At 73.3% G+C, this 53889-nt stretch carries 38 protein-coding genes and 1 pseudogene; 14 read left to right on the top strand and 25 right to left on the bottom strand.

Annotated features, from left to right (window positions below):
- Positions 1–307: 307 nt before the first annotated feature.
- Entirely contained in the window at positions 308–757 is a 450-nt protein-coding gene (locus CCN35_RS15970; protein ID WP_067398126.1) for a PTS sugar transporter subunit IIA, read from the top strand.
- Positions 758–835: 78 nt separating this feature from the next.
- Complete coding sequence (ptsP, locus tag CCN35_RS15965) at positions 836–2506, top strand: phosphoenolpyruvate--protein phosphotransferase (RefSeq protein ID WP_086793224.1); 1671 nt, start codon at positions 836–838, stop codon at positions 2504–2506.
- A 106-nt stretch (positions 2507–2612) separates the two neighbouring features.
- Here the strand turns inward: ptsP and CCN35_RS15960 are convergent, their stop codons facing one another.
- Together CCN35_RS15960 and CCN35_RS15955 are read right to left on the bottom strand one after the other, a co-directional pair.
- Positions 2613–3506, bottom strand: coding sequence for a hypothetical protein (locus CCN35_RS15960; protein WP_067398124.1), 894 nt, complete (start codon positions 3504–3506; stop codon positions 2613–2615).
- 133 nt (positions 3507–3639) lie between these two features.
- On the bottom strand, positions 3640–5607 hold the full coding sequence (locus CCN35_RS15955; RefSeq protein WP_086793223.1) for an acetoacetate--CoA ligase: 1968 nt from the start codon (positions 5605–5607) through the stop codon (positions 3640–3642).
- A 179-nt stretch (positions 5608–5786) separates the two neighbouring features.
- On the opposite strand from CCN35_RS15955, the pseudogene CCN35_RS29490 reads away from it, so the two are divergent.
- Positions 5787–6196, top strand: a pseudogene (locus CCN35_RS29490) (glycosyl hydrolase); the annotation flags it as partial.
- A gap of 85 nt (positions 6197–6281) precedes the next feature.
- Here the strand turns inward: CCN35_RS29490 and CCN35_RS15945 are convergent.
- The gene (locus CCN35_RS15945) at positions 6282–6830 is read right to left on the bottom strand and encodes an NUDIX domain-containing protein (protein WP_067398122.1); all 549 of its coding nucleotides are present in this window, start codon (positions 6828–6830) and stop codon (positions 6282–6284) included.
- A 506-nt stretch (positions 6831–7336) separates the two neighbouring features.
- On the opposite strand from CCN35_RS15945, the gene glpK reads away from it, so the two are divergent.
- Entirely contained in the window at positions 7337–8875 is a 1539-nt protein-coding gene (gene glpK, locus CCN35_RS15940; protein WP_067398120.1) for a glycerol kinase GlpK, read from the top strand.
- Positions 8876–9027: 152 nt separating this feature from the next.
- Here glpK and CCN35_RS15935 read toward each other — a convergent pair whose 3' ends face one another.
- The 5 genes from CCN35_RS15935 to CCN35_RS15915 are packed head-to-tail and all read right to left on the bottom strand — an operon-like array spanning position 9028 to position 16954.
- Positions 9028–9633: a GTP-binding protein gene (locus tag CCN35_RS15935; protein WP_067398118.1), complete on the bottom strand. Its 606-nt coding sequence runs from the start codon at positions 9631–9633 to the stop codon at positions 9028–9030.
- A complete protein-coding gene (locus tag CCN35_RS15930; protein ID WP_086793221.1) occupies positions 9614–13243 on the bottom strand; it encodes a hydantoinase B/oxoprolinase family protein in 3630 nt (1209 codons plus the stop codon). The genes CCN35_RS15935 and CCN35_RS15930 overlap by 20 nt, the downstream gene beginning before the upstream one ends.
- A 34-nt stretch (positions 13244–13277) precedes the next feature.
- A complete protein-coding gene (locus tag CCN35_RS15925; RefSeq protein ID WP_067398113.1) occupies positions 13278–13673 on the bottom strand; it encodes a DUF742 domain-containing protein in 396 nt (131 codons plus the stop codon).
- 9 nt (positions 13674–13682) lie between these two features.
- Positions 13683–14117, bottom strand: coding sequence for a roadblock/LC7 domain-containing protein (locus tag CCN35_RS15920; protein ID WP_067398111.1), 435 nt, complete (start codon positions 14115–14117; stop codon positions 13683–13685).
- A complete protein-coding gene (locus CCN35_RS15915; protein WP_086793234.1) occupies positions 14114–16954 on the bottom strand; it encodes a sensor histidine kinase in 2841 nt (946 codons plus the stop codon). Before CCN35_RS15915 ends, CCN35_RS15920 begins: the two co-directional genes overlap by 4 nt.
- A gap of 418 nt (positions 16955–17372) precedes the next feature.
- Between CCN35_RS15915 and CCN35_RS15910 the strand changes: the two genes are divergently transcribed.
- Positions 17373–17924: a hypothetical protein gene (locus CCN35_RS15910; RefSeq protein ID WP_086793219.1), complete on the top strand. Its 552-nt coding sequence runs from the start codon at positions 17373–17375 to the stop codon at positions 17922–17924.
- Positions 17925–18124: 200 nt separating this feature from the next.
- Here the strand turns inward: CCN35_RS15910 and CCN35_RS15905 are convergent, their stop codons facing one another.
- From CCN35_RS15905 to CCN35_RS15885, 5 genes are all read right to left on the bottom strand, one after another.
- Positions 18125–22774, bottom strand: coding sequence for a hypothetical protein (locus CCN35_RS15905; RefSeq protein ID WP_086793217.1), 4650 nt, complete (start codon positions 22772–22774; stop codon positions 18125–18127).
- Between the two features lie 54 nt (positions 22775–22828).
- The gene (locus CCN35_RS15900) at positions 22829–23707 is read right to left on the bottom strand and encodes a hypothetical protein (RefSeq protein ID WP_086793215.1); all 879 of its coding nucleotides are present in this window, start codon (positions 23705–23707) and stop codon (positions 22829–22831) included.
- 73 nt (positions 23708–23780) lie between these two features.
- The gene (locus CCN35_RS15895; protein WP_067398103.1) at positions 23781–25307 is read right to left on the bottom strand and encodes a hypothetical protein; all 1527 of its coding nucleotides are present in this window, start codon (positions 25305–25307) and stop codon (positions 23781–23783) included.
- Between the two features lie 622 nt (positions 25308–25929).
- On the bottom strand, positions 25930–27348 hold the full coding sequence (locus CCN35_RS15890; protein WP_086793232.1) for a HEAT repeat domain-containing protein: 1419 nt from the start codon (positions 27346–27348) through the stop codon (positions 25930–25932).
- A gap of 368 nt (positions 27349–27716) precedes the next feature.
- Positions 27717–28109 carry an ankyrin repeat domain-containing protein gene (locus CCN35_RS15885; protein WP_067398099.1) on the bottom strand — a complete coding sequence of 131 codons (393 nt, stop codon included), beginning with the start codon at positions 28107–28109 and terminating at the stop codon, positions 27717–27719.
- Positions 28110–28422: 313 nt separating this feature from the next.
- Between CCN35_RS15885 and CCN35_RS15880 the strand changes: the two genes are divergently transcribed.
- A complete protein-coding gene (locus CCN35_RS15880) occupies positions 28423–28617 on the top strand; it encodes a hypothetical protein (RefSeq protein WP_067398097.1) in 195 nt (64 codons plus the stop codon).
- Positions 28618–28654: 37 nt separating this feature from the next.
- The gene (locus CCN35_RS15875) at positions 28655–30235 is read left to right on the top strand and encodes a hypothetical protein (RefSeq protein WP_067398095.1); all 1581 of its coding nucleotides are present in this window, start codon (positions 28655–28657) and stop codon (positions 30233–30235) included.
- A 144-nt stretch (positions 30236–30379) separates the two neighbouring features.
- Here the strand turns inward: CCN35_RS15875 and CCN35_RS15870 are convergent, their stop codons facing one another.
- Positions 30380–31879 carry an SCO1417 family PLP biosynthesis transcription factor gene (locus CCN35_RS15870; RefSeq protein WP_086793213.1) on the bottom strand — a complete coding sequence of 500 codons (1500 nt, stop codon included), beginning with the start codon at positions 31877–31879 and terminating at the stop codon, positions 30380–30382.
- A 97-nt stretch (positions 31880–31976) separates the two neighbouring features.
- Between CCN35_RS15870 and yczE the strand changes: the two genes are divergently transcribed.
- The 4 genes from yczE to CCN35_RS15850 all read left to right on the top strand — a co-directional run bounded on the left by yczE (position 31977) and on the right by CCN35_RS15850 (position 35512).
- Positions 31977–32669, top strand: coding sequence for a membrane protein YczE (yczE, locus tag CCN35_RS15865; protein ID WP_067398091.1), 693 nt, complete (start codon positions 31977–31979; stop codon positions 32667–32669).
- Positions 32666–33433, top strand: coding sequence for a glycerophosphodiester phosphodiesterase family protein (locus CCN35_RS15860; RefSeq protein WP_067398089.1), 768 nt, complete (start codon positions 32666–32668; stop codon positions 33431–33433). The genes yczE and CCN35_RS15860 overlap by 4 nt, the downstream gene beginning before the upstream one ends.
- 71 nt (positions 33434–33504) lie before the next feature.
- A complete protein-coding gene (locus CCN35_RS15855; protein WP_067398087.1) occupies positions 33505–34860 on the top strand; it encodes an MFS transporter in 1356 nt (451 codons plus the stop codon).
- 277 nt (positions 34861–35137) lie between these two features.
- Positions 35138–35512 (top strand): RNA polymerase-binding protein RbpA, encoded by a 375-nt coding sequence (locus CCN35_RS15850; protein ID WP_067398085.1) that lies wholly within the window; start codon positions 35138–35140, stop codon positions 35510–35512.
- Between the two features lie 274 nt (positions 35513–35786).
- Here the strand turns inward: CCN35_RS15850 and fxsA are convergent, their stop codons facing one another.
- The 4 genes from fxsA to CCN35_RS15830 form a co-directional block, all read right to left on the bottom strand.
- Positions 35787–36335, bottom strand: coding sequence for an FxsA family membrane protein (fxsA, locus tag CCN35_RS15845; RefSeq protein ID WP_067398083.1), 549 nt, complete (start codon positions 36333–36335; stop codon positions 35787–35789).
- 41 nt (positions 36336–36376) lie between these two features.
- On the bottom strand, positions 36377–37183 hold the full coding sequence (locus CCN35_RS15840) for a polyprenol monophosphomannose synthase (RefSeq protein WP_086793211.1): 807 nt from the start codon (positions 37181–37183) through the stop codon (positions 36377–36379).
- Positions 37184–37738: 555 nt separating this feature from the next.
- A complete protein-coding gene (locus CCN35_RS15835; RefSeq protein WP_067398079.1) occupies positions 37739–39343 on the bottom strand; it encodes an amidohydrolase in 1605 nt (534 codons plus the stop codon).
- A gap of 151 nt (positions 39344–39494) precedes the next feature.
- Positions 39495–39935 carry an Lrp/AsnC family transcriptional regulator gene (locus tag CCN35_RS15830; protein ID WP_067398077.1) on the bottom strand — a complete coding sequence of 147 codons (441 nt, stop codon included), beginning with the start codon at positions 39933–39935 and terminating at the stop codon, positions 39495–39497.
- A 239-nt stretch (positions 39936–40174) separates the two neighbouring features.
- Here CCN35_RS15830 and CCN35_RS15825 point away from each other — a divergent pair, with 239 nt between their 5' ends.
- Complete coding sequence (locus CCN35_RS15825; RefSeq protein WP_067398074.1) at positions 40175–40621, top strand: hypothetical protein; 447 nt, start codon at positions 40175–40177, stop codon at positions 40619–40621.
- 449 nt (positions 40622–41070) lie between these two features.
- Here the strand turns inward: CCN35_RS15825 and CCN35_RS15815 are convergent, their stop codons facing one another.
- On the bottom strand, positions 41071–42243 hold the full coding sequence (locus CCN35_RS15815) for an acyl-CoA dehydrogenase family protein (RefSeq protein WP_067398072.1): 1173 nt from the start codon (positions 42241–42243) through the stop codon (positions 41071–41073).
- Between the two features lie 593 nt (positions 42244–42836).
- On the bottom strand, positions 42837–44360 hold the full coding sequence (locus CCN35_RS15810; protein ID WP_067398070.1) for an MFS transporter: 1524 nt from the start codon (positions 44358–44360) through the stop codon (positions 42837–42839).
- Positions 44361–44464: 104 nt separating this feature from the next.
- Here CCN35_RS15810 and CCN35_RS15805 point away from each other — a divergent pair, with 104 nt between their 5' ends.
- Complete coding sequence (locus tag CCN35_RS15805; protein WP_067398068.1) at positions 44465–45361, top strand: helix-turn-helix transcriptional regulator; 897 nt, start codon at positions 44465–44467, stop codon at positions 45359–45361.
- 43 nt (positions 45362–45404) lie between these two features.
- Here the strand turns inward: CCN35_RS15805 and CCN35_RS15800 are convergent, their stop codons facing one another.
- From CCN35_RS15800 to car, 3 genes are all read right to left on the bottom strand, one after another.
- Entirely contained in the window at positions 45405–46070 is a 666-nt protein-coding gene (locus CCN35_RS15800) for a ScbR family autoregulator-binding transcription factor (RefSeq protein ID WP_067398065.1), read from the bottom strand.
- Between the two features lie 166 nt (positions 46071–46236).
- Positions 46237–47001 (bottom strand): SDR family NAD(P)-dependent oxidoreductase, encoded by a 765-nt coding sequence (locus tag CCN35_RS15795; protein WP_067398063.1) that lies wholly within the window; start codon positions 46999–47001, stop codon positions 46237–46239.
- Positions 46991–50509 (bottom strand): carboxylic acid reductase, encoded by a 3519-nt coding sequence (gene car / locus CCN35_RS15790; RefSeq protein WP_281254802.1) that lies wholly within the window; start codon positions 50507–50509, stop codon positions 46991–46993. The genes CCN35_RS15795 and car overlap by 11 nt, the downstream gene beginning before the upstream one ends.
- Before the next feature lie 501 nt (positions 50510–51010).
- On the opposite strand from car, the gene CCN35_RS15785 reads away from it, so the two are divergent.
- The gene (locus CCN35_RS15785; RefSeq protein WP_079129938.1) at positions 51011–51862 is read left to right on the top strand and encodes a ScbR family autoregulator-binding transcription factor; all 852 of its coding nucleotides are present in this window, start codon (positions 51011–51013) and stop codon (positions 51860–51862) included.
- On the opposite strand, the gene CCN35_RS15780 is transcribed toward CCN35_RS15785, so the two are convergent.
- Complete coding sequence (locus CCN35_RS15780) at positions 51746–52540, bottom strand: aminotransferase class IV family protein (protein ID WP_067398059.1); 795 nt, start codon at positions 52538–52540, stop codon at positions 51746–51748. The two genes, CCN35_RS15785 and CCN35_RS15780, sit on opposite strands and share 117 nt — an antisense overlap.
- Before the next feature lie 212 nt (positions 52541–52752).
- Positions 52753–53685: a ScbA/BarX family gamma-butyrolactone biosynthesis protein gene (locus CCN35_RS15775; RefSeq protein ID WP_143631562.1), complete on the bottom strand. Its 933-nt coding sequence runs from the start codon at positions 53683–53685 to the stop codon at positions 52753–52755.
- Between the last annotated feature and the right edge of the window lie 204 nt (positions 53686–53889).

The raw sequence follows: 53889 nt of genomic DNA, 5'->3' as shown, positions 1-53889 counted from the left end.
CGGGCGCTTCCCTTCGGTGTTTCCGACTCTATCAGGGTTTTCCGGTCTCTCCGACCACCGCCCTGCGGGCAGGACGAAGAAGATCCAGAGAGAGGGAATCCGATGAGTTGGATGCCGTCGGGTGGGCACACGCCAAGGCGTCGCTCACCCCCAGACGGGCATACGACTGTACATGGGCTCCAGGAGCGGGTGCAAATCAATTGGTTTGGTGGTCTAGACCACAGTGGCATACTCTGCTGCTACCGCGCCGTCCGGGACAGGCAGTGCCGTGACGGCACACATGAATCTCCACCCTGGGAGGCTTCCCATGACCACCGTGACGTCCCCGCTCGCAGGGCGCGCCATCGGGCTGGCGGCAGTGCCGGACCCCGTCTTCTCCGCGGCCATGGTCGGCCCGGGCACGGCGATCGATCCCGTACGCGAGCCCACCGACGCCGTGGCACCCGTGGACGGAGTCGTCGTCTCTCTGCATCCGCACGCCTTCGTCGTCGTCGACGAGCAGGGACACGGGGTACTCACCCATCTCGGCATCGACACCGTGCAGCTCAACGGCGAAGGCTTCGAGCTGCTGGTGAACAAGGGCGACACGGTGGCACGCGGCCAGGCCGTGGTGCGCTGGGACCCCGCCGCGGTCGAAGCCGCCGGCAAGTCCCCCGTGTGCCCGGTCGTGGCCCTGGAGGCCACCGCGAACGCCCTCTCCGGCCTTCGCGACGAGGGCGACGTCAAGGTCGGCGACCGTCTCTTCGTCTGGGAGTGACACCACCGCCCTCCATGACGGGCCGCATACAGGACAACCATCGCGGCGGGACCCGCCGCACTATCGGAGACGGGTGAGATGGAGACAACGCTGCGAGGCGTCGGTGTGAGCCACGGAGTGGCGATCGGCGAGGTTCGGCACATGGGGACGGCGGTGCTGGAACCGCCCGTGAAGCAGATCCCGGCGGACGAGGTGGAGCGTGAGCAGGAGCGTGCCCGTCAGGCCGTTCAGGCCGTGGCGTCCGACCTCGTGGCGCGCGGCAGTCTGGCGGGGGGCGAGGCCCAGGCGGTGCTCGAGGCGCAGGCCCTGATGGCGCAGGATCCGGAGCTGATCGCCGATGTCGAGCGGCGTGTGGCCGCCGGCAGCACGGCCGAGCGCGCGGTGTACGACGCGTTCGCCGCCTACCGGGAGATGCTGGCCGGCGCGGGCGAGTACTTCGCGGGCCGTGTGGCCGACCTGGACGATGTGCGGAACCGTATCGTCGCCCGTCTGCTCGGTGTGCCGATGCCGGGTGTGCCGGACAGCGACGAGCCGTACGTCCTGGTCGCGCGCGACCTGGCGCCGGCGGACACGGCGCTGCTGGACCCGTCTCTCGTTCTCGGTTTCGTCACCGAGGAGGGCGGGCCGACCAGCCACAGTGCGATTCTGGCGCGGGCGCTGGGCGTACCGGCCGTGGTGGCGCTGCCCGGTGCCGTCGGGCTGGCCGAGGGCACGGTGATCGCCGTGGACGGAAGCACCGGCGAGATCTTCGTGAATCCCAGTGACGAGAGGAAGGCGCAGCTGGAGGCCGTGGCCGCCGAGCGCAGGGCCGCGCTGGCCGCCTCGGCCGGTCCGGGTGCCACCTCGGACGGTCACCGGGTGCCGCTGCTGGCGAACATCGGTGGTCCCGCGGACGTGGCGGCGGCCGTGGAGGCCGGTGCCGAGGGCGTCGGGCTGTTCCGGACCGAGTTCCTGTTCCTGGACGACCACAGGAACGCGCCGTCCGAGGAGAAGCAGGTCGAGGCCTACCGGCAGGTTCTGGAGGCCTTTCCGGAGAGCCGGGTGGTCGTGCGCGTGCTGGACGCGGGTGCGGACAAGCCGCTGGAGTTCCTGACGCCGGCCGACGAGCCGAACCCCGCTCTCGGTGTGCGGGGCCTGCGGACGCTGCTCGACCACCCGGAGGTGCTGCGCACCCAGCTGTCCGCGCTCGCCAAGGCGGCCGAGGGTCTGCCGGTCCAGCTCGAGGTGATGGCCCCGATGGTGGCGGACCGGGCGGATGCCAAGGCGTTCGCGGACGCGTGCCGTGCGGCGGGGCTGCGGGCGAAGGTCGGTGCGATGGTGGAGATCCCGTCGGCCGCGCTGCGGGCCCGTTCGGTGCTGCAGGAGGTCGAGTTCCTGTCGCTGGGGACCAATGACCTCGCGCAGTACACCTTCGCGGCCGACCGGCAGGTGGGTGCGGTGTCCCGGCTGCAGGATCCGTGGCAGCCCGCGCTGCTGGATCTGGTCGCGATGGCCGCCGAGGCGGCGAGGGCCGAGAGCAAGGGCTGCGGGGTCTGCGGCGAGGCCGCGTCCGATCCGCTGCTGGCCTGTGTGCTGACGGGGCTGGGTGTCACCTCCCTGTCCATGGGGGCGGCGTCGCTTCCCCATGTACGGGCGGAGCTGGCGAAGCACACCTTGGCGCAGTGCGAGCGTGCGGCGGCTGCGGCACGGGCCGCGGACACCGCCGAGGAGGCGCGCGAGGCGGCGCGGGCGGTGCTGTCCGGGGAGTGACGAGGCCGCGGGTCCGGCGGCGGCCTGCCGAGGGGCGTTCCCTTCCCGTGCGGGCGGGGCGCCCCTCGGGTGCCTTGTGCGGGCGGTCGTTCAGGGGCGCGGTCGTTCAGGGGTGGTGCCGCGCGGCGGGTCCTTCCTCTCCGAGGTCGGGCGGCTCGCTGTAGTCGACACCGGATTCCGGGGCGATCGGATCGCCGGTTTCGACGTCGGTGCAGTAGGCGTCGAAGACCTCGCCCGCGGTGAGGGGGACGAGGCCGTTGGCGCGCAGGCGCCAGCCGTAGACGCGGTCGGGGGTGCCGGGGGCGGTGGTGCGCATGACGAGTCCGCCGGGGCTGCCGGTGGCGAGGCCGAGGGCGAGGACCGCGGTGAACTCGAGGGCCTCGGCCTCGTCGAGGTGTGGCGGGCCGGCGCCCTCGTCGTCGGCGTGGAGGACGGCGGTCAGGGGTTCGGGGGTGCCGGTGACGCTGCACACCAGGTGCCGGTTTCCCGGCGGGGCCGTGTCGAGGATGCGGACGAGGAGGCCGGCGGCACGGGTGAAGGCCGCGCGGCCGAGGTTCTCGCCGCAGCCGGCGCAGGGGCCGAGCCGGGCGAGAAGGGTGGAGGCGTACTCCCAGGTGGCCCGGCGGACGGCCTCCTCGACGAGGTCGGGGACGAGGTCCGCGAGGGGCCGCCCGTCGTAGGGGAGGGTGGGGCCCGTGAGGGCGAGTTCGGCGGTGTAGCGGGCGCGGCTGGACGGCGTGTCGGGGTCGAGTCCGGTCCGCGCGCAGTACTCGGCGTACTCCTCGGGGTCGAAGAGGGCGATCGTGGTGTGGCCGCCCTGTTCGGCGACGGTCCTGAGGAACGTCTCGACCTGCCGCAGGTAGGCGGTGTGGTCGTCGAAGACGAAGCTGCGGTAGCGCCGCATGGCGCGGAAGTCCTGGTCGTCGGTGAGCAGACCGATGGTGCCGGCGGTCTCCCTGCGCAGGGCGCGCTGCAGGGTCCGGTGGTCGGTGTGCGCCATGTTTCCCCCTGTGTGCACAGTCGTTCGGTGCTCACTCACCGTAATCGGGGGTACTGACAGCGGGGTGGCCTCGGGCCCCCACCGGATGCGGCGGCGGGGGCCCGAGGCCGTTCGTGCCGGGCGGCCGGTCCGCTCAGGCGCGCTTGCGGGCCAGGTCCTCGTAGAAGCGCAGCAGGTCGAGGTTGTCGACCGAGCCGGGGTTGACCGCCTTCTCCAGCGGGGTGCCCTGCAGAAGGCGCTTGACCGGGACCTCGATGCGTTTGCCGGTGAGGGTGTGCGGAATGCCGGGCACTTCGATGACCTCGTCGGGCACGTGCCGCGGGGAGAGCTGTTCGCGGATGGTGCGTTTGATGCGCTCCAGCAGCGCGTCGTCGAGGACGGCCCCGGGGGCCAGGTGCACGAAGAGGGGCATCCAGTAGCCGCCGTCGGGCTGTTCGACGCCGATGACCAGGGATTCCTTGATCTCGGGGAGGCGTTCGACGGCTTCGTAGATGTCGGCGGAGCCCATCCGCACGCCCTGGCGGTTGAGCGTGGAGTCGGAACGGCCGTGGATGATCACCGAGCCGCGGGAGGTCAGGGTGATCCAGTCGCCGTGGCGCCACACCCCGGGGTACATGGTGAAGTAGCTGTCGCGGTAGCGGCTGCCGTCGGGGTCGTTCCAGAAGTGGATCGGCATCGACGGCATGGGGTTGGTGACCACGAGTTCGCCGACCTCGTCGACCAGCGGTGCGCCGCTGGGGTCCCACGACTGCAGGTCGGTGCCGAGGCAGGGGGCCTGGAGCTCGCCGACGTGGACGGGGAGGGTCGGTACGGCTCCCGCGAAGCAGGAGCACACGTCCGTGCCTCCGCTGACGGAGGCGATCCACAGGTCGTGGCGGACCTCGTCGTGCAGCCAGCGGAATCCGTCCGGCGGCAGCGGCGATCCGGTCGTCGCCACGCACTGCACCCGGGAGAGGTCGAAGTCGCGGGAGGGGTGCACGCCCGCCTTGCGGCAGGCCATCACATAGGCGGCGGAGGTGCCGAACAGGGTGGTTCCGGTGCGTTCGGCGACCCGCCACTGGGCCGCTGTGTCGGGGTAACCGGGGCTGCCGTCGTACAGGACGATCGTCGTGCCGGTCAGCAGGCCGGAGACGAGGAAGTTCCACATCATCCAGCCGGTCGACGTGTACCAGAAGAAGCGGTCCCGGGGGCCGAGGTCGCAGTGCAGGCCGAGCTGTTTGAGGTGCTCGACCAGGATGCCGCCCTGGGACTGCACGATGGCCTTGGGCAGGCCGGTGGTGCCGGAGGAGTACAGCACCCACAGGGGGTGCTCGAAGGGCACCTGCTCGAAGACGGGGTCCGTGTCGGCGGCGGTCAGGTCGGCCCAGTTCAGAGCGCCTTCGGGGGCGTCGGTGCCCAGCAGCGGGACGTGGACGACCGCGCGCAGGCTGGGCAGTTCGCGGCGCAGTTCCGCGACGATGCCGCGGCGGTCGTGCTCCTTGCCGCCGTAGCGGTAGCCGTCGACGGCGAACAGGACGACCGGTTCCACCTGCTGGAAGCGGTCGAGGACGCCGCGGGCGCCGAAGTCGGGGGCGCAGGACGTCCAGACGGCGCCCACGGCGGCCGTGGCCAGGAGGGCGACGACGGCCTGGGGGATGTTCGGCAGGTAGCCGCTGACCCGGTCTCCCGGGCGTACGCCCAGGGCGCGCAGTTCGGCGGCCAGGGAGCCCACCTGGCGGCGCAGCTCGGACCAGGTCACCGGGCGCGGTTCGTGCGTCTCGTCGACGTGCAGCAGGGCGGGTTCGTCGGCACGGTCGGCGGCCGCGCGCAGGGCGTGCTCGGCGTAGTTCAGGGTCGCCCCCGGGAACCACTGGGCGCCGGGCATCGAGCGGTCGCCCAGCACACGTGTCCAGGGCGTGGCGAAGCGTACGTCGAACCACTCCGCCACGGCCTTCCAGAAGGTGTCCAGTTCCTCCACGGACCAGCGGTGCAGTGCCGCATAGCCGCCCTCGGCCGGGGCTCCGTGGTGCTCGGCCGCCCAGGCCTGGAACTTCGTGATCTGCGCCTGGGCGATCCGCTGCGGATCGGGTTGCCAGAGGGGCGGAGGGTTCACGGTCGACATGGGTTGCTCCCGGACTGTGCGCGTCGTGTGCGTCGGTCCGCGCACGTGCTGGGTGTGCGCGTGACGCGGCTGACAGGGACGATGCCATGTGATCGACTTCTGCACCAGGGGTCGCTCCACATAGTCCACAAGGCAAAGGTGTGGTCTCGGCATAGGTGAGCGGTGGTTGCACGAGGCGTTTGGGCACAGCCGGCGATGGCAGGCCGAGCGGCACGGGCGGTCGCGGCCTGGTGCGTCCGGTGCGGGCGATCGGTCCGGTGGGGGCGGCCCAGGGGCCGCGGAGCGTACGCGCCGCCCGGCGCGGACGGCGCGCCGGCGTCAGGGGGCTCTGCCGCCACGGGGGGAACGCGCGCGGGTGCCCGGTGCGGTACGGAAGGCGGAGCCCGGGCCCGGGGGCGGTGCCGTGCGTTCCGCCCGGTCGTGGCTGCGTGTCGTCGTCACCGTGAACGGTGCCGTCTTCCGGGGCCGCGACGGGGCCGGGCCCGAGCCGTCGTACGCGCTCGCCGGCCGCGGTCCGGGCCCGGATCGGCGCGCGGTGCTGGAGCCGGACAGGGACGGCGGCCGGGAGGTGGTGGCCGAGCGGGTCACCGGCGAACGGGAGGACGGCGTGGGCGAGCCGCCCCGCCCGCTGCGGGTACGGGGGACGGCCGCGGGCCGACGCCAGGGGGCCGGCGTCAGACGTACCGGCCCTCGAACCAGGCGCGGACGGCCAGCGTGTGCAGCGGGAAGGCGAGTTCGGCGGGCCTGCGCAGCAGGTGCCAGCCTTCCGTCTCGTCGGTGGCGCCGGAGCGCGGCAGGCCCTTGACGGGGCGTTCCGGCAGCAGTCCGAAGAGCAGCAGATGGCCGTCGGGCGAGCTCATCGCGTCGGCGAGCCGCACATCGCGGGCGGCCGCCTCGATGCCGGTCTCCTCCCTCAGCTCGCGGACGACGGCCCGCCGCCAGTCCTCGCGGTCGTCGATGTAGCCGCCCGGCAGGGCCGTGCCTCCGCGCGCGGGGGCGATGGTGCGTGTGACGACGACCAGACCGGTGCCCCTGGTGTCGTACGCGGGCTGGAGGGCCACTGCGACCGGCAGCGGGTTGCGGTAGGCCACGGTGCCGCAGGCCGGGCAGGTCCGGGGCCAGCCCAGGACGCCTTCTCCGTAGGCCGCGCCGCAGCTCGAACAGTGGGAGTGGGGCCGGGAGTGAGGTATGGAGCGGGCGGTCGGGTGTTGATTTTCGGACACGCGCGGACTGTAGCGGACGGTATCCGTTCAGCACAGGGGCTTCTTCCGTCCGTCACCCCTTGGCCGGGTTCGGTCTCTCCGTGACGGGGGCCGGCAGGGTGTCGGGCCGGGAGTCCGGCGTCCGTGCGAGGGCGGACCGGGCCGCGACGGTGGCTGGATCTCGCCGCGGTGCGGCCGTTCCCGGACGGCCGGGCCAGGGCGGTGCGCAGACGTTCTCCGGCTCCCGACGGGGCCCTTGACGCTCTTCGCGCACGGACGAACGCTTTCCGTGCCGGCCGGCGGCGCCCCGCGGCCGGCCCGGGACACCGGGTCCGGGACTGCCGCAGCGGCACGGACACGGCCGTCCGGCGACATGGCGGCGGTCGCCGCGGCCTCCTTCCACAGGAGGCCACCGGTCACTCACAGCGCGCTCTTTCATGCCAATGTGGGACAAACTGATACCAATGAGGGCCCAGGGATGACATGTCCCGGCCCTCGGCCGCTTCTCCACTCCCCAAGGGGTAGCCATGACGGACAACGCCGGGAAGGCCGGGAAGGCCGAGAAGTACGTCGCAGCGATCGACCAGGGCACCACCTCCAGCCGCTGCATCATCTTCGACCACAGCGGCTCCATCGTCGCCGTCGACCAGCGCGAGCACCGGCAGATCTTCCCCAAGCCGGGCTGGGTGGAGCACGACGCCACCGAGATCTGGTCGAGGGTGCAGGCGGTGGTCGCGGGGGCGATCGCCAAGGCCGGACTGCGTGCCGACCAGCTCAGCGCCCTCGGCATCACCAACCAGCGCGAGACGACGGTCCTGTGGGACCGCACCACCGGCAAGCCCGTGCACAACGCGATCGTCTGGCAGGACACCCGCACCGCGGCGCTGTGCAACGAGCTGGGCGGCTCCGAGGGGCAGGATCGTTTCCGTGAGCAGACCGGTCTGCCCCTCGCCAGCTACTTCTCCGGCCCCAAGGCGCTGTGGCTGCTGGAGAACGTGCCCGGTCTGCGCGACCGCGCCGAGCGCGGCGAGATCGCCTTCGGCACGATCGACTCCTGGCTCATCTGGAACCTCACCGGCGGCACCGACGGCGGCCGGCACGTCACCGACGTCACCAACGCCGGCCGCACCATGCTGATGAACCTCCGGACCCTCCAGTGGGACCGGTCCGTCCTGTCCGCCATGAACATCCCCGAGGCGATGCTGCCCGAGATCAGGTCCTCCTCCGAGGTGTACGGGACCGCCGTCGGCCAGCTCGCCGGTGTGCCGGTGGCGTCCGCCCTGGGGGACCAGCAGGCGGCCGTGTTCGGGCAGGCCTGCTACGAGGTGGGCGACGCGAAGAACACCTACGGCACCGGAAGCTTCCTGCTGCTGAACACGGGCAGCCGCCCGGTGCCGTCGAAGAGCGGTCTGCTCACCACCATGGGCTACAAGATCGGCGAGGAGGCGCCGGTCTACTGCCTGGAGGGCTCCATCGCCATCACCGGTGCGCTGGTGCAGTGGTTCCGCGACCAGCTCGGCATCATCCGTACGGCGGACGAGATCGAGCCCCTGGCGGCGAGCGTCGAGAACAACGGCGGCGCCTACATCGTGCCCGCGTTCTCCGGCCTGTTCGCACCGTACTGGCGTTCGGACGCGCGCGGGGTGATCACCGGTCTGACCCGGTACGTCACGAAGGCGCATCTCGCCCGGGCGGTGCTGGAGGCGACCAGCTGGCAGACGCGCGAGGTCGTGGACGCGATGTACCAGGACTCCGGGGTGCGGCTGACGAGCCTGAAGGTCGACGGCGGCATGACGAAGAACAACCTGCTCATGCAGCACCAGGCGGATGTGCTCGACGTGCCGGTGATCCGCCCCAGGGTCTCGGAGACCACCTGTCTGGGCGCCGCCTACGCGGCCGGGCTCGCCACCGGGGTGTGGAACGACCTCGACGAGCTGAAGTCGCACTGGCAGAAGGACGCCGAGTGGACTCCGTCCATGGAGGCGTCGGTCCGGGACCGCGAGTACCGCAACTGGCGCAAGGCCGTGGAGCGGAGCTTCGGCTGGGTGGAGGACGACACGGAGTAGCCGCGCGCGGCGCCGTGCCGCCGGCGGCCCCCGCCCGGTTCCCGGTCCGGGTCCGCACAGCGGCACCACGCGCACGTACCGCGGCCCCGCGGCCCGTGTCCCGGCCGACGGGTCCCCCGTGGCCCGGCCGGGGCACGGGCCGGCGCACGAGGTCAGGGGGCGACGGCCTGCCGGCGGCGCACGGCACGGGTCATGGCGTGCCGGACGGCCTCGGCGAGGACCTCCTTGACCGACGCGCGGTCGCGGGCGTCGCACATCAGCAGCGGGACGCCGTCGTCGAGGTCCAGGGCCCGGCGGACGGCCTCCGCGGAGTGGCGGGCGGCTCCCTCGAAGCAGTTGACGCCGACGAGGAAGGGGACGGAGCGCTGCTCGAAGTGGTCCAGGACGGCGAAGCAGTCCTCCAGGCGCCGGGTGTCGGCCAGGACGACCGCGCCGAGCGCCCCCTCGGCCAGCTCGTCCCACAGGAACCGGAACCGCTCCTGCCCGGGCACCCCGAAGAGATACAGCACCAGGTCCTCGCGGAGCGTGACGCGGCCGAAGTCCATGGCCACGGTGGTGGTGCGCTTGCCCTCCACGCCGCCGGCACCGCCGGCCGGCCGCCCGGCCCCGGTGAGCGGTTCCTCGGTGCGCAGCGGTCTGCTCTCGCCGACCGCCCCGACGAGGGTCGTCTTGCCCACGCCGAAGCCGCCGGCCACCAGGATCTTGAGCGTGACCGGCTCGGCCGGGGACCCGCCCTGCTCAGGACGGCCGGAGCTCATCGGTCTCCTCTCCCGCCCTCCGGGGCGCGGGCGGCGGCGGTCCGTACCCTCCGCCGCCCGGGGTCTCGACGACGAGCACGTCACCGGGGGCGACGTCGGCCGAGTCGCTTCCGCCGAGTTCGACGACCGTGCCGTCCGCACGCTCCACCCGGCTCGAGCCCAGCGCGCCGGGCTCGCCGCCCGCCATGCCGTAGGGCGGGACCCTGCGGTGCTGGGAGAGCGTGGAGACGGTCATGGCCTCGAGGAAGCGGATCCGGCGTACCGCGCCGTCCCCGCCGCGCCACCGGCCGGCGCCGCCGCTGCCGCGGCGGATCGCGAACTCCTCCAGCCGCACGGGCAGCCGCCACTCGAGGACCTCGGGGTCGGTGAGCCGGGAATTGGTCATGTGCGTCTGGACGGCGCTCTCGCCGGGGAAGCCGTCGCCCGCGCCGGAGCCGGAGGCGACGGTCTCGTAGTACTGGTGGCGTTCGTTGCCGAAGGTGATGTTGTTCATCGTCCCCGAGCCCTCCGCCTGGACGCCGAGCGCCGCGTACAGCGCTCCGGTGATCGCCTGGGAGGTCTCGACATTGCCCGCGACGACCGCGGCCGGCGGCTCGGGAGAGAGCATGGAGCCGGGCGGCACGACGATCTTCAACGGGCGCAGACAGCCGTCGTTGAGCGGGATGTCGTCGGCGACCAGGGTGCGGAAGACGTACAGCACGGCCGCGTTGACCACGGAGAACGGGGCGTTGAAGTTGGTCGCGAGCTGTGGGGAGGTGCCGGTGAAGTCGATCGTCGCCGACCGCTGCTCGCGGTCCACCCGGACGCGGACCCGGATGACGGCTCCCGAGTCGGTCTCGTAGGCGTACTCCCCGTCGTCCAGCGCGTCGATGACCCGGCGGACGGCCTCCTCGGCGTTGTCCTGGACGTGCCGCATGTAGGCCTGGACGACGTCGAGCCCGAACTCGTCGATCATGCGTGCGACCTCGTCCACGCCCTTCTGGTTGGCGGCGATCTGGGCGCGCAGGTCGGCGAGGTTGGTCTCGGGGTTGCGGGAGGGGTGCTTCGCGCCGGTCAGGAGGCGACGGGTCTCCTCCTCGCGCATCCGGCCGTTCTCGGCCAGCAGCCAGTTGTCGAAGAGCACGCCCTCCTCCTCGATGGTGCGGCTGTTCGCCGGCATGGAGCCCGGCGCGATCCCGCCGATCTCGGCGTGGTGGCCGCGGGAGGCGACGTAGAACAGGACGCGCTCGCCCTGTGCGTCGAAGACCGGGGTGATGACGGTGACGTCCGGCAGATGCGTGCCGCCGTGGTAGGGGTCGTTGACCGCGTAGGCGTCCCCCGGCCGCATCCGGGAGCCGCGGCGCCGGATGACCTCCTTGACGCTGGTGCTCATCGAGCCCAGGTGCACGGGGATGTGCGGGGCGTTGGCCACCAGGTTCCCGTCCGGGTCGAACAGGGCGCAGGAGAAGTCGAGGCGCTCCTTGATGTTGACCGACTGGGCCGTGGACTCCAGCCGGGCGCCCATCTGCTCGGCGATGGACATGAAGAGGTTGTTGAACACCTCCAGCATGACCGGGTCGGCCTCGGTGCCGACCTCGGCGCTCCGCGCGGCCGCCACGCGTTCCAGGAGCAGATGTCCGTGCTCGGTCACCGCGGCCTGCCAGCCGTCGTCGACGACGGTCGTCGCATTGGCCTCCGTGATGATCGCGGGGCCGGTGACGGTGTCGCCGAGGAGCAGGTCCTCGCGGCGGTGCAGAGGGACGTCGCGCCAGGCTCCGCCGGTGTGCAGACGGACGGTCTCCGGGGCGGGGGGACGGTCCGCGCGGTCGGCCCGGCGTGCGACGTGGGCGGACAGATCGGGGAGTTCCGTGATGCCGGTGGCCTCCACGGAGAGGGCCTCGACGACGATCGGGCGGTCGAGGGTGAAGGAGTACGTGGCGCGATGGCGCTCCTCGAAGGCCTGCCGCATGGCGGCGGGATCGGCCAGCCCGACGGTGAGGGGGGTGTCCGTGCCGTCGTAGCGGAGGTGGGCGCGGCGGGTGACGCGGATGTGTTCCTCGGGGACGTCCTCGGCGAGCAGTTCCGCGCGGGCGGCGGCCTCCAGGTCGTCGGCGGTCTTCAGCACGCCCGGCATGGCGGCGGGCTCCAGGGGCGCCTCCACGGACTGCTCCCGCATGGCCGTGGTGTCGGCGAGGCCGATGCCGAGCGCGGAGAGGACGCCCGCCATGGGCGGCACGAGGACGGTGCGGATGCCGAGCGAGTCGGCGACCATGCAGGCGTGCTGTCCGCCGGCGCCGCCGAAGGTGGTCAGGGCGTACCGGGTGACGTCGTGGCCCTTCTGCACGGAGATCCGCTTGACGGCGTTGGCGATGTTGGCGACGGCGATCTGCAGATAGCCCTCGGCGACCTGTTCGGGGGTGCGGTCGTCGCCCGTCCGCTCGCGGATCTCGCGGGCGAGGGCGGTGAAGCGCTCGCGGACGAGGGCGTCGTCGAGGGGCTGGTCGCCGCCGGGGCCGAAGACCTTGGGGAAGTGGGCGGGCTGGATGCGGCCGAGCATCACATTGGCGTCGGTGACGGTGAGCGGACCGCCGCCGCGGTAGCAGGCGGGCCCCGGGTCGGCGCCCGCCGAGTCCGGGCCGACCCGGTAGCGGGAGCCGTCGAAGTGCAGGATCGAGCCGCCGCCGGCGGCCACGGTGTGGATGGCCAGCATGGGGGCGCGCAGCCGCACGCCCGCGATCTGTGTGGTGAAGACGCGTTCGTACTCGCCCGCGTAGTGGGAGACGTCCGTGGAGGTGCCGCCCATGTCGAAGCCGATGACCCGGTCGAAGCCGGCGAGCCGGGACATGCGCACCATGCCGACGATGCCGCCCGCGGGCCCGGACAGGATGGCGTCCTTGCCGCGGAACTGCCCGGCACCGGCGAGTCCGCCGTTGGACTGCATGAACATCAGCCGCACGCCGTCGAGTTCGTCGCCGACGTGCTCGATGTAGCGGCGCAGCACGGGCGACAGATAGGCGTCGACGACCGCGGTGTCCCCCCGGGGGACGAGCTTCATCAGCGGACTGGCCTCGCTGGACAGCGAGATCTGCGGGAAGCCGATGCGGGCGGCCAGCTCGCCGATGGCCCGCTCGTGCGCGGGATGCAGATAACTGTGCAGGCAGACCACGGCGACGGCGCGGATTCCGTCGTCGTACGCCTGCTGGAGCGGGCCGGCCAGGGCGTCGAGGTCGGGAGCGCGCAGGACGGTGCCGTCGGCGGCGATGCGCTCGTCCACCTCGAGCACCCGCTCGTAGAGCAGCTCGGGCAGTTCGATGCGGCGGGCGAAGAGGTGCGGGCGGTTCTGGTAGGCGATGCGCAGGGCGTCGCGGAAGCCGCGGGTGATGACGAGGACGGTCCGCTCGCCGGTCCGCTCCAGCAGGGCGTTGGTGGCCACGGTGGTGCCCATGCGGACCGACTCCACGGGGGCGTCGGAACCGTCCAGGAGGGCGCGGATGCCCGCGACGGCCGCGTCGGCGTACCGCGCGGGGTCGTCGGACAGCAGTTTGTGCGTGACCAGACGGCCGTCCGGGCGGCGCGCGACGATGTCGGTGAACGTGCCGCCCCGGTCGACCCAGAACTGCCAGCCTGTCATCCCATCACTCCGCTTTCCCGCCGCTTCCCGCCGCTCACAGCGCCCGCAGACCGTTGATCACATCGCGCAGGATGCTCTCGTCCGGCAGCTGCGCCGGAGGCACGGGGCGCCTCACACGAACGTACTCCCCGTCCATGAGGTCGCCGATCAGGACCCGCACCACACCGACGGGCAGGTCGAGTCCCGCGGCGAGTTCGGCGACCGACCGCGGGGCGTCGCGGCACCGCTCGACGATGTCCACGTGCTCCGGCGACAGCGCGTGGTCCGCCTCCGGATCGCGCATGCCCGGTTCCGCGACGACCACCGCGATCAGATCCATGCGGTGCTGGGCCGCATGGCTGGTGCGGCCGCGTGTCATGGCGTAGGGCCGGACCACCGGCCCGGCCTCGTCGTCGAACCAGTGGTTTCCTTTCCGGCCGTCTCCGCTCATGCCCTTCCACTACCCGCCGGAGGGCGCATCGGTGCGCGGAGCGGTCCCCAGATGCTCGCCGACCCGCTTGACGAGAAGGGTCATCTCGTATCCCACCTGGCCGATGTCGGAGTCGGCGTCGGCCAGGACGGCCAGACAGCTGCCGTCGCCGGCGGCGGTGACGAACAGGAAGGCCTCGTCCAGTTCGATGACGGTCTGCCGGACGTCGCCCGCCTCGAAGTGCTGCCCCACGCCCTTGGCGAGGCTGTGGAAGCCCGAGGCCACGGCGGCCAGATGCTCGCTGTCCTCCCGGGTCAGGTTCTTGGACACACCGGTGGGCAGACCGTCCCGGGACAGGACGACGGCCTTGCGGACACCGGGGACCCGGTCCACGAGGTCGTCGAGGAGCCAGTTCAGCTTGGCCTTGTCGGTCGCGGTGCGACCGGTCGTCTTCGGTGCGGTCATCGACCGTCCCCCCTGATCGTTTCTTGTGCGGTCTTTTCCCGTGCGGACTTTCCCTGTGCGGTCTTTCCTCGTGCGGTCGCTTCTTGTGCGGTCGCTTCTTGTGCGGCTGTTTCCTGCACGGCTGTCTCCCGTGCGGTCGTTCCCCGTGCCGTGCCGCCGTCCGGGGCCGTGCCGTCCGTGGTGCTCTCCTCACGGCCGCGCTGCCAGCCGCGCTGGAGCGAGGTCATACGGCTGCGCATCTCCTCGGCGTCGCGTGCGACGGATGCGGGACCGTCCCCGGTGCGCCGCTCGGGGCTCCGTCCCGGCTGCGAAACCAGGCGGGTCCGTCGTACCCGCCGGGGCAGCGCGTCCGGGCCGGACGTGGGCGTGTCGGCGGGGCCGTGCCCGGTGTCGTCCGGGCCGCCGGCGGCATGTGCGGTGCGGCGGACGCGCCGCGGAAGGGCGGGAGGCCGCGCATGTTCCCCGGTCGCGGCGGCCGGTCCGGGCGGGGACTCGTCCCGGCGGTCCGGCCGCGGCTCTCCCCGGTCCTCGGGACCACGGCTCCCCCGGTCCTCGGCGTCGGGCGCCTCGCGCCGGGAGCGGTGCCCGGTGACCGGGCGTCCATGGGAGCTGACCAGCTTGGGGGTCCGGCGCCGGGGCAGCGGGGCCGGTGCCCCGCCTCCGCCCTCACCGGTGCCGTCGCCCGTGCCGTCCCTCCCCCGCCCGTCCGGCGTCCGGTGCGGGCGGAGCACCCCGCCGAGTCCGCCGTCCCTCTCGCCGGGCGCGTCCGGGAAGTCCTCGAGGACGTCCAGGTCGACGGGGGCCTCCAGCTCCACCGGTCCGTCCAGGACCGAGGCGGGCGGTTTCCCGAGCCCTGCGGATGCCCGGGAGAGGGCCGCCCCCCGGCCGCCCTCCCGTGCGGGCCGCTCCCGGTCGAGCCGGAAACCGGCCCCGTCGGTGTCCGGGACGTCGTCGGTCAGCAGGGCGTCGGGGAGGAACACGACCGCGGTGATGCCGCCGTACGGGGAGGGCTGGAGCGAGACCCGGACCTTCTGCCGCCGGGCGAGCCGGCCGACCACGAACAGTCCGAGCCGGTCGGTGTCGGAGAGTGCGAACTCCGGTGTCTCGGCGAGCTTCAGGTTGGCGTCCGCCAGGGCCTCGGCGGTCATGCCCAGGCCCCGGTCGTGGATCTCCAGGGTGAAGCCGTTGGCGACTCGTTCGCCGAGGACCTGGACCGCGGTGTGCGGCGGCGAGAACACCGTGGCGTTCTCCAGGAGTTCGGCCACGAGATGAGTGAGGTCGGCGACGGCGGAGCCAATGACGGCGACCCGCGGCAGCCGGCGGACCTCGATGCGTTCGTAGTCCTCGATCTCCGCAACGGCGGCGCGGACGACGTCCATCAGCTGCACGGGCTTGCGCCACTGCCGGGACGGGGCGGCGCCGGAGAGGATCACCAGGCCCTCGGCGTGCCGGCGCATCCGGGTGGTCAGATGGTCGAGGCGGAACAGGTCGGCCAGTTCCCCGGGGTCCTCGGTGCGGCGCTCCATGGCGTCGAGGAGGGTGAGCTGCTTGTGCAGCAGGACCTGGCTGCGCCGGGCGAGGTTGACGAAGACCTCGGAGACGCCGGCGCGCAGTTCCGCCTGTTTGGCGGCGGCCTCGACGGCGGCCCGCTGCAGGGTGTTGAGGGCCCGGCCGACCTCGCCGATCTCGCTCTTGTCGTACTCCAGACGGGGGACCTCGGTCTCCACGTCCACCTGTTCGCCCGCCGACAGACGGCGCATCACATCGGGCAGCCGGACGCCCGACGCCTCGAGGGCCTGCCGGCGGAGCTGTTTGAGGTCGCGGACGAGGCCGCGGCCGATGCGCACCGACAGCACGAGCGAGACCACCACGGCGAGCAGACCGAGCACGCCCGCGACGGCGGCCCGCAGCATGATGTCCATCGCGACCGGGCGGACCCGGTCCTGGAAGCGGTCGTAAGCCTCGTCGTCGAGGGCGCCGAGTTCGTCGAGGACGTCCTCGGCCGCGGTGTCCCAGCTCTGCGCGCTGACGCCCCGGGGTGCGCCGGGGGCCGCGGCGACGGCGGCCTGCTCGGCCGTGCGCAGCGGGGCGGAGGCGGCGTTCTGCCAGAAGCTCTCGTAGCGGTCGCGCTCGGGGGCGGGCAGCAGCGGCAGGCTGGCCTCGTACAGCATGGTGCGCTGGGCGACGAGGTCGGAGACATGGCGGCCGTCGGCGCGGGTGAGGGTGCCGACGACCAGGGAGGAGCCGAGCAGCGCGTCCTCGCGGGAGAGGAGTTCGCGGGCCCGGGCGAGGCCGACCAGGGCGCGGTACTGCTTGTCCAGCTCCGCGTCGTCGACGATGTGGAGGTTGGCGAGCAGCACGTAGCAGGGATCGATCAGGCGGTTGTAGAGGTCGAGGGCCTGTGCACGGCTGGTGGTGCGGCCCTCGACGCTGCGGCGCAGGGCGTCGATGCCGTCGAAGGCGTCCAGCACGGCGGTCAGGCGCCCCTCGCTGCCCGCGTCCAGCGTGTCCCGGACCTCGGGGTTCCTCGCGTGCGCACGGATCCTGGCGATGGCGCCGTCGGTGGCGGCCCGGCTGCGGCGCAGCGCGGCGAGGCCGTCCGAGGCGCGGGGGTCGGCGAGATGGACGAGGGTCTGGCGGCGTTCCCGCTGCAGGGCCCGGACGGTCTCCTCGGTGGGGTGGGCGATCCTCTCCACCACGGACGAGGCGCTGAACAGCCGGGCCGCCTGGCGGCCGGTGATCACCGTGGCGAACGACCAGATCGCGGTCAGGGACAGCAGCGGCACGAGGAGGAGCGCCACGATCTTCCGGCGGATGGACTTCCCGCGAAAGCGCATGACCTCCCCCAGCTCGCCCCCCATCGGTCGGGGGTGCGCATGTCCGTCAATAAACGGCGCGAGCCTACTACCGACACACAGTCAACTCGAAGAGTCGTCCGCAACTGAACTTCCCTGTTTGACAAGTGATATGACAATCCGTCAGCCATTTCGACTGCTGACGGCGAGGAATCCGGTGGTGGCGGGTGTGCCGCGACGGGACGGCCGTACCCGGCGGTTGACCGGTTTTTTTCCGTGCCGGGAATCTTCGTGCCCCTTTGCGCGTCCTATTCGACGGGACATGGGGGTGGAATCGGCCACAGGAGCCGCACCCCACGCCCGGGCAGCACAAATCAGCACAAGCCGGGCAGCCGCCGGAAAACCGGTTCTTCGGGCACCGGACGTGTGCGGTCTGCCGACGGTGGGGAGTGACACGGTGATGGGCACGGCGGAGCGGCACAGGACAGCCGCCGACAGCGGTACGGCACCGGTGCGACGGGCGTCCCGGGTGCCGGATCGCGGCATCCCGGCGGCCGGCGGCAACGGGCGGCAGTCCCACGGACCTTCGGCGGCCGTGAGCGGACCGGCCGAGCGGCCCGCCCGCCCACCGCTGTGGGTCGAGGAGCCCGCGCGGCGGCGCAGGCTGCCCGATCCGGTGCGGGAGGCGGCCGTGCGGGCGGTGCTCATCATCGCCGTGACGCTGGTCCAGGCGGTGGTGGCCTTCCTGTGCACCCTGGCCGAGTCCTGGCTGGCGTTCCCGACGGTCCTGAGCAGCGTGGTCAGCACGGTGGTGGCCACCTGGGCCGTGCTCGACGTCTGGGTGACCCGTCAGGTGTGGAACCAGCGCAACGGCGTGGTCTCGGTGCCGAGCAGCACCGCGCGGGCCCTGCGTCGCGAGCGGCGCCGGGCCCGGCGGGAGGAGCGGGCCGCCGCGCGGGCGCGGGAGCGCATGCACCGGCGGGGCGGCACGGGGCAGCTGTCGCACTCCTAGCGGCTCCCGTACTCCCGGCGGCCTCCGTGCTCCCGGCGCCTCCCGTCCTCCTGGAGGCCGCCGTGCCCGGGGCCGCCGTACTGGCGGAGGCCGCCGCACGTCCGCGAGCCGTCGTGCTCCCGGAAGTGCCCCCCCGGGTGGCCGCGAAGAAGCCGCGGCCACCCGGGGGCGACGGCCGGGCCGCGGACGGCCCGGGACGGTCATGCCGGACGTTTGAACATCCGGGTCGCCGTGATCTCTCCGTGCACGGTCTCCCCCTCCGGAGTCGGCTGCGGCAGGCCGGGGCGCAGATGCTCCTCCACCCGGATGTACTTCAGCCCGGCCCTCAGGTCGGCGTCGTTGCGCAGCCGGATGACCAGCGGGAACTCCGCCAGGGCCGTGGTGTCGAACAGACCGGTGGTGTACAGGAGCTGGACGCCGAGGGCGTCGGCCACCGCCCGCTGGAGCTCCAGCAGATAGGTGGCGTTGGCGCGCCCGATGGGGTTGTCCAGGAACAGGGTGCCGGCGTGGCGGTGCTTGTCGCGTCCGCGGTCGTTCGACCGCAGGGCGGCCATGGTGCAGTACAGGGCGATGGCCGCGGTGAGCAGCTGGCCGCCGGAGAAGACGTCGCCCATCTGCCCGACGGGGACGCGCTCCGCGCGCAGCACGGCGTCCGGTTTGAGGATCTCCACGGCGACGCCCTTGGGCTGCAGCGCCGCGGCGACTCCGCGCAGCAGCAGGGACATGCCGTCGCGCCGCAGATCGGAGTTCTTCCTCACGGCGGCCCGGGTCGCTTCGTCGATGACCTCGCCCAGGCGTTCGGTGAGCGTGGCCGGGTCGGGCTCCTCGAAGCGGATCCGCAGGAACTCCTGCCCGGACCACTCGCCGAGGCCCTCGGGCAGCCGGGAGAGGCGCTGGGCGGATCTGAGCGTGGCGAGCGCCGATTCGACGAGCCCGCGCAGCCGGTCCACGATCGAGTCCCGGTTGCGCTCCAGCTGCTCCAGCTCGTCGGTGAGCACCCGGAGCCGGGGCGCGAAGGCCTCGGCCCACCGCTGGGCGTGCTCGGGCAGGGCGGAGGCGGGCAGTTCGCGGATCTGCTGCCGGGCGGGGGTGCGCACCTGCTCGTAGCGGACGGAGTTGGCGTGCCGGACGAGGACGTCGCTCGCCTCGCGCACGGCGGCCTCGGCCGCGGACAGGTCGGCGGCGCAGCCGCGCAGCGACCGGCGGGCCTCGGCGGCCGCCCGGCGGGCCGCGTCCAGACTGCCCGGGTACGGTTCCGGCTCCTCCTGCTCCTCGTCGCCGCCGGGTTCGCGCAGCAGGTCGCGGAGCATGGCGGCGACCTCGTCGAAACCGCCCGCCGCCTCCTCGGCGGCGTGGTGGGCCCGGAGCAGCTCGGCGTGCGTCTCGCGGGCCTGGGCCAACGCCTCGGTGCGGGAGACGAGTTCGGCGTTGGCCGTGCGCAGCAGGGCCTGGGCGTGCTCGGCGTCGCGCGGGATCAGCTCCTCGGGCAGCTCGGTGTGCGCCTCGCCGTTCTCGGGGGCGTGCCGCTCGGCCTCGCCGCGCAGGCGGCCGAGCTGCTCGCTCGCGGACGACATCCGGGCCTCCAGCAGATGCACCAGCTCCTCCGCGCGGGCGGCGGCGGCCTGCCGGGACGGCCCGTCGGAGCCGTCGGGGGACTGCAGGAGCTGTTCCGCGCGGGTGCGGACCTTGTTGCTGAGGCGGTCGAGTTCGGCGCGGGCGGCGCTCTCGTCGCTCTCCGCGCGGGCCTGCTCGGCGCGCAGGTCGGCGCCGACGCCGACCTTCTCGTACACCTGGGAGGCGGCCCGGTACGCCTCGCGGAGGGCGGGCAGGGACGCCTGCGGTGCCTCCCCGTCCGTCTCGGGCAGGTCGTCGGGGGCGCCGGCGATCTCCGAGCGCTCGGCACGCAGCGCGCGGGCGGTGCGGCGGGCGTCGTCGGCGGCGCGCTGGGCGGCACGCCGGTCCTCGTCGGCGGCGCGGGCGCGCTCCAGGCAGGCCTGGGCACGGGCCTCGGCCTCGGCGGCCTCGTCGGCGAGTTCGCGCAGCCGGGCCTGCCAGCCGGCGCGCTCGCGCAGCCGGGAGGCGAGCCCGGCGAGGGCGTCGGCGGCACGCCGTGCCCGCTGGGCGGCCTCCTGGCGTTCGTCGCGCACCTGGGCGGCCTCGGCGGCGGCCTCCTCGGCCTCCGCCCGCAGGCTGCGCGCCTCGGCCAGCTCGGCCTCGGCCTCCTCGGCGAAGAGCTGCGCCTCCTCGGCGGCCCGGGCCAGTTCCGCGAGCCGTCCGGCCGGGCAGCCGGCGCGCCAGGAGGCGAGCCGTGCCGCCAGCTCCCGGTCCTTGCCGAGCCGGGCGGCGAGCCGGCGGATCTCCTCGTCCCGCTCGGTCGCCCGCGCACGCAGTGCCTGCCGCTCCTCGTCGGCGGCGTGTTCGTCGTGCATGGCCGGGTTCGGCGGGACGAGGAAGACGTCGCCCGAGGCGGCGTCGGCGTCCGGTGCGGGGGCGAGCAGGGCGGCCGCGGTGCCGACGGCCACGGCGGACCGGGGCAGCAGGGCCGCGTTCGTGAGGACCTCGCGGGCCCGCGCGTGGGTGTCGGGATCGGTGATGATCACACCGTCGACCAGTTCGGGCCGGGCGGCCAGGACGCGCGCGTGGTCGGCGGGGTCGACGGCCTGGGCCAGGTAGCGCCAGCCGGGCAGCGCGGGGATGCCGTGCTCGCCGAGGTACTCGACGGTGGCCAGCACGTCCGGGCCGGGCGGCAGCAGCCCGCCGTCGCCGAGCGCGCCGAGGATCCGGGCGTCGTCCGCGGCGGCGGTGCGCAGCTCGAACAGGTGCCGTTCGGCGGAGGAGACGGCCTCGTCGAGCAGGGTGCGCAGGTCGTCGGCGAAGCGGTCCAGCTCCTCGGGGGTGAGGGGGCCCTGGGCGCGGTCCTCGCCGCTCGTGCCGTCCGGGGCGTCCGCGCCGTCCGCCGTGTCCGGTTCCGCGGAGGACTTCGCTGCTTTGCCTCCGCCGGCCGTGCCCGGCAGGCTCAGCAGTTCCGCGAGCCGTTCCTCCGCCGCCAGGGCCTCGGCGATGCGGCGTTCGCTCTCGTGGGCGCGCCGCGCCGCCACCGCCGCATCGGCCGCGCGGGCCGCCGTGAGTTCCGCGCGGGACTCGGCCTGGGCGGCCTCACGGGCCTGCTCGGCGGCCTTCCGGGCGGCCTCGCGGGCCTCGTCCCAGGCGGCGACCGCCGTCTTCTCGGCGTCGCTGGCGGCCATTGCGGCGCGCGCCGGGTCGGCGTCGGGGGCGCTGTCGTCCAGCCAGCCCGCGCGGACCGCCTCGGCGGTCTCCCGCTCGACCTCGGCCAGGCGCTGGCGCAGATGCTCGGCCTCGCTGCGGGCCCGCTGCGCCTCGGTGGCGGCGGCCGTCTGGTCCCGGTAGGCCGACTCGCTGACCTCCTGGAGCCGCGCGGACCGCTCCTCCTCCTCGTTGGCCAGGGCCTCGGCGCGCTCCGCGGCGGCGTGCAGGGCGCGTACGAGGTCCACGGCGGCCTGGGTGCGTGCGGCGAGCGCGGGGGCCGCGTCCCGCTCGGCCTCCCGGATCGCGGCGGAGACGCGGGCCACACGGTCGGCGGCGGCGCGGTGGCGCAGCACGGCCTCGGCGGCCTGCCAGGCGGAGTACAGGGTGCGGGCGTCGGCGAGTTCCCGTTTCTGCGCCGCGGCGGCCTTCTCGGCGGCGGCGAGGGCCAAGGAGGCGTGCCGGTAGGCGAGTTCGGCGGAGATCAGCGCGCTGCGCTCCCGTGCGGCCTCGGCGTGCGTGACGGCGTGGGCCGCGGCGGTGACCTGCTGGGCGAGGTCGGCGGCGCGGGCCCGCTCCTGCACGGCCCGTGCGGACAGCCGCCGCACCAGGGTGCGGGTGCGCCGCTCGGCCGCCGCATGGACCTCCCGTGCGCGGGTGCGGGCCTCGGTGGCCTCGACAATCCGGCCGAGCAGGTCGACCGAGCCGGCGGTGAAGTCCCGTTCCGCGATCAGTTCGGCGCGCCGGCCGAGTTTGTTGCCGAAGCTGCTGACCAGGTCGGCGAGCCCGTCGGTGTCGCGGGTGTCGGTGACGGCGCGCAGCAGCAGATCGGTGAAGTCGGAGTCCTTCTTCACCGCGAACAGGCCGGCCGCCTCGCCCTCGTCGGCGTTCATCTCCCGCTGGTAGCGGAAGAGTTCGGGGTCCAGGCCGAGCTCGCCGAGATGCTCGGTCCAGCGTTCGTGGATCTCCTCCCAGTGCACCTCCAGGTGCGGGTAGGCCTTGCCCGCCTCGGTGAGCGCGTCGCGGAAGCCCTTCATGGTGCGGCGCCGTCCCCGCGCTCCCGACTGGCCCTCCGCGGGCGGGTGCACGGAGGTGGCCTCGGCGACGGGGAGGTTGTCCAGGGTGAGTCCGGGGCCGGGCCGGAAGGAGTACCAGGCCTCGGCGAACTTCCGCGGGTCGTTGGAGACCTGGCGTCCGCGCCACTCGCTGACCTTGCCGACGACCACGCACTCGCCGGTCTGCACGTGCTGCCACTCCAGGGCCACGTGCCCGCAGTCGTCGGCGAGCAGGAACTTGCGCAGCACACCGGAGCTGGCACCGCCGAGGGTGTTGCGGTGGCCGGGCAGCATCACCGAGAAGATCAGCTTGAGCAGGACGGACTTGCCGCCGCCGTTCTCCAGGAAGAGCACGCCCGCGGGGGCGGGCCGGCGCAGCGGGCCGGCCGGTTCCTCCTGGAAGAACTCCGCCTGGATGGGCGCGGGGTTGGGCACCGGCTCGCCCACTCCCCTCAGGTCAAGCACGGTGTCGGCATAGCGTGCACCGGCGGGCCCGATGGAGTAGAGGCGGACCCGGGACAGCTCGTACATGGCGGACTCTCGTCAGTTGTCTTGCAGATCGGGGAAGGTGGGGCTGCGAACGGCCTAGGAGCGGAACGGCAGCCCGTCGTCGGCCACCAGTTCCAGGTCGTCGGCGTCCTCGGCGGGCAGCAGGCTCGGGCTGCCGTCGGTCACCGGGACGATGCCCAGTTCCAGGAGTTCGGCCAGGGCGGCGCTGCCCGCCATGTCCCGCACCTGGAGCTGGTAGCGGGCCGTGGTGCGGTAGGTGCCGCCGTTCTCGTCGCCGGTGCGCTGCAGGAACCCGGAGTCGGCGAGGAAGGCCAGGGCCTTGGCCACGATGCCGGTGGTCGAGGTGGCCGGGCGGCGTGCGTCCTTGGTGGCCCCGGTCGCGCTGCGCCTGGCCCAGACCCGCCAGGCGGCCTCGAGGCCGGGCGCGTCGGTGGCCGGGTCGGTGTTCTCGCCCTGATTCTCGGCGCGTTCCTCCAGCCGGCGGCAGGCCTGGCGGACGAAGCTGTCGACGCCGTTGACCGTGACACGGCCGACGTAGCCGTCGTCGGCGAGGTCCTCGGGCCGGGGGAAGGCGAGGGCGGCCACGGCGAGATGGGCGAGCCCGTGCAGGAAGCGGTCGGTGGAGTCGCTCGCGGTGCGGCGCGCGTAGTCGCTCATGCGGACGGCGAACACCGAGCCCTCGGCGGCGGTGACCACCATGCCCGCGCGCGGGGACACCTCCAGGACGACGAGCCCCAGCCCGGCGGCCACCGCGTCGGCGAGCCGTGCGAAGGGCGGGTCCTCGCGGTAGCGGCGCAGCAGGTCGGTGTACTCCTGGTCGCGTGCGGGCTGCAGCTTGGGCTGCAGCCCGAAGGCGACGAGCCGGGCCGCGTCGGCGGCGTCGGCGGGCGTGACGGCAGCCGTAGAGGGCGTGTCCGCGGCTTCCGGCTCGCTCCGGTCGACGGGCTCGGTCACGGTTGGGGCTCCTTGTCGCGGTCTGGCTCGTACGTGTGGGTGTGGGCGAGGCCCACGCGGGTGCGGGCGGGGCTCACGCCGCCTCCGTCCGGTCGGCCGCCATGCCCGCCGCGTCCAGCAGCGCGGTGCCGACGACGAGGTCGGCGCCGCCGAACTCGGGGTCGTCCAGCTCGGTGCCGTCGTCCACGGCGAACAGCAGCTTCTCCTCGCCCTGCCGGTAGGCGGTGCCCACCGGCGGGCTGGCCGCGTGCACGGCGAGCAGGGCGACCAGATAGGGCAGGTCGGGGTCCTTGCGGCGGGCCTCGGCGAGCAGGCCCGACAGCCGCCGCGGCGCGTCGGCCGGCAGGTCCAGCAGCTCCATGGCGGCGGCGAGCTGCTCCTCGCTGAACCGGCTGTCGTCCGGGGTGGCGATCAGGTCGGGCTCGGGCATCTCGGCGCCCAGGTGCTCCCGCTCGACCGGGGGCGTCAGCAGGATGTCGACGAGGTCGCCCATCCGGACGGACACGGGTGTGCGCAGTCCCGTGCCGTGCGCGAAGAAGGCGTCCGTGACCCGGATCGCCTGCTCCAGGGGCAGGGGGAGGGTCGGTGCGAGCAGATGGCCGTAGAGGTCGGTCCCGGAGGTGGCCGAGGGGGCGGCGAAGGCCTGCCGGTCCTGCTCGGCGCGGAACAGCGGGCCGGCCTCCAGGAGGCGGGCCTGCAGCTGGGTGTGCCGGCGGATGCAGTCCTTGACGATGTCGACCAGCTCGGCGGCGCGCCGCTTGTGCTCGGGGTCCTCCGACTCGTCGCGCGCCCTGCGGATGTTGGTCAGGATCGCGTTCTCGTGCCGGTAGCGCTCGGCGACGTGGTCCAGGGCCTCGGCGATCATGTCGGGGACGGCGTTGAGCCAGTCCACCGCGCGGACGTTGCGCCGGGTGGCCTCCAGGGCCCTGCGCAGGTTCTCCGAGTACTGCACGGTCCGGTAGCGGGCCTGTTCGGCGGCGAGCTGGGCGTCGGCGAGACGGCCGCGGCTGATGAGCACGTCCAGCTTGACCTCGGCGGCGATCTGCGCGCTGGTCACATCGGTGTCGAGGGCGCCGACGAGGACGTTGACCGCCTCGTCCGTGGTGCGCAGATAGATGCTGCCGCCGGGGCCCGGGACCTCCTCGATCAGCTTGAAGTCGTAGTCCCGGCGGACGTAGGTGCCGTCCGGTGCGAAGGTGCCGTACACCGCGCGGAAGCCGCGGTCGACGCTGCCGACGTTGATCAGGTTCTCCAGGACCCAGCGGGCCACGCGCTCGTGCTCCTCGGCCGGCCGCTGCGGGGCCTGGGCGGCGACCCGCGGGACGAGCCGGGCCACGATCTGGTCGTGGTCGGCGCCGGTGTCGAAGTCCATGTTGAGGGTGATCAGGTCGATGGCGGCGAGCGCGATCTCCGCCATGCCGTACACCGAGTACTCGCCGGCGAGATTGGCCTTGCGCGCGTCGAGGTCGTGCAGCGGTGCGGTGCAGGCAAGCGCGCGCAGCCGCCGCGCCAGTCCTTCGTCGGCGGCCGGGCCCATGGCAGGGCGCGGCCCCGCGCTGAGCTGGGGCGGAGCGCTGTCCGTCGATGCAGGCGAAGTCACGGTGCACAGACTAGGTCCTCGATCCGACAAGAACCCAAACCGCGCTGACGCCTTGGCCCGGCGCACGCCCTGGCGACCGCCGGCAGCGCCGCGGCGTCTCGTCCCTCGCGTGTGCGGGGCGGCGGTCCGGCGGGGCCGCGGCGCGGGGATGCCGGACCGCCGGGCCGCCACCCGCAGGCCCGCGTGGCACGACGGCGCGCACGCCGGTGCGTGCGCTCCCCGCCCCGCGAGCCCGGTGGTGCACACCGCATGCGCGCAGGCGTGCGCCGTCCGCGGGTCGGGGGGCCGGCGGCACGCCGGGAGGTGTTCCGGGACAGCTTCCCGGGTGCGCGGCGCACCGCCGGCGGCAGGCGCTCGGTCGGGGCGGACGGCACGCACACCGGCGGGGGCTCCGGGCCGGACGCGGCCGCGTCACCGTGGAATCACACCCCTCGCTGCGGAATCACGTCACCGCGGAATCACCGCGGATCCCTGCCGGACGGGCAACGTCCCCCGGGCGCGGGGCCGCGCGGCACAGCGGGGCGCCTCCGTGGGCCGGCTTCCGTCCCCACGGCGTCCCGCGGCCCTGGCGTCCGGGGCACGGGGGGTTCGCACGGTGGCGGGTTCCGGGTCACGGGGCCGTTCACGCGGCGGGCAGGTCCGGTCCGATCCGGCTGCGTACGGCGGTCTGGACCTCGGCCTCCTCGGCCGGGTCGGCGGCGAGCCTGCGCAGTCGCTCGACGACACGGGCGTCACCGGTCTCGGCGTGCCGGGCGGCCAGTTCGCGGGTGGTCTCCTCGCAGTCCCACAGGCACTCGACGGCGAATCCGGTGGCGAAGGAGGGGTCGGTGGCGGCCAGGGCGCGGGCGGCCCGGCCGCGCAGATGGGAGGAGGCGGTCTCGCGGTAGACGTGCCGCAGGACGGGGGCGGCGCAGGTGATGCCGAGGCGTCCGGCGCCGTCGACGAGGGTCCACAGCGTGGGCGCGTCGGGGCCTTCGCCCCGGACGGCCTCCCGGAGGGCGGCGAGGACGAGGGCGCGGTCCCGGGTCCCGCCGCGGCAGGCGAGCACGCGTCCGGCGGCGGCGCCCAGCGGGCCGGGACGGCGGGCCCAGCCGCGCGCCCGGTCGACGGCGGCGGCGCCGCGCATGCGTTCGAAGGCGTCGACGGCGGCCTCCACCACGGTGGCCGAGCCGTCGGCCACGGCCGACTCGATCAGGTCGAGGGCGGCGGGGTCGTCGCTGTCGGCGAGATAGCGCAGGGCCGTGCAGCGGACCGCGTCGGTGCCCTCCCGGGCGGCGCGGAGGATCCGGGGCCGGTCCTCGGGACCGGCGACGGCGGCGAGGCACCGGGCGGCCGGGACGTGGAGGGCGGCGCCGCGTTCGGCGCCCTGCCGGGCCCACTCGAACACCGCCTGCACGCTCCATCCGGGGCGTGGCCCGGCGGAGCGCAGCTGCCGCTCCCAGCGGTCGAAGCAGCCGGCCTCGAGGGCGGCCCGCACCCGTGCGGCGATCGATGCGCGCGGGTCGTCGGCCCACAGCCGCCACGGCCGGGGTTCGAAGGCGTCGCGTACGGCCGCGGCCAGCGCGGCCTCGCCCTCGGCGTCGGCGGGGAAACGGGCGAGGACGGGGGCGGCGAGGGAGCGCAGCCCGGCGTCGTCGTCCCGGAGGGCCAGTTCGTCCAGGGCCCAGGCCCAGTTGGTGCCCGTGGCCGCGTACCTGCGCAGCAGGACGAGGGCGTCGCGCCTGCCGTAGGAGGCGAGGTGTCCGAGGACGGCGAGGGCGAGGCCGGTGCGCGCCTCGTCGGTGTCGAGGGCGTCCTCGGGGCCGAAGAGGTGGGCCTCGATCCCGTCCAGTTCGCCGTTCAGGTCGAGGAAGAGCCGGGCGTAGTACAGGGAGCGGTTCTCCACCTGCCAGTCGTGGCGGGGATCGTGCAGTACACAGTGGTTCAACGCCGCGAGCGCCTCGGCACGCGGGGCGGTGAGCGCGTGCAGCGTGCCGTCGCCGCGGCCCCGCTGCAGCAGGCCGAGCAGCGTGCCGCTGGGCGCTATGACCGGATCGAACATGGGAAACAGCCTCACATCAAGCGTCGACGCAACCGGGGACCACGCACTACCTGGCCGCGCGACAACACGTCGGGGCGCCCGCCGTCCGCTGCTTGCTGTAGACCATCTTCCTCTGCCTCTCGTCGGTGGCCCGTGCGGGCCGCATCACGGTCCGCGTGGTGCGGCAACACCTGCCCAGCCGTCGCGTCCGTGAATCACGACGTCATGATGACCCGGCGTCCGCGCCGCCGCGACCGAAATTTCCGGCGGCCCCGGACCGCCTCCCTCGTTTCCGCCCCGGTGTCCGGCCAGTCGTCCCGGCGTCCGGCCAGTCGCCCCGGCGTCCGGCCGGAGGGGACGGAGCGCCGGCCCCGGCCCGGGGGGAGAGCTCACTGCTCGCCGAACAGCTCCAGCAGCTCGGTCCTGCCGAACATCCGGGCCGTGTCGACGGCCGACGGCACACCGGCGGAGGGGTCGGCGCCGCCTTCCAGAAGGGCTCTGATCACTTCCTCCTCGCCCTTGAAGACCGCTCCGGCGAGGGGGGTCTGGCCCCGGTCGTTGATGCGGTCGGCGTCGGCGCCGCGGGCCAGCAGCGCACGGACCGTGTCGGCATGGCCGTGGTAGGCGGCGAGCATCACCAGGGAGTCGCCGCGGTCGTTGGTGAGGTTGGCCGGGACACCCGCGTCGACATACGCCGCGAGCGCCTCGGTCCGCCCCTGTCGGGCCAGATCGAAGATCTTGGTCGCCAGCTCCACGACCTCGGGGTCGGGGGCTTCGCTCATCGGCCGGACCGCCTCTCACTGCGCATGTCGGTTACTGCGGGGAGCACCCGTACGGCGGCACGCACGGCCGGGGCCGTCCGGGTGAATCGCCAGCGTACTGGCTCGCGCGGCACATGAGCCGGATGCTCCCGAGGCAAAGATCACCGCAGAGACCGCCCCGTGCAACAGTGCTGCTCGACCGGCTCATCCGCCTCCGCCGAGCGCATGAAACGGCGAAAATTCCACCCATTTGCACCTTTTGTCATATAGACACATGCTGTGATCCTGGAAGGACTCAGGGTGACTGTCCCCTCGACACCAGGAGTGACCTCACATGATCCTCTCCATCTCAGGCGTCGTTCTGTTCGGCATCATCGTCTTCGTGTTCTTCCGCAAGGACGGACTGAAGCCCTCCCACGCGTGCGTATCGGCCCTGTTCGGCTTCTACCTGGCGAGCACGGCCATCGCCCCGAGCATCAAGGCCGGCGGTGAGAGCCTGGCGAGCCTGCTCGGCGGTGTGAGGTTCTGACGCCGCTCCCGCCCGTTCGCACTTCCAGGAGGCAGCAGTGGCCCGGCGCCCCCTCCCCCGCATTCTGAGCACAGGCGGCGCGCAGCTCGCCCGGAGCCGGGAGCTGGCCCGGACGGCGGTGGACAACGCCGCCGACGTCCTCCACCCGCTGATCGTCGTCACCCGTGGTCTGCGCCGGCTGGCCGGGGCCGCACGGCGCACGTGGTCGAAGACCCCGAAGGACCGGCGTGGACCGCTGCTGTTCCTGGTGGCCTCCGTGCTCCTGGTGGTGGTGACGGTGCCGTACGGCCCGCTGCTCGCCGCCGTCGCGCTGATGGCGGTGGCGGCCTGGCAGGGCCGCGACCGCACCCCGCGGCAGCCGGAGGGACCCGACGCCTCCCGCGTCCAGCGCCTGGCGTCGCTGTACGAGGCCCTGGTCCCGTACTTCTCGGCAGCCGAGGACCCCGAGCCGCTCTACTCCCACGGCGGCGCGTGGGAGAAGGCCTTCCCCGCCCACGAGTTCGACGACTCCGGCCGCATCCGTCACCTGGTGGTCCGCTACCCCGCGTACTTCACCGACGGCGAGCCCGAGTCCCGCACGCGCATCGAGCGCCTGCTGGCCGCCAAGGCCGGGCGCGGCCGCGAGTACCTCTTCACCTGGGACGAGGAGAGCAACCAGCTGACGGTCACCGCGCTCGCACCGCTGCCCACCGGCATCGCGGCCCAGCGTTTCGTCACCGCTCCGGGCGAGACCGTGCTCGGCTTCACCGACCCCGGCGAGGTCCAGCGCACCCTCCCCCTCACCTGCGGCGAGGAGAGGCGGGACGTGCCGCCGGTCGTCTGGCGCACGGGCCCGCGCTCCACCGAGCCGCACCTGCTGGCCCTGGGACAGCCCGGCAGCGGCACGTCGACCCTGCTGCGGTCCGTCGCGCTGCAGGCCCTCCAGCACGGCGACGTGGTGATCGCCGACGGCGGCAGCACCGGCGAGTACGCCTGTCTGGTCGGCCGGGACGGGGTGCTCGCGGTCGAGTGCGGGCTGTCCGGGGTGCTGGCGAGCCTGGAGTGGGCGGCCACCGAGACCGAGCGCCGGCTGATCGCCGTGGGCCGTGCGCGGCAGGCGGGACAGCCGCCGCCGAAGGACACCAGACGGCCGCTGTGGCTGCTGCTCGACCGGCCGGCCACGTTCACGCATCTGGCCGCCGCGGAGGGGCGCACGAACCCGCAGGACCTGCTGCAGGTGCCGCTGCGGCACGGGCGTGCGGTGGGGGTGACGGTCGTCGTGGCGGAGCAGCTCGACAACGCCGAGGCGCTGAGCGACGCGGTGCGGCGGCACACCCACGCGCGCGTGGTGCTCGGGGCGGCGACGGCGCAGCAGATCGAGGCGGTGCTGGGGGCGCCGCCGCACACGACGCCGCCGGCGGCCGTGCCCGCCGGGCGGGGGTATGCGCGGCTGGGGACGAAGGCGGTGCACCGGTTGCAGGTGCCGGCGACGCCGGACCCCTACGACGACACGGTGAGCGACGCGTGGCGGCAGGCCGTGCTCGACCTCCTGCCGCCGAGGACGACACCGGCCGACGGGCAGACCGTGCCGGAGGGTGCGGCCGCGGGCACCGGGGCCTCCTTGGTCAAGCCCTCGTGACCGGCCGGGCCTCCTCGGCCCGACCGGTGACCCGGCCGGCCGGGCCTCTTCGAGTGGGCGCCTCGCCGCCTTCCGCGGCCGGAGCACCTGCGCCCGGACCGTCCCGCGGCCGGGCCGCCGCGGTCGAGTGCGACGGTGCGGCCGCTACGCCACGAACGTCCTCGGAGTCCCGTTGCCCGCCGGCATCCCCGCCTCCACCAGACGGGCCGCCTCCGCCAGGCGGGCGGCCGCCTCCTCCGCCACCGCCCCGGCGACCGTGAACGGCAGCCGGATGTAGCCCTCGAAGGCGCCGTCCACGCCGAAGCGGGGGCCGGAGGGGACCCGGACGCCGACGCGTTCACCGGCCTCGGCGATGCGGGATCCGGACAGACCGCCGGTGCGCACCCACAGGGTGAGGCCGCCGTCGGGGACCTCGAACCCCCAGCCGGGCAGCTCCCGCCGGACCGCCGCGACCAGGGCGTCGCGATTGCCGCGGGCCTGTCCGCGCCGCATCTGCACGGCCTCCTCCCAGCCGCCGGTGGTGAACAGCCAGGTCAGGGCCAGCTGCTCCAGCACCGGCGTGCCCAGGTCGGCATAGGCCCGGGCGGCGACCAGGCTGCGGATCACGTCGGGGGCGGCCCGCACCCAGCCGATGCGCAGCCCGGCCCAGAAGGCCTTGCTGGCCGAGCCGACGGTGATCACCGTGGATCCGGCGGGGTCGAATCCGCACATCCGCCGCGGCATCTCCAGGTCCGGCTCCAGGCACAGCTCGCTCATCGTCTCGTCGACGACGAGCACCGTCCCCGCCGAGCGCGCCGCCTCCACCAGCCGGCGCCGCTGGTCCTCGTCGGCGAGCGCGCCGGTCGGGTTGTGGAAGTCGGCGACCACATAGGCGATCCGGGGTGCGGCCTCGCGCAGCACCTGGCGCCAGCGGTCCAGGTCCCATCCGGCCAGCCCCTCGGCCATGGCCACGGGCACCAGCCGGGCCCCCGCCTCCCGCATCAGCTGCAGGATGTTGGCGTAGGAGGGCGACTCCACGGCGATGCGCTCGCCGCGGCCCCCGAAGAGGTGGCAGATGGCGTCGATGGCGCCCATGGCCCCCGTCGTCACCATGATCTGTTCCGGCATGGTGGGGATCCCGCGCGCGGTGTACCGCTCGGCGATCATCGACCGCAGCGCGGGCAGTCCGGCCGGGTAGTCGCCGTGCGTGTGGGCGTAGGGCGGCAGTTCCTCCAGCGCGCCCCGCACGGCCCGGGTGAGCCACGGCTCCGGGGCCGGCAGGGCTGCGGTGCCCAGGTCGATCATCGAGCCCAGCGCCTCCGGCGGCAGGGGCTCGAGCCCGCGCGCGGGCAGCGGCTTGCCGGCCGGCACCACGGTCCAGCTGCCCGCACCGCGCCGGGACTCCAGGAAGCCCTCCGTGCGCAGGGCCTCGTAGGCGGCGGCGACCGTGGTGCGGCTGACGGCGAGGGCCAGGGCCAGCTCACGCTCGGCGGGCAGCCGGGCGGCCACCGGAACCCGGCCTTCGAGCACCAGCAGCCGGATGCCGTCGGCGAGCGTCCGGTAGACGGGCGGGCGGCGGCCGCCGGGGCCCGCCGGGCGGGACTGCTGGGACTTGAGCAGCCGGGCGAGCTGTGCGGCTCCCATCACCGAGGTCCACTGCGCCATGGCGACCAGTCCACCTTTCCCGAATTGGCCATGGATGGGTTTTCTCTCCCCGCTCCAGAGTGTCATGCGGCCAGGCCACTTCCACCACCAGGGGGACATGGTGCCGAGACGGACGACACACACGACACGGACGGGACGGACGCCGCGGACCCGGCTCGGACGACGGCTGGTCCAGCTCTACGCGGGACTCACGCTGTACGGCGTGAGCTCCGCGTTTCTCGTCCGGGCGGGTCTGGGCCTGGAGCCCTGGAACGTGCTGCACCAGGGGCTGGCCGAGCGCACCGGTCTGACGATCGGCGTGGTGACGGTCGTCGTCGGCGCGGTGGTGCTGCTGCTGTGGGTCCCGCTGCGTCAGCGCCCCGGACTCGGCACGGTCTCCAACGTCGTCGTGGTGGGTCTCGCCATGGACGGCACCCTCGCCCTGCTGCCCGGCGTCCACTCCCTGGCCGTACGCGTCTCCCTGCTCGTGGCGGGCGTCGTCCTCAACGGCATGGCCACCGGTCTCTACATCGCCGCCCGCTTCGGGCCCGGTCCGCGGGACGGGCTGATGACCGGGCTGCACCGGCGCACCGGCCGTTCGATCCGTCTGATGCGCACCGTCCTGGAGGTGACGGTCGTGGTCACCGGCTTCGCCCTCGGCGGGACGATCGGCGTCGGTACGGTCCTGTACGCGCTGGCCATCGGTCCGCTGGCCCAGCTGTTCCTGCGTCTGTTCGCCGTCCCGGCGGCACCCGCCGGCACCCCGGCCGATGCCGCGACGCCACCCGAACGGGCGATACTGCATCCGTGACCACGTCCGTACGCCACCCGTACCTCGACCACCCGGGGCCCATCCCCTTCGCGCACCGCGGCGGGGCGGCCGACGGCCTGGAGAACACCGTGGCGCAGTTCCGGCGTGCGGCCGGCCTCGGCTACCGCTACATGGAGACCGACGTCCACGCCACGGCGGACGGCCGGCTCGTCGCCTTCCACGACGCGACCCTGGACCGGGTGACCGACGGCACGGGCCGGATCGCGGACCTGCCGTGGCAGGACGTCCGGCAGGCGCGCGTGGCGGGCCTGGAGCCGGTGCCGCTGTTCGAGGAGCTGCTGGAGACCTTCCCCGAGGTCCGCTGGAACGTCGACGTCAAGGCGGAGCCCGCCCTGCTCCCCCTGCTGGACCTGATCGAGCGGACGAACGCGTGGGAGCGCGTCTGTGTCGGCTCGTTCTCCGAGGCACGCGTGGCCAGGGCCCAGCGGCTGGCCGGGCCGCGCCTTGCGACGTCGTACGGCACGCGCGGGGTCCTGGGGCTGCGCCTGCGGTCCTGGGGGCTGCCGGCGGTGCTGCGCCGGTCCGCGGTGGCCGCGCAGGTGCCGGTCTCCCACTCGGGGATTCCGGTGGTCGACCCGTCGTTCGTCCGCGCCGCGCACGCACGCGGGCTGCAGGTGCACGTGTGGACCGTCAACGATCCCGCGCAGATGCACCGGCTCCTGGACCTGGGGGTCGATGGCATCATGACCGATCACATCGACACGCTGCGGAAGGTCATGGAGGACCGGGGCGTCTGGGCCTGAGGCCCCGGCCGTCCCCGGCCCGTCGTCGCGGACCGGCACCGGCGGCACCGCGGGGAAGCGAGGGACAGGGGATGGGCGGGGACACCGTGCGGGCGCGGCAGACGGCCGACGAGGCGGCGCAGCGGCGGCGCGAACAGCGCGGCTGGTACTTCTACGACTGGGCGTGCTCCGTCTACTCGACCAGCGTGCTCACCGTGTTCCTCGGCCCCTATCTCACCGCGGTCGCCGAGTCCGCGGCGGACGCGGACGGGTTCGTGCACCCGCTGGGGATCCCGGTGCGGGCCGGGTCGTTCTTCGCGTACTGCGTCTCGGTGTCCGTCGTCGTGGCGATCGTGCTGATGCCGTTCGCGGGTGCGGCGGCCGACCGCACCGGCCGCAGGAAACCCCTGCTGGCGACCGCCGCCTATGTGGGCGCCGGCGCCACCACGGGACTGTTCTTCCTGGACGGCCACCGCTATCTGCTGGGCGGTCTGCTGCTGATCGTCGCCAATGCGTCGGTGGCCGTCTCGATGGTCCTCTACAACTCCTACCTTCCGCAGATCGCCCCGCCCGAGGAGCGCGACGCGGTCTCCTCGCGCGGCTGGGCCTTCGGCTACGCGGCCGGCGCCCTGGTCCTGCTGGCGAACCTGGCGCTGTTCACCGCCCACGACTCCTTCGGGATCTCGGAGGCGATGGCCGTGCGCATCTGCCTGGCCTCGGCCGGTCTGTGGTGGGGTCTCTTCGCGCTCGTCCCGCTGAAGCGGCTGCGCGACCGCCGTACGGCGAGAACCTCCGCGGCACCGCCCGTGCACGGCTGGCGGCAGCTGGCGTCGACCGTGCGGGACATGCGGAACAAACCGCTCACCCTGGCCTTTCTGCTCGCCTACCTCGTCTACAACGACGGCATCCAGACGGTGATCTCGCAGGCCTCGGTGTACGGCTCCCGGGAGCTCGGCCTGAGCCAGTCGACGCTCATCACGGCGGTGCTCATGGTGCAGGTGCTGGCGGTCGCGGGGGCGCTCGGCATGGGACGGCTGGCCCGGCTCTGCGGGACCAGGCGCACGATCCTCGGGTCCCTGGCCGCGTGGACGGCGACGCTGGCGGCCGGGTACTTCCTGCCGGCCGGGGCGCCGCTGTGGTTCTTCGTCCTGGCCGCCGGGATCGGGCTGGTCCTCGGGGGCAGCCAGGCGCTGTCCCGGTCGCTGTTCTCGCATCTGATCCCGCCCGGCAAGGAGGCCGAGTACTTCGCGGCGTACGAGATGAGCGACCGCGGCATGAGCTGGCTGGGGCCGCTGCTGTTCGGGCTCACCTACCAGCTGACCGGCAGCTACCGGGACGCGGTCGTGTCGCTGGTGGCGTTCTTCGTGATCGGGTTCGTGCTGCTGGCCCGGATCCCGGTGGGGCGTGCGATCGCCGACGCGGGCAATCCGGTTCCTGGCCGGATTTAGCGCTCGAGGCGAAAGAGCGGTAGGGTGCGCATTTGGCTTGCCAGGCGTACCGTTACTGCGCCGAAGAGTACAGAACGCTGGGTGACATCTCCCTGCAGATGTGACAAACCGGGCGTCGGTGGGTACTGCACTGGTTGACAAGGCTGCGGCTACGACGGCGACGCATGACCCGGAACGGGACCTCGGAACGGGAATCTTTACCGCCGACCGGACGTTGACCGGATGACGACGACAGCGACACCTGTCCTGTGGGCGACAAGCCCGGGAGGCACGATTCATGAGTGAGCGAGCTCTTCGCGGCACGCGCCTCGTGGTGACCAGCTACGAGACGGACCGCGGTATCGACCTGGCTCCGCGCCAGGCCGTGGAGTACGCATGCGAGAAGGGGCACCGTTTCGAGATGCCCTTCTCGGTCGAGGCGGAGATCCCGCCGGAGTGGGAGTGCAGGGTCTGCGGAGGCCAGGCACTTCTGGTGAACGGCGACGGTCCGGAGGAGAAGAAGACCAAGCCCGCCCGCACGCACTGGGACATGCTGATGGAGCGGCGCACCCGGGAGGAGCTCGAGGAGGTCCTCGAGGAGCGCCTGGCCGTCCTGCGCAGCGGTGCGATGAACATCGCCGTCCACCCGCGGGACAGCCGCAAGAGCGCGTAGTCCCCGCGGGGCCTGGGCCCCACCGCGGCGCACCTGATGTGGTCGCGGGCACCGCACGGCGGCGTGCGGTGCCCGCGGTTTCGTGTGCCCGCGCAACCGATCCCGTGCCCGCGGCCCGGTCCCGCATGCCCGGGGAACCCGCACGTCCGGGAAAGCCCCTGTCCCCGAGGGGTCTGCCCCGGTTCACGGCCGCCGCGGGTGCCGGACAGTGCGTGTCATGCCCTGGTCACCCCCACCGGGCCGGGGCAGCCGCCCCACCGGGCCGGCAGGGACCTCAGCGGGTCAGCGGGGGACGCTGCTGCTGCGAGGCGTCGTCCGCCGGCTCCTTCCTGATGACCTCGCCCTGGACCACCTTGCCGTCGGGACGGTGGATGCGGACCTGCTGGAAGACGTCGCCCAGGGTGCCGGGAGCGGAGGTGCGGAGCCTGCGCCCGGCGTAGCCGCTCACCGCCCGCTGGACCGGCGAGAGGAGCAGCAGCAGCCCCACCGCGTCCGAGACCACGCCGGGGATCATCAGCAGCAGGCCGCCCAGCATCGTCAGTCCGTTGCTGCCACGGCGTGCGGAGGGGACGCCGCCCCGCTGCAGGGTCTCGCTCAGCTCCTCGAAGGCGCGCCGTCCGGCCCGCTTGATCACCGCCGCCCCGAGGACGAGGCCGGCCGCCAGCAGCAGCAGGACCGTGAACCCGTTCGTCGCACCCGCGATCAGGGTCAGCAGCCAGATCTCCAGGACCAGCCACGCCGCGACGCCCAGGGGCAGATACCTGCGCAGCCGGGAGTGCCGGGGCCGAAAGGAGCGCGGAGGGGTCGGAGCGCCTGTTGTCATACCCCCAGTGTGCCCGGCGCCGGCTCAGTACCGGATAAGCACTACCTCCGGCCCCTGTTCCTGCCGCCCTGCCCGGTGATTTTGGTCACCCGCTCCTTCACGCCCCACGCGGTGACCCGCCACAGGGCCTCCACGAGGATGTCACGGCTCATCTTGGAGTCGCCGTGCTCCCGCTCGACGAAGGTGATGGGGACCTCGACCACGTGGTAGCCGGCCTTGACGGCGCGGCGGGCCAGGTCGACCTGGAAGCAGTAGCCCTGCGAGGCGACGTCGTCCAGGCCCAGGCCCTCGAGCGTCTCCCGGCGGAAGGCACGGTAGCCGCCGGTGACGTCCCGCAGGGGCAGGTCGAGGGCGAGACGGGAGTACATGCTGCCGCCGCGGGAGATGAACTCGCGGGTCCTGGGCCAGTTCACCACGCGTCCGCCGGGCACCCAGCGGGAGCCCAGCACCAGGTCGGCGCCCTTGAGCGCGGTCAGCAGCCGGGGCAGTTCCTCGGGCTGGTGGGAGCCGTCGGCGTCCATCTCGATCAGGACGCCGTAGTCGCGCTCCAGTCCCCAGCGGAAGCCCGCGAGGTAGGCGGCGCCCAGGCCCTCCTTGCCCTTGCGGTGCAGCACGTGGACCTGGTCGTCCTCGGCCGCCAGCTCGTCGGCGAGCTTGCCGGTGCCGTCGGGGCTGTTGTCGTCGGCCACGAGGACGTGCGCCTCGGGAACGGCCTTGCGCACCCGGCCCACGATCGGCTTGATGTTCTCGGCCTCGTTGTAGGTCGGAATGATCACCAAGGCCGTGCCGAGCGGCCCGAACCGCCTGTCCTGGGCCCCAGCCGCGAGGGTGCCGTCGCCGTGGTTCACTGCTGCCCCTTCATGTCCGTACGCAGAGGACCACCTTAGTGGGCCCGACCTGCGGAAGCGTGACACGACGCCCGTTCAGGGGTGTCGAACGGGCGGCAACGGGGTAGGGATGACCGTTTTGAGCGTGTGGCGGCTCTTCGTCCGGCGGATGGGGGCCGGGTGCCCTTCGGGCCGACCTGGGACCCGCTGGCTGCGGATCGACCGAAAGCCGTTGTCTACTGAGCGCCCGGGCCCCACCCGGGTCACACCCGGATCACACCTTGCCGGCCGTCCGGACCGCTCCGCCGCCGCGGGCGCTGGGCCTGGCTCCCGGTGGCGGTGCCGCCGTGCGGCGCACCGCCCCTGACCCAGCGACGCCGTGACGCGGGTACGCGGGTCCCCCGGCCGGGCGTCCGGTGATGGACCCGGCAGAACCTACCCGTCCCCCGCCGTCGTCTGTCAACCGGACGGCCGCCCCGGGCGAACGTTCCTCCGCGCCCGGCCGACGCACAGGATGCTCAGGTCGCGCGACGAAACGGCGGCCGGTGACCGGCGGTCCCGCACCGCCTCGGGAGATCACTCGCCCGGCCGTACGAACACGGTCCGCCCGCCCACCACGGTCCGCAGACAGACGGGCAGGTCACGGCCGGGGGTGAGGTCGGGCAGCCCGGGGGTGCCGGAGCGCGGGTCGGTCGACCAGCGCGCGACCCGGTCGTCGGGGGCCTGGACGACGAGGTCGCCGGCGCGCCACACCGCGTAGTCCGCGGGGGCGCCCGGCACCAGGACTCCGGCGTCGTCCCGTCCGACCGCCCGCCAGCCGCCCCGTGTGTGCGCGGTGAACGCGGCGCGCACCGAGACGCGGTGCTCGGGGGTGCGGTGGAAGGCCGCCGCACGGACCGTGCCCCACGGGTCCAGCGGGGTGACGGGGCTGTCGGAGCCGAAGGCGAGCGGGACGCCGGCGCGCAGCAGCGCCGCGAAGGGGTTCAGCGTCCGGGCCCGCTCGGCGCCCAGGCGCCGGGCGTACATGCCGTCCTCACCGCCCCACAGGGCGTCGAAGGCGGGCTGCACGGACGCGGTCAGGCCGAGTTCGGCGAAGGCGGCGATGGTCTCGGGCGTGAGCATCTCGGCGTGCTCGACCCGGTGCCGGGCGGCGCGGATCCGGGCGAGGCCGACCTTGTCGGCGGCGGCGCGCATGCCGTCGACGACGGCGGTGACGGCGGCGTCGCCGATGGCGTGGAAGCCCGCCTGGAGGCCCGCCTCGGTGCAGGCCACGACATGGGCGGCGACGGCGGCCGCGTCGAGGTAGGCGGTCCCGGTGTGGGGGGCGTCGGCGTACGGCGCGTGCAGACAGGCGGTGTGCGAGCCGATGGAGCCGTCGACGAAGAGGTCGCCGGCGGCGCCGAACGCCCCGAGCTCCCGTGCCTTGTCGGCGTCCTCCTCCGCCCAGTAGCCGACGACCCGGGGCCCCGGCTCCTCGGCGGCGAGCGCCAGCAGGCCCGTGAAGTCCTCCTCGGAGGAGATGCGCGGGCCGCCGCACTCGTGCACGGTCCCGATGCCCCGGGAGGCGGCGTGGGCGAGCGCGGCGCGCTGGGCCTCGGTGCGCTGGGCGGGGGTGACCGCGCCGAACGCGGCGGCGCGGACGGCGTGGTGGGCGTCGCCGGTCAGCGGGCCGTCCACGGGTCCCAGGTCCTCGGGCACCAGGTCGAGCAGGGCCGTGGTGACGACGGCGGAGTGGACGTCGATCCGGCTGAGGTAGAGGGGACGGCCGCCGGTGGCCTCGTCGAGCTCCGCGCGCGTGGGGGGACGGCCGCCGGGCCAGCGGGCCGCGTCCCAGCCGTGACCGAGCAGCACGCGGTCGCCGGGGCGGGCGGCGGCGAACTCCCGCACCCGGGTCAGTGCCGCCTCCAGGGAGGGGGCGTCGGACAGGTCCAGGCCGACGAGCGCGAGACCGGTCGCGGTGGTGTGCACATGGGCATCGGTGAACGCCGGGGTGACGAGGGCGCCGTCCAGGTCGATCACCTCGTCGACGCCGTCCGCGAACGCGTCCGCCGCGCCCTCCGAGCCGACCCACGCCACCTGTCCCGCCTCGACGACCATCGCGGTCGCGAACGGGTCGGCGGGGCTGTGGATCTGGCCCCGGCGAAGAAGTACGGTCCGGTCTTCAGCAGTGCGCTCGCTCATGGGCACCAGTCTCCCGCCCCCTCGGGGCACCGGCGCACCCACCCCGGCGGACGGGGGGCCGGCGGGTGACCCCGCGGGCGGACACGGGCCGGACCGGATGGACCGGACGGGCCGGAGGCGGACGCGGTCCGCGGTCCCGCCCGGCGGGTGATCAGATGCGAGGAGGCCGGGCCTCGTACGGGGTCGACAGGACCACCGTCGTACGGGTGGAGACGCCCGCCAGCGTGCGGACCCGTGCCAGGAGCTCCTCCAGCTCGTGCGGGGTGGCCACACGGACCTTGAGGATGTAGTTCTCGTCGCCGGCGACGCTGTGGCAGGCCTCGATCTCCGGGACGCAGGCCAGGCGGTCGGCGATGTCGTCGGGGGCGCTGGGGTCGAAGGGTTTGACCGAGATGAAGGCGGTCAGGGGCAGCCCCACGGCCTCGGGGTCGACGACCGCGGCGTATCCGCGGATGACGCCGCGCTGCTCCAGCCGCCGCACCCGCTGGTGCACGGCCGACGTGGACAGGCCCGTGGCCTTGCCCAGGTCGGTGTAGCTCATCCGCCCGTCCTTGACGAGCAGCTGCACGATCTGTCGGTCCAGCTCCTCCATGGCGCTAGAACCTACCGGGCGCCCGTTCCCCCGGACAGCTCAGCGCCCCGGTTCATGCACCCGTTCGTGAGGCCGCAAAGGTCCCTGCGACGGGCACCTGCGGGTGGCATGTGACGAACGCCACACACCCTGGAGGCTCTCCGTGATGTTCTCGTGATTACCGCCGGGACCGGACGGGAAGTGCTTGCTGTGGTCGAGGCCGCAGCGCCTTCACGGCCCAGTTCTAGGGGGAGAATCCCATGCAGAGTGTCAAGCGCCCTGGTCGTTCCATGTCCAAGCGGCGACAGCCGGCGCCCGGGATCCCGCCCCAGTGGCGGGAGTCCGACGCCGACGACGCCCTGGACGGCGAGGAGCCCGATCCCTACGACACCTTCGAGATGTACCGGGTGATCTGCCCGGAGTGCGCGCAGCCCATCGCCCTGCTCGCGGACGAGGAGGTTCTGCCGGAGCACGCGCTGTGCGCCTCCCCGTGGAACCCGTTCGGGCTCACGGTCTGCTCCGGTACCGGCCGCCGGGCGTCCGACGCCCGCCCCGCGGACGAGTCCTTCGCGCCCCAGGAGCAGGACACCGCCCTGCTGCTGACGCTTCCTCAGGGGTTCGACTGGCGCACCCAGCCCTTCTCGCACGTCGGCGGCCCGGGCTCGCGCCCGATGCGCGTCCCGCCGATGCGCCGTCACGCCGCCTGAGCGGCACCGCCCCGTTCCCGCGGACCCCGCTTCCGCGCCCCGTCCCGGCCCGCGTCACGGTGCGGGCCCACCGCGGGGCTCCGGCCGCCGGGCCTCCGTGGCGCCGGGTCCGTGTGCGGGCCCGGGGCGTCGTGGCCCGGGCCCGCCCGCACCGCCGCCGGCCCCGGACGCCCGCGAACCCGCTCCCGATTCCGCACAGGAGTGACCTGTCCGCCGGCAGTGCGTTGATACGGGTATGACCACCACCCAGACGGCAGTAGCGCATCGGCGCCGTGTGTTCGTGCCGCCGCCGCCCGTGGAGTCGCTCCCGCCCGCTTCCGCGCAGGCCCAGGACCCGCCGATCTACCGCGAGCTGGTGCGTGCCTGGGCCGACCGGGGCCGTACCCTCCCGGGACGCCACGACCCGGAGTGGGCACGGCTGGTGGCGCCCCCGGCCGGCCTCGGGCTGTTCAGCGGGTCTCGGGCCCCACGACGTGACGGGCGATGACCATCCGCTGGATCTGGTTGGTGCCCTCGACGATCTGCAGGACCTTGGCCTCGCGCATGTAGCGCTCGACCGGGAAGTCCGCGGTGTAGCCGTACCCGCCGAGCACCTGGACGGCGTCGGTGGTCACCTTCATCGCCGTGTCCGTGCAGAACAGCTTGGCCATGGCCGCCTGCCGTGCGAACGGCAGGCCGGCGTCCCGCAGCCGCGCCGCCGCCAGGTACATCGTGCGGCCCGCCTCGATCTGCGTCGCCATGTCGGCGAGCATGAAGCGCAGTCCCTGGAAGTCCGCTATCGGCCGTCCGAACTGCTTCCGCTCGGTGGCGTAGGCGACCGCCTCGTTCAGGGCCGCCTGGGCGAGCCCGATGGCGCAGGCCGCGATGCCGAGCCGGCCCGAGTCGAGCGCGGACAGGGCGATGGAGAAGCCCTGCCCCTCCTCCCCCAGACGCCGGCTGTCGGGGACCCTTACTCCGTCCAGGTGAATCTGGGCGGTGGGCGACCCCTTCAGGCCCATCTTCTTCTCCGGGGGCGCGGCGGTCAGGCCCTCGGCGTCACCGGGCACCAGGAAGGCCGTGATGCCGCGCGGGCCCTCCCCTCCGGTGCGGGCCATGACCGTGTAGAAGTCGGCGATCCCGCCGTGGGTGATCCAGGCCTTGGTCCCGGTGATCACCCAGTCGTCGCCGTCCCGGACCGCCCTGGTGCGCAGCGAGGCCGCGTCGGAGCCGGAGGCGGGCTCGGAGAGGGCGTACGCGCCGAGCAGACCGCCGCCGAGCATGGCGGGCAGATGCTCGACCTGCTGTTCCTTGGTGCCGTAGGTGGCGAGCCCGTACGAGGCGAGGGTGTGCACGCTCAGGCCCAGGCCGACGGTGAGACGGGCCGCGGCCAGCTCCTCGATCACCTGGAGGTACACCTCGTAGGGCTGGTCGCCGCCGCCGTACTCGGAGTCGTAGGGCAGGCCGAGCAGTCCCGAGCGGGACAGCAGGGTGAAGATCTCGCGCGGGAAGTGTCCCGCTTCCTCCTCCTCGGCCGCCTTGGGGGCGATCTCGTTCTGTGCGATGTCACGGACGAGCGAGATCAGGTCCCGGGCCTCGTCCGTGGGCAGTTGCCGGTCCACCGGCTGCAGGGCGCGGTCGGGCATGGCGACGCTCTCCTCCCTTATCGGGCACATCGGCGGATGTGCCCTTGGGTGAGGCCACTCCGCCGGGTCTTTCTCGGGCTCAGCCACAAGGCCGGTGTCCGGGTCACGGAAGCTGCTGACCTGCGGCTGTGCGCTGTGAGTATGCCCGATCGCAAAGATCCCGTCACCGGTTAACGATTGCTCACTTCAAGAAATCTTCCGGAGACGCATCCGGTCCGCGCCGCCGGCGGGCCGGGCGGCGAGCCCGCCCAGGGGCCGGGCAGGGGCGAGGGCGCGGGGCAGGGGGAAGGCCCCGGTCGCCCGGGGCCTCGTATTCCTCGTGTGCGCGGTATTCATGTGCGCGGTCCTCCTCGTACGCGCGGGTGCGTGTGCCGGGTCCGCGTCCCGCGGCACGGTCCCGGCGGCGCCCCGCCCCGGCCGCGCGGCCGGGGCGGGCCGTGGTGTCGCCGTCACCACGGCAGGCCGGGCGTTTCCGGCCGTCGTCCCGGGTCCCTCACGGGTGCCGGGCGCTTCCTGGTGGAGGCACTTCCTGGTGGAGGCGTAGCCCCGTCCGGGTGCCCGGGCGGGCCGGCGGCGAAAGGACGCCCGGTGTCTCAGGTCGGGCTCTGTGCGCGCTCCGGTGCGTCCTGGACGAGGGCTTCGGTGCGGGCCGTGGACGATGCCGGCTTCTTCATCCAGCGCAGGGCCAGGACACCGAGTCCCAGGTGCAGCAGGGCGGCGGCGATCGCGGCCGCGTGCAGGCCGGTGACGAAGGCCGACTTGGCCGTCTCGACGACGGAGGATGCCAGGTCGGGCAGCTGGAGCGTCTCGGGGAGCGTGGGTGCCAGGCCGGGTCCCTGGAGCCGGAAGATCAGGGCGGCCAGCGAGCCGAGGAGCGCGATGCCCAGGGCGTTGCCGATCTCGTTGCTGGTCTCGGCGATCGCTCCTGCCGAGCCCGCCCGCTCCGGGGGGACGGCGCCGACCGCGGTGTCGGCGACCACGGCGAAGGAGATGCCGTAGCCGACGCCCGCGACCATCGTCGAGGCGATGTACCAGCCGACACCGGCGGTGATCGTGACCGGCAGCAGCAGCACCAGACCCGCGGCGATGGAGAAGTGGCAGATGATCAGCGCGGTCCGCTTGCCGATGCGGTCGACCACCATCGGGGTGACGATGCAGGTGACGGTCAGCACCACGGCTCCCGGCAGCGCCAGAAGCGCGGCCTTGAGCACCGGCAGCGAGAGGACGGACTGAAGGTAGACGCCCGACAGGTAGGCGGTCGCCGACCACGCGGCCAGCGGCAGAAGACCGGTGATGATGGCGACGCTGAAGACGCGGTCCCGGAACAGCGAGAAGTCCATCAGCGGATGCTCCAGACCCCGCTGGCGCAGCGCGAACCACGTCAGCAGCACCGCGCCCACCAGCACCGCGACGACGGGGACGGCCGAGATGCCTTCGGCGGCGGCGTGCTTGAGACCGTAGATCACGCACAGCAGGCCGGCCGCGGAGGTCACGACGCTGAGCGCGTCCACACGCCCCGGCCGTGTCGCGCGCACCTCACGCAGCAGGATCGGCGCGAAGAGCAGGAACAGGGCGATGACGGGAAGGTTGACCAGGAAGACCGATCCCCACCAGAACTGCTCCAGCAGCAGGCCGCCGACGATCGGGCCGATGGCGAACCCCGCGGCGAACCCCGCGGCGAAGATGCCGATGGCCTGCGCGCGCCGGCGCGGGTCTTCGAACAGTTCACTGAGCACGGCCAGGGCCGAGGGCAGGAGGGTCGACCCCGCCACACCCATGAGCGCACGGGCGGCGATGAGGAACTCCGGGGTGGGGGCGAAGGCGGCCGCCGCGGATCCGATGCCGAAGACCGTGGCACCGATCATGAGCAGTTTCAGCCGGCCGTAGCGGTCGCCGATGCTGCCGAACGCGATGAGCAGGGATCCGACGGCGAACCCGTAGATGTCCAGGATCCACAGTGCCTGGTCCGCGGTCGGGGTGAGGGCCTTGCTGATCCGGGGCATCGCCAGGAACAGGATCGACCCGTCCATGGCGACCAGGAGCACGGGCCCGAGGATCACCAGCAGGCCGAGCCAGGCCCGTCGGCCCGGCGGGTTGTTCGTGAGCTGTTCAGACATGCCGCCCACGCTCCGGCACGGCCGGCGCAGCAGCCATCCCCTTGTGATGGGTATACCCAGCAGGTGTACCCACCGGGGCGCTCGGTCGGCCTACCCTCGCAAGGGTGGAGAGCCTCGGAACCTTTCTGAAGAGCCGTCGCGACCGGGTCAAGCCCGCCGAGATCGGGCTGCGCACCTATGGAACCCGCAGAGTTCCGGGCCTGCGGCGCGAGGAACTCGCCCAGCTCGCCGGAGTCAGTGCGGGCTACTACACGCGCCTGGAGCAGGGCCAGGTGGAGACCGCCTCCGAGCAGGTCCTCAACGCCCTCGCCCGTGTGCTGCAACTCGACGAGATCGAACGTGTCCACCTGCACAACCTCGCCCGCCAGCCCTCCAGCCCCGGTCTTTCCGAGCCGCCCCGGGAGGAGCCCCACCCACGGGTCCTGACGCTTCTGGAGTCCCTCGACGAGGCGACCCCGGCGATCGTGCTGGGCCGGCGCGGGGACGTGCTCGCCTGGAACCGCACGGGCCACGCCCTCATCGCAGAACACGTCGACTTCCACGCCCCGCAGGACCCGGAGCGCCGCCCCTCCGTCCCCCGGATGTTCTTCCTCGACCCGCTCACCCGCGACCTGTACCGCAACTGGGACGAGCTCGCCCGCATCCACGTCGCCTACCTCCGGCTCACCGCGGGCCGCTTCCCCACCGACGCGCGCCTGGCGGGACTGATCGGAGAACTCACCATGCGCAGCGACGACTTCGCCACGATGTGGGCGGCCAGGGAAGTCGCCGACTGCACCGTCGGAACCATGCACCTGCAGCACCCGACGGTCGGCGCCACCAGCGTCACCTACCAGGTCTGGCTCCAGCCCGACAGCCCCGACCACCGCCTGGAGGTCTACACCCCCAACGACCCCAGCTCCGCCGACGCCCTGCGCATCCTGACCCATCAGAGCCGCCCGGACACCAGGAAGACACAGCAGCTCGAGAACTGCCACACCCTCGAGCCCATGGATCCCTGACCGCACGGGCGCGGCGGGAATCGGCGGGCCCTTCGACGCGGGGTCAGGCCGGCGTCCCGTCCGCCACGGGGGCGCCGGCGTCCGCCGCCGGGCCGAGCAGCCGTTCCCCGCGGCACGGGGAGAGGTCCAGCTCGGCGAGGACGCCGGGACGGGCGACGGCCGGCAGGATCAACCGGTAGAGCCGGGAGATCTCCTCGGACAGGTCGCGGTTCTCCGGCAGCACCTCCGTCACCAGCTGCACTCCGGTCCAGGCGCCCACGGCCAGCCGGGCGATCTCCGCGGGGACGGCGTGCGGCAGCAGCTCGCCCCGCTTCCCGGCTTCGACGAGCAGGTCCTCGCCCACATCGATCCAGTCCGGCCAGCGTGTGCCGAACAGGCTGCGTGCCTTGGGATCGACGGACAGCTGGACCGCGGCGCGCAGCATCGGCTCCCGGGGCAGCCGGTGGGCGAGCAGAAGACCGAGGTCGACCCATTCCTGGAGTTTGTGCTTCTGGGGCCGGACGCCCTCGCGGGTCACCGCCCTCGCGAGCACACCGCGCGCCATCGCCTCCTTGGTCGGGAAGTGGAAGTACAGGGCTCCGCGGGTCAGTCCCGTGCGTTCGAGGAGGGCCGCGATGGTGGCGGCCTCGTAGCCGACCTCGACGAACAGACTCGCCATCGCCTCGAGGATGGATTCACGCGTGCGGATCGCACGCTCCTGCCGCGCCACTCGCTCTCCCCGTACGTCGTCGCCCCCGCCGGACCGCGGAGATGCCGCTCTTCTCGCGAGCATGACATTTTCGCAGGCTCGGCACCGTACCAAGTCCCGCCGGAGCGGGGGGCGGAGCCGGGAGGCGGGGGGGACTGCCCGGCTCCGCGTCCCCGGACCGTGGACGTCACTGGTTGACGAAACCGCCGTCCACGGGCACAACGGCCCCTGTCAGAAAGGGGCACCGGTCGCTCAGCAGCCAGGCGGCAGCGGCGGCGACCTCCTCCGGATCGGCCGTACGCCCTTGCGGGGTCATCGAGTTGACCTTCTGTTCCAGGCCGGGATTGCGCCGGAACCAGTCCTCGGTGATCTCGCTGCGCGTGGTGCCCGGGGCCACCGCGTTGACCCGGATGCCCTGCTGGGCGTATTCGTCGGCCGCGGCCCTGGTCAGGCCGATCACCGCATGCTTGGCCGCGATGTACGGGGCGGCGGCGGGTATCGCCACCAGCCCGGCGACACTGCTGTTGTTGACGACGGCGCCGCCGCCGTGCCGCAGCATGGCGGCGATCTCGGGACGCATGCAGTTCCAGACGCCGCGGACGTTGACGTCCATGACGGTGTCGTAGACGTCGTCGGACATGAGGTGCATCGGGGTGCGGTCACCGCCGATGCCGGCGTTGTTGAACGCCCCGTCCAGCCGTCCGTACTCGGACTCGGCGAACCGCACGGCGCGCGCCGCGTCGTCCGCGTCCGTGACGTCGCAGGCCACATGGGCCGCCTCGGCGCCCTTCGCCCGTAACTCCCCGGTGAGTTCCGCCAGACGTTCCACCCGGCGCGCGGCGAGCACCACCGTCGCGCCCTCCTGGCTGAACACCCTGGCCGCGGCGGCCCCTATCCCGCTGCTCGCTCCGGTGATCAGGACGACCTTGCCGGCAAGAAGGTCACTGTTCATGCCGTGTGCCTGCCCCGGGGGCCGCCAGAGCCTTCAGGTCCCTTCCGTACTTCACGACGAGTTCACGTGTGAGACTCGGAATGTCCTCATACCCGTCGACCGCGCCGGACCGGACGGCCGCGCGGAACCGCTCGGAGGGGAGGGGGGAGCCGGCCACGGGCTCCTCGGGCTCCTTGAAGGCGTGCAGGATGGGCAGCGCGGCGTACTGCCGCTGCTGCTCGGGCAGGGCGCGCATCGCCGTCTCGAACCGCGCGTACCAGTCGGCGTGGTCGTCGACCCGCTCGATGCGGTGGCCCGCCGCCGCCAGCCAGTCGACGACGGTGTCCAGGGACACCCCGTCGTCGTTCGGGTTCACCAGGCTGTAGGTCCTGTACCCGGCGGGGGTGCCGCCGCCTCCGCCCAGTCCCGCCACGGCCGCGGCGGTGAAGTCCACGGGCAGTCCGTCGTAGTGGGCCCGTGCCCCGTCGCCGCGGTAGAAGCTGCGCGGGGCGATGCCGGTGGCGAGGACGCTGAAGAGCAGACGGCTGAACATGTCGGGGACGTTCAGCTGTCCGCCGTAGGTGCTGTGGGCGAGGATCATGTTGGAGCGGAAGGTGGTGACCGGCAGTCCGCACAGGTCGTGCGCCTCTCGCAGCAGCACTTCGCCGGCCCACTTGCTGGTCGCGTACCCTCCGGCGTAGCCGCCGTCCACGGGCCGTACCGGCATCGCCGTGCGGATGTCGGAGTCCTCGTCCAGGGCCGGCCGATCCGGGTCGGCGGTGGCGACCGCGACGCTGGACATGAAGGTGAACGGCTTGATCCGGCGGATCAGGGCGAGCCGGATCAGTTCGGCGGTGCCGACGACGTTGGCGTCGAACAGGTGCGGGTAGGGCAGCACGTGGTTCACCAGCGCACCGGCGTGCACGATCAGGTCGACCTCGTCCGCCAGCCGGTTCCAGGTCCCCTCGTCGAGGCCGAGGCGCGGCTCGGCCATGTCGCCGGCCACCACCTCCAGACGGTCCGCGGCCAGTTCCTCGTACCTGCGCACCAGCTCCGGGTCGCCGCTGTCGAAGGCCGCGTCCAGTCGCCGGCGGGCCGCGGCGGCGTCCTTGCCGCGGACCACGGCGATCAGCCGGCCTCCCGCCGGGGCCAGCCGTTCCAGCCACTCCAGGGCGAGGAAACGGCCGAGGTAGCCGCTGGCTCCGGTGAGCAGCACGGTCCGCGGCTCCCCCTCGGTCCGGGGCAGCGCCGGGGCCTCGTCGAGCGTGCGTGCGTCGATGAACCTGTCCAGGGCGAGGTCCTTGGCGTGCACCTCGACGGCCCCCTCGCCGTGCACCGAGGCGAAGGTCGGCCGCTGCGGGGCGTCCCCGCGCCGGGTCTCGATGTAGCCGGCCACGTGCCGGAGGTCGTAGGCGGGGCTGACGAGCACGTCGACCGGGACGCGCACCCCGAAGGTGTCCCGCAGCAGGTCGGAGAACTGCACCGCCGACAGGGAGTCGCCGCCCAGGTCCCGGAACCGGGCCTCCGGCGTCACCTCGGCCGCCGAGCCGGCCAGCAGGGCCCGCGCGGCCCGCTGCACCGTCTCCAGTACGGGCTGGTCGGCGCCCGCGCGGCGGATGTCCGCCAGCTCCTCCGTCTCCCGGGCGGCAGTTTCGGCGTAGAGCTGTTCAAGACGCCTGCCGTAACGTTCCACCAGCTTGGGCCACAGCAGTTTGCGATGGTCCGAGAGCAGGCCGTTCGCCTGGCTGAACGGTTCGGTCTCGATCAGGAAGTCCCGCGGGATCTCGTAGGAGTTGAGCCCGACCTCCTTGGCGAGGGCCTGGAAGGACTGGCTCAGCCGCCGTTTCAGCTCCCGTTCGTCCCCCGCGGTCTCGCGCAGCGCGTCGGGCGTGGGGACGACCACCGCGAGCAGGTACGACCGCTCGCTGTTGCCGTACACGAAGATCTGCCGCACCAGCGGGCTCGCCGCGAAGACCGCCTCCAGCCGGGACGTGGCCACGAACTCGCCCTGGGAGAGCTTCAGTACGTTCTTGCGGCGGTCCACGATCGCGATCCGGTCGGGCTCGAGCTCCGCCACGATGTCGCCGGTCCGGTAGTAGCCGTCCTCGTCGAACAGCTCCGCCGTCAGTTCCGGCTGCTTGTAGTAGCCGGGGACGATGGCGTCGGTCTTGAGCAGGAGTTCGCCGCGCGGATGGGGGGAGTCGGTGCCGAAGTAGCCGAGTTCCGGCACGTCGACCAGCTTGTAGTCGACCACGGGCGGGCGCAGCAGCACACCGTCGACGGACACGCCTCCCGCCTCGGTGGAGCCGTAGACGTTGTGCAGTTCCAGGCCCAGCAAGGACTCGATGAACGCGGTCAGTTCGGCGGACAGCGGGGCGGAGCTGTTGCTGGCCCAGGTGACCCGGCCGCCGAGGACGTTGTTCCGGATGTCCTGCCGCACCTCCTCCTCGGCCGTCTCCCGGGGGGTGCCGGCGGCGACGCGCCGGTCGACCTCGCTGCGGAAGCGCTGGAAGAGCATCTCGCTCACACGGGGCACCAGCGACAGCTCGGTGGGCCGTGCCAGCGCGATGTCCTCGAAGAACGTCGACAGATCGCTGCTGGCGGTGAAGTAGCTGGTGCCGCCGCGGACCATGGTGGCCTTCAGCGAGGAGTGGCCGGCGACATGGCTCATCGGCATGTAGTGGAAGGTGACCGCGTAGTTCTCGTCGAACAGCTTGGCCCAGGACCCGCCCCACATGGCGCGGGCCAGCCGCTCGGTGTACATGGCGCCCTTGGGCGTGCCGGTGCTGCCGGAGGTGTAGATCAGCATCGCCAACGGGTCCTCGTCGTCGGCGGGCGTGAACAGGGGTGCGGGGGGCAGCGCGGAGCCTCGTTCGACGATGTCCGTCAGGGTGTCCACGACGATGCCGGGGCGGATACCGGCCAACCGCTCGCGCGCCGCGGCCAGCGCCTCCCGGTGGTCGTCGACCTCGGGGTGGTGGTCGAAGACCACCAGCCGCCGCACCGAGTCGCTGCCGCGTATCAGGTCGACCGCCGCCTCCAGGCGTTCGGTGCTGGCGGCCACAGTGAACGGCTCGGTCTCGGCGATGATCGCCCGTAACTGATCGGGCGCCGCGCTGGTCTGCAACGGCACCGTCACGGCCCCGAGATGGATGCACGCGAAGTCGAGCGTCGCATAGTCGCGGCTGGTGAAGCCGAGCAGTGCGACCCGTGCGCCGGCGTGCAGCGGCCGGTCCGGATGGTGGTGCCACTCGCTCGCCACCGCGCGGACGCGGTTCCACAGCTCGCGATAGCTGGTCGTCTCGTAGCGCGGCAGCAGCCGGATCGTGACCCGGCCCGTCTCGTCGCCCGGGACGAACTCCTTCGCGCGTTCACCGATGGCGGGCCGGTCCGCGTGGCGCTCCATGACGGATGCCATCACCTGCGCAAGTCGCATTCTGGGTCTCCGCGTCGCGTGTTTGGCCGAGTTCGGGGATGAGCCAGGCCACGGCGGGCAGCGCGGTGCGTCGGCGGCGACGCACCGCGGCACAGAGAGGCCGTGATACGAGGGAACGCCGCGCCGGGCCGGTTGTTTCACCGGATGCTAGGCACAGGTGTACAGAGCGCTTCGGAAAACAGTCGACGATCTGTCAGGTCCGGGCGGCGGGCCGTCGGCCAAGAGCGCGGCGGCATTTCTCCCGCAGGGCGGCGGAGCAGCGAAAACACCGGCGGCGACGGGCGCACCGTCGGGCGTCGCGGGCCCGGGCAAACGGCCGGACGTGCGGCGACCGCCGGGGTGATCGCGGCATGCGCGATATCGCGCCAGTGTCAGGAGCACCCCGACTGCCCGGTGGGGACGGTGTGGTAGGAGTGGATTCTGCCGAGGAACGCGCACCATCGCGTCCGCCGCCACGGCCGGACGCCCGCACCACCCGCGCCAGTTGTGCGCACCGGACGCTCCGCGTCCCTCAACTCGCTCCGCTTTCCGCCCTTTCCGTCTCCTCCTCTCTTCACCTCCCTCTTCCCTCCTCTCACTGGAGTGCGCATCGTCATGCAGGACCGTGCCGCGAGGACTCGTCGTCACCTGATCCGATCGGCCGCCGAGGTCTTCGACCGGGGTGGTTTCGCCGGATCCTCCATCGGGCAGATATGCGACCGCGCACGTGCCAGTCACGGCGCCTTGCACTTCCACTTCGGGAACAAGCAGGCACTGGGAAGGGCGGTCGAATCGACGGCGGCCGAGATTCTGCTGTGCATCACCGGACGGGTCCCGGACCAGCACCCCCAGCCGCTCCAGCTGCTCGTCGACACCTCGTACACACTCGCCGAGCACGTCGTGTGCGACCCGGTGCTCAGGGCGGGTTTCCGGCTGGCGCACGACGCGTCCTGGCACAGCGGGGTGAGCTTGTGGCAGCACTGGCAGGACTGGGTGCGGGGCCTGCTCGTGCTGGCCCGCCGGCAGGGCAGTCTGGCGCCGGGAGTCGACCTCGAGGACGCGGTCTTCGCCATCACGGCCATGATGGCGGGGCTGGAGAGCCTGGAGCGCGTTCCGGCACGTCCCTGTGGTGTCCCGCGGTCGGTGGCCCCGTTCTGGCGGCTGCTGCTGCCGCAGCTGACCGCGGAGGCGGTGCTCGGCTGGATCGACGCGGAGCGCAGTGCGTCCTCCGTGTCCTCCGCGTCCGCCGAACACCGCCGGAACGCCGGTGACCGGACGGCGGGTCAACGGCCGTACGAGTGCGGCGCCGCGCTGTCCGGCGAGCCGCTGTGCTGCTGTGCCGTACAGGCCCTACAGGGAGACGAGGGGTTCGGCCTCGTAGGCCCGGTGCAGCAGCTCCAGGAAGCCGGGTGCCTCGGGCAGGGGCACCGGGCCGATCCGGCGGACCGCGACACCCGGTGTCCATGAGTTCATGACGGCGGCGCCGGCCAGTTCCGGCAGATCGGCGAGTGTGATCTCACGGGTGTGCTGGGCGACACCGAGCCGGTCCAGCTGTCTGCGGACGACGCCCATGGTGACCCCGTCGAGCATGCCGGCCGACGGCCACACCACACCGGTGCCGTCCCAGAAGGCCAGGTTCCAGATGGACGCCTCGCTCAGCCGGCCGCGGCGGTCGGTGAACGCGACGTCGTCACAGCCCCGTTCGACCGCCTGGCGCAGGAAATAGGTCTTGGCCGGTTCGCCGGTGTGCTTCACCGACGGCAGGAACCGCTCGTGCTCGACGACGTCCAGCGTCAACGGTCCCGCGGGGCCGTGGGCCGGCGGGGAGGCGCGCACGAGGAGTTCCGGTTCCTCGTCGGGGCGGGCCACCGTGAACTCCCCCGACGGCAGGTAGGCGGTGGCCGTCAGCGACACGTCGGCCGCGGTTCCGTCCAGGGCGGCGCGCAGACATGTGAGCACCCGCTCGTCGGGCAGGGCTCGGCCGAACAGCTTCAGGGAGGCATGCCGCAGCCTGGCGAGGTGCAGATCGAGGCCGCGCACCCGGCCGCCCCGTACCTGCATCGCCGTGAAGTGGGCGTAGCCGGCGAAGGCAAGGGGGGCCAGGTCTGCCGCGTCCGCCTCGCGGCAGTTGCGCCTGGTGCTCATGAGTCGGGCTGTCGTTGTCACGCCGTGCCAAACGACCGAGCCCCGAAGCGGACACCCTGGCTCCTCCTGACCGGGCCTGCCGCCGAGGGGACGGCACGGCGGCAGGCCCGCTGCGCTGCCCGGCAGACCCGGTGCCCGGCAGGCGTCCGGCTGCCCGTCGCGCCGCCGAAGGCCCGGGGGCCGTCCGCCGGTTCGCACGGCGGCCGGCCCCGTCAGGGCGCCCGGCTCGTCAGCAGTGCGTGCGGAAGTCGACGCGGAAGACGGGCTCGTCCTCCTGCGTCCCGGTGACCCGGACCGAGCCCGGCTCCGGCAGCCGCTCGGCCTCGACGTGGCAGGGCCGGTCGAACTCCACGTACCGCAGGTACGTGGCCCGGACAACGGTGATCCGGGGCCGCTCCGGGCTGATCTCCCACGTACCGCAGGTACGTGGCCCGGACCCCGGCGGGACGGAAGGGCTCCGGAGCCAGCAGGGCACGTGCGGCCTGGTCGGCGGCCTCCAGCAGGGCCAGGCCCGGCACATGGTCGACGGGGTGGTCGAAGAGCAGATGGTTTCCGGGGTCGTTGCGCAGCAGCCATCGGCCGGGGCGATCCCCGGGGGACAGCATCACGTCCGTCGCGGACGGCCGGGACACCAGTCGGGCGTCGACGGGCTCCGGCACCGTCCAGGACGCCCAGTCGACATGCCGGCGCGCGCCCCGGAACCGGGCGTAGGCCCGCTCGGAGATCCAGGCGAACTCCGCCTCGGCGCGGGCCTTCTCGGTTCCGTCGAGCAGCACCTGGAAGGACATCCGCAGGGCGTTCGCCGTCCGCAGTCTGCCGCCGTTCTCCTCGACGACGATCCGCACGTCCAGCGCCGGACGGCGGTCACGCGGTACGCGCAGATCGGGCGAGAGGGCGAAGGACAGAGCACTCAGCATGGTCTGGTGCGTCAACGGCACGCCGCACTCGGCGTGCGCGACGACCAGCCCGGTCTGCCGGATGGTCTGGGCAAGGATCCGCGGGTCGTAGGGCAGGTCGCCGTGCACGGACGGCCACCTGACGGCGAGGGAGAACTCCCGGTCGGACAGCCGCTGCCAGCCGGTGACGAGTAAGTTCTCCTCGCGTCTGAGGTGCGTGTAGGCACCGAGGAGTGTCTGTGATGCCATGGACGGGCGAGGCACGAGGATGACGTCGGACAACGTTCCCCCCTGAGTCGCATCGGAACAAGCCGCTGTCGATGTGGCGTTGTTGTGTCGGAGCCATTCACTTGCGGTATGTGCTCATGCAGCGGACATGTCATGCGTAAAACGGTGCCGCCGATGTCCCGGAAGGCCACCCCCGTCGGCCCGACCAGCACCACCACCGGACCG

The sequence above is a fragment of the Streptomyces thermovulgaris genome (assembly GCF_002155915.1).
Taxonomy (GTDB): Bacteria; Actinomycetota; Actinomycetes; order Streptomycetales; family Streptomycetaceae; genus Streptomyces; species Streptomyces thermovulgaris.
Note: the sequence above shows the minus strand (reverse complement) of the source record. Positions and strands in the feature narration are given on the sequence as shown.

Excerpts from the sequence above, each read along its gene's own strand:
- CCN35_RS15970 (WP_067398126.1), top strand. The coding sequence starts at position 308 with ATGACCACCGTGACGTCCCCGCTCGCAGGGCGCGCCATCGGGCTGGCG.
- ptsP (WP_086793224.1), top strand. The coding sequence starts at position 836 with ATGGAGACAACGCTGCGAGGCGTCGGTGTGAGCCACGGAGTGGCGATC.
- CCN35_RS15960 (WP_067398124.1), bottom strand. The coding sequence starts at position 3,506 with ATGGCGCACACCGACCACCGGACCCTGCAGCGCGCCCTGCGCAGGGAG.
- CCN35_RS15955 (WP_086793223.1), bottom strand. The coding sequence starts at position 5,607 with ATGTCGACCGTGAACCCTCCGCCCCTCTGGCAACCCGATCCGCAGCGG.
- glpK (WP_067398120.1), top strand. The coding sequence starts at position 7,337 with ATGACGGACAACGCCGGGAAGGCCGGGAAGGCCGAGAAGTACGTCGCA.
- CCN35_RS15935 (WP_067398118.1), bottom strand. The coding sequence starts at position 9,633 with ATGAGCTCCGGCCGTCCTGAGCAGGGCGGGTCCCCGGCCGAGCCGGTC.
- CCN35_RS15930 (WP_086793221.1), bottom strand. The coding sequence starts at position 13,243 with ATGACAGGCTGGCAGTTCTGGGTCGACCGGGGCGGCACGTTCACCGAC.
- CCN35_RS15925 (WP_067398113.1), bottom strand. The coding sequence starts at position 13,673 with ATGAGCGGAGACGGCCGGAAAGGAAACCACTGGTTCGACGACGAGGCC.
- CCN35_RS15920 (WP_067398111.1), bottom strand. The coding sequence starts at position 14,117 with ATGACCGCACCGAAGACGACCGGTCGCACCGCGACCGACAAGGCCAAG.
- CCN35_RS15915 (WP_086793234.1), bottom strand. The coding sequence starts at position 16,954 with ATGCGCTTTCGCGGGAAGTCCATCCGCCGGAAGATCGTGGCGCTCCTC.
- CCN35_RS15910 (WP_086793219.1), top strand. The coding sequence starts at position 17,373 with ATGGGCACGGCGGAGCGGCACAGGACAGCCGCCGACAGCGGTACGGCA.
- CCN35_RS15905 (WP_086793217.1), bottom strand. The coding sequence starts at position 22,774 with ATGTACGAGCTGTCCCGGGTCCGCCTCTACTCCATCGGGCCCGCCGGT.
- CCN35_RS15890 (WP_086793232.1), bottom strand. The coding sequence starts at position 27,348 with ATGTTCGATCCGGTCATAGCGCCCAGCGGCACGCTGCTCGGCCTGCTG.
- CCN35_RS15885 (WP_067398099.1), bottom strand. The coding sequence starts at position 28,109 with ATGAGCGAAGCCCCCGACCCCGAGGTCGTGGAGCTGGCGACCAAGATC.
- CCN35_RS15880 (WP_067398097.1), top strand. The coding sequence starts at position 28,423 with ATGATCCTCTCCATCTCAGGCGTCGTTCTGTTCGGCATCATCGTCTTC.
- CCN35_RS15870 (WP_086793213.1), bottom strand. The coding sequence starts at position 31,879 with ATGGCGCAGTGGACCTCGGTGATGGGAGCCGCACAGCTCGCCCGGCTG.
- yczE (WP_067398091.1), top strand. The coding sequence starts at position 31,977 with ATGGTGCCGAGACGGACGACACACACGACACGGACGGGACGGACGCCG.
- CCN35_RS15855 (WP_067398087.1), top strand. The coding sequence starts at position 33,505 with ATGGGCGGGGACACCGTGCGGGCGCGGCAGACGGCCGACGAGGCGGCG.
- CCN35_RS15850 (WP_067398085.1), top strand. The coding sequence starts at position 35,138 with ATGAGTGAGCGAGCTCTTCGCGGCACGCGCCTCGTGGTGACCAGCTAC.
- fxsA (WP_067398083.1), bottom strand. The coding sequence starts at position 36,335 with ATGACAACAGGCGCTCCGACCCCTCCGCGCTCCTTTCGGCCCCGGCAC.
- CCN35_RS15835 (WP_067398079.1), bottom strand. The coding sequence starts at position 39,343 with ATGAGCGAGCGCACTGCTGAAGACCGGACCGTACTTCTTCGCCGGGGC.
- CCN35_RS15830 (WP_067398077.1), bottom strand. The coding sequence starts at position 39,935 with ATGGAGGAGCTGGACCGACAGATCGTGCAGCTGCTCGTCAAGGACGGG.
- CCN35_RS15825 (WP_067398074.1), top strand. The coding sequence starts at position 40,175 with ATGCAGAGTGTCAAGCGCCCTGGTCGTTCCATGTCCAAGCGGCGACAG.
- CCN35_RS15815 (WP_067398072.1), bottom strand. The coding sequence starts at position 42,243 with ATGCCCGACCGCGCCCTGCAGCCGGTGGACCGGCAACTGCCCACGGAC.
- CCN35_RS15810 (WP_067398070.1), bottom strand. The coding sequence starts at position 44,360 with ATGTCTGAACAGCTCACGAACAACCCGCCGGGCCGACGGGCCTGGCTC.
- CCN35_RS15795 (WP_067398063.1), bottom strand. The coding sequence starts at position 47,001 with ATGAACAGTGACCTTCTTGCCGGCAAGGTCGTCCTGATCACCGGAGCG.
- CCN35_RS15785 (WP_079129938.1), top strand. The coding sequence starts at position 51,011 with ATGCAGGACCGTGCCGCGAGGACTCGTCGTCACCTGATCCGATCGGCC.
- CCN35_RS15780 (WP_067398059.1), bottom strand. The coding sequence starts at position 52,540 with ATGAGCACCAGGCGCAACTGCCGCGAGGCGGACGCGGCAGACCTGGCC.
- CCN35_RS15775 (WP_143631562.1), bottom strand. The coding sequence starts at position 53,685 with ATGGCATCACAGACACTCCTCGGTGCCTACACGCACCTCAGACGCGAG.